This is a genomic window from Streptomyces barkulensis, assembly GCF_002843305.1.
GTDB lineage: Bacteria > Actinomycetota > Actinomycetes > Streptomycetales > Streptomycetaceae > Streptomyces > Streptomyces barkulensis.
On record NZ_PGSG01000105.1, the window covers coordinates 1 to 56672 of the forward strand.

The following is a 56672-nucleotide window of genomic DNA, read 5'->3' on the forward strand; positions in this document are numbered from 1 at the left end:
TTCGGCACGATCCTGGGCGCGGTCAACTTCATCACCACGATCATCTGCATGCGCGCGCCGGGCATGACGATGTTCCGGATGCCGATCTTCACCTGGAACGTGCTGCTGACCAGCGTGCTCATCCTGCTGGCCTTCCCGCCGCTGGCGGCGGCGCTGTTCGCCCTGGAGTCGGACCGGGTGTTCCAGTCGCACATCTTCGACCCGTCCAACGGCGGCGCGCTGCTGTGGCAGCACCTGTTCTGGTTCTTCGGCCATCCGGAGGTCTACATCATCGCGCTGCCGTTCTTCGGCATCGTCTCCGAGGTCATCCCGGTCTTCAGCCGCAAGCCGATCTTCGGCTACATCGGCCTGATCGGCGCCACCATCGCCATCACCGGTCTGTCGATCACCGTGTGGGCGCACCACATGTTCGCCACCGGCGGTGTGCTGCTGCCGTTCTTCTCCTTCATGTCGTTCCTGATCGCGGTGCCCACCGGCGTGAAGTTCTTCAACTGGATCGGCACGATGTGGAAGGGCTCGCTGAGCTTCGAGACGCCGATGCTGTGGACGGTCGGCTTCCTGGTCACCTTCCTCTTCGGCGGTCTGACCGGTGTCCTGCTGGCCTCCCCGCCGCTGGACTGGCATGTGACCGACTCCTACTTCGTGGTGGCGCACTTCCACTACGTGGTCTTCGGCACGGTCGTCTTCGCGATGTTCGCCGGCTTCCACTTCTGGTGGCCGAAGTTCACCGGGAAGATGCTCGACGAGCGGCTCGGCAAGATCACCTTCTGGACGCTGTTCATCGGCTTCCACGGCACCTTCCTGGTCCAGCACTGGCTGGGCGCCGAGGGCATGCCGCGCCGGTACTCCGACTACCTGGCGGCCGACGGCTACACCGCGCTGAACACCTTCTCGACGATCAGCTCGTTCCTGCTGGGCATGTCGATCCTGCCGTTCTTCTACAACGTCTGGAAGACGGCGAAGTACGCGCCGAAGGTCACCGTGGACGACCCGTGGGGCTACGGCCGCTCGCTGGAGTGGGCGACCTCCTGCCCGCCGCCGCGGCACAACTTCGTCTCCCTGCCGCGGATCCGCTCCGAGTCCCCGGCGTTCGACCTGCACCACCCGGAGATCGCGGCCCTCGACCAGCTCGAGAACACCGGGGGTCCCGAGGGCCCGGCCCTCTCCGGTGCCAAGGAGGCCGGCAAGTGAAGATCCAGGGACGCATGTTCATCTGGCTGTCGGTCTTCATCCTGGCCGTCGCCGTCATCTACGGCTTCTGGGCCAAGGAGCCGGTCGGCACCACCGCGCTCTTCATGGCCTTCGGCCTGTCGATCATGGTCGGCTACTACCTGGCCTTCACCGCCCGGCGGGTGGACACCGGGGCGCAGGACAACAAGGACGCGGACGTCGCCGACGACGCCGGCGAACTGGGTTTCTTCAGCCCGCACAGCTGGCAGCCGCTCGTCCTGGCCGTGGGCGGGGCGTTCGCCTTCCTCGGCGTGGCCATCGGCTGGTGGCTGGTCTACATCTCCGCGCCGCTGCTGGTCATCGGTCTGTTCGGCTGGGTCCTCGAGTACTACCACGGCGAGAACCAGAACCAGTGAACCGGTAGGGAACCAGTAGCCCTACCCCCTTACGCACGGGTCATCTCCGGACACACTCCGGAGATGACCCGTTCGTACGTATCCGGCTCGTCCGTTCCGAGCAGCGTTCCTACCGTGGCAGCATGAGTCGTGGATCACGCAGGACGGCAATGATCTGCTTCCTGATGCTCGCGCCGCTCGCGGTGGGACCCACCGCATGCAGCAGTGGTGAGCGGCCTCAGGACGCGGCCCCCTACGACGCCACCGCGCACGTCTCGCTGAACACCGGCGGGAAAGGCCGTGCCGCGGACCCGGACCAGCCCCTGGAGATCACCGCCCGCGACGGCAACCGCATCACGGACGTCCGCGCGGTCGACACGGCGGGCCGCCGCCTGGAGGGCGCGCTGACCGCCGACGGCTCCCGCTGGCGCAGCGACACCCCGCTGGCCGGCGCCATGCGCTACACCGTCGTCGTCAGCACCGAGCGCGGCGACGGCTCCCCGGGCCGCCGCACCGCCGAGGTCACCACCCGGCAGGCGACCGGCGGCAGGAGGCTGGACGTGGACCTCGGGCCGGACAGCGGCACCTACGGTGTCGGCCAGCCCATCACCGCCGAACTCAGCCGGCCGGTCAGGGACGTCCGGCAGCGCGCGATCGTGGAACGCGCGCTGACGGTGGAGTCCTCGCCCGCCGTGGAGGGTTCCTGGCGCTGGATGGACGACCACACGCTCCACTACCGCCCGCGCTCCTACTGGCCCGCGCACGCCACCGTCGAGGTGCGCGGCAGCCTGGAGGGCGTGTGGATCAGGGACGGGCTGCGCGGCGGGAAGGCGGAGCCGGTGCGCATCCGGACCGGCGACCGCGTCGAGGCCGTCGTCGACATCGACGAGACGGAGATGACCGTCCGGAAGAACGGCGAGGCCGTCCGGACCGTCCCGGTCACCACCGGCAAGCCGGGGTTCCGCACCCGCGAGGGCGTCAAGGTGGTGCTCGGCCGGCAGGCCGCCGTACGCATGACCGGCACCAGCATCGGCATCCCGGCGGGCAGCGCCGAGTCCTACGACCTGAACGTCCAGTGGGCCGTGCGGCTCACCGACAGCGGCGAGTTCGTCCACGCCGCACCCTGGTCGGCGGCGCACCACGGCAGGGAGAACGTCAGCCACGGCTGCACGGGTATGAGCATCGAGAACGCCCGCTGGTTCTTCGACAACGTCCGCCAGGGCGACATCGTCCGGCACGTGGGAGGAGACGGGCCGAGGATGCCGGCCTTCGGCAACGGCCTCGGCGACTGGAACCTCTCCTGGGACCAGTGGCGCGAGGGCAGCGCCCTGAGTTGACCGGCCGGGAGGACCCGGAAGGAGCAGAGCTCACTCGAAAGAGGTAAGGGCCGCTGCCGGCACCTCGGGTGCCGGCAGCGGCCCTTCGCCCGCGGGCGTACTCTCAGGCGGCCGCGTGCGCGTCGCGGCGCAGCAGTCCGGCCAGGGCGTCGGCCAGGAGCACCGGGTCCACCGGGTGCGGAACGGCTGCCTCCGCCCGGCTCCAGGTCGCCAGCCAGGCGTCCTGCGGGCGGCCGATCAGCAGCAGGACGGGCGGGCAGTCGAAGATCTCGTCCTTGATCTGGCGGCACACGCCCATCCCGCCGGCGGGCACCGCCTCGCCGTCCAGGACGCAGACGTCGATGCCGCCCTCCTCCAGGGCCGTGAGCACGGCGGGAAGCGTGGCGCACTCCACGTACTCGACCCGCGGCACGTCGGCGGCCGGTCGGCGCCCGGCGGCCAGCCGCACCTGCTCGCGGGTGTTGGCGTCGTCGCTGTAGACCAGCACCGTGGCGGTCGGCTGCATGGTTCCTCCGTGTCCTCGGGGACGCCCGCCAAGGGCGTCTCGGGGTGTCTCGGGGTGGCTCAGAGGTCCACGGGCCCGTGGAGCCACGGACCTGTGGGCCGCGTATGCCGTCGTTGGCGGATGCTACTCCGTCCCGGCCCGTCGCGTCAGGGATCCGGAAGGCCCGGGGATGGGCCGTCTGAGCAGGACATGGGCGGTTGACACACCGAACAGGACCCCCCGAGGTGAGGGCCGGATAAGCGACCGACATAATGTCGGCGTGGCGACAGCAACAGCAGTAGATACCGGGCACGCGCACCCGTCGGTCAACAGGCCGAACCTCACCAGCGTCGGGACCATCATCTGGTTGAGTTCCGAGCTGATGTTCTTCGCGGCCCTCTTCGCGATGTACTTCACCCTCCGGTCGGTGACGGGAGCCGAATACTGGACGGAACGGGCGGACATCCTGAACCTCCCGTTCGCGGCGACGAACACCACGATTCTGGTGCTCTCCTCCCTGACCTGCCAGCTCGGCGTCTTCGCGGCCGAGCGCGGTGACGTGAAGAGGCTGCGCCTGTGGTTCGTGATCACGTTCATCATGGGTGCGATCTTCATCGGCGGCCAGGTCTTCGAGTACACCGAGCTGGTCCACGAGGGCGTCTCCATCTCCTCGGGGCCGTACGGGTCGGCGTTCTACCTGACCACCGGCTTCCACGGCCTCCATGTGACGGGCGGCCTGATCGCCTTCCTGTTCGTCCTCGGCAGGACGTACATGGCACGGCGCTTCACGCACCACCAGGCCACCGCGGCCATCGTGGTGTCCTATTACTGGCACTTCGTCGATGTCGTCTGGATCGGCCTCTTCGCCACCATCTACCTGATCAAGTGATCAGGCAGTACAGCCAGAAGCATCGACGCAGAAGATCCTGACACCGGGGTAATCCGTGAAAAAGCTCTCCGCACGACGGCGCCATCCGCTGGCGGCGCTCGTCGTCCTACTCTTCGCGCTGGCGGCCACCGGGGGGCTGTACGCCGCGTTCGCCCCCGCGGACGAGGCGAAGGCCGACACATCGGCCGCGTCCTCGCAGTCTCTCGCCATCGAGGAGGGCGAGAAGCTCTACGCCACCGGCTGCTCCAGTTGCCACGGAACCGGTGGCCAGGGCACGAGTGACGGTCCCAGCCTCGTGGGCGTCGGCGCCGCGGCCGTGGACTTCCAGGTGGGCACCGGCCGCATGCCGGCCCAGTCCCCGGGCGCTCAGGCGCCCAAGAAGCCGCAGGTCTACACGCAGGCGCAGATCGACCAGCTCGCGGCGTACGTCGCCTCGCTGGGCCCCGGTCCGAGCATCCCGACCGAGGAGCAGTACGACCCCGCGGGCGCGGACAGCGCCGCGGGCGGCGAACTGTTCCGCACCAACTGCGCGCAGTGCCACAACTTCACCGGTGAGGGCGGCGCCCTCACCAACGGCAAGTACGCTCCCTCGCTCGACGGTGTCTCCGACAAGCACATCTACGAGGCGATGCTGACCGGCCCGCAGAACATGCCCGTCTTCCCCGACTCGGTGCTGCCGGAGAAGGAGAAGAGGGAGATCATCGCCTACGTCAACGACGTCCAGGGCGAGGACGAGAAGTCCCCCGGCGGCTTCAAGCTGGGCGGTTTCGGCCCGGTCGCCGAAGGCATGTTCGCGTGGACGATCGTCCTCGCTCTTCTGATCGGCGTCGCCGTGTGGGTCGCGGCGCGTACCGCCAAGGCCAGGAAGTCATGAGTAGCCACACCGGATCCCACGACGTGCCAGACGAGAACCTGCCGGCGGGGCGCGAGGGCGCCCACGGCGAGGCGGCCAGGGCACAGAACCCGTTCGCCGACCCCGGGCTGCCGCCCCACGAGCCGCGTGTCCAGGACATCGACGAGCGGGCCGCCAAGCGTTCCGAGCGCACCGTCGCCCTGCTGTTCACGGTCTCGATCCTGGCCACCATCGGCTTCATCGCCTCCTATGTGATCTTCCCGATCGACCAGTACGTCTTCATCTGGCCGCTCGGTGAGATCAGCGCCCTGAACTTCTCGCTGGGCATGACGCTGGGCATCGCCCTGTTCTGCATCGGCGCCGGCGCGGTCCACTGGGCCCGCACGCTGATGTCGGACCACGAGCTGATCGGCGAGCGCCACCCGATCGAGGCGGACGAGCCGACCCGTACGCAGGTCCTGGCCGACTTCGCCCAGGGCGCCAAGGAGTCGCAGCTCGGCCGCCGCAAGCTGATCCGCAACACCATGTTCGGCGCGCTGGCCGTGGTGCCGCTGTCCGGCGTGGTGCTGCTGCGCGACCTCGGTCCGCTGCCCGAGGACAAGCTGCGCCACACCGCCTGGGAGAGGGGCAAGCTGCTCGTCAACCAGAACACCGACGAGCCGCTGCGTCCCGAGGACATCACCGTCGGCTCCCTGGTCTTCGCCAAGCCCGAGGGCCTGGAGGAGGGCACCCACGAGTTCATGGCGGAGATCGCCAAGGCCGCGGTGATGCTGGTGCGCCTGGAGCCGGAGGACATCAAGGACAAGCAGGAGCTGGACTGGTCCCACGAGGGCATCGTGGCCTACTCCAGGATCTGCACCCACGTCGGCTGCCCGGTCACTCTGTACGAACAGCAGACCCACCACGTGCTGTGCCCGTGCCACCAGTCGACGTTCGACCTGGCCGACGGCGCGCGTGTGATCTTCGGTCCGGCCGGCCACCCCCTGCCGCAGCTGCGGATCAGTGTCAACGAAGACGGCTACCTCGAGGCGCAGGGCGACTTCGCGGAGCCCGTCGGCCCGAGCTTCTGGGAGCGCGGATGAGTACTGCAGGCGACGCCCCGAAGCGCCGGGGCAAGGCGCCCGCCGGCGAGCGGGTCGCGGACTGGGCCGACGGCCGGCTGGGCATCTACAGCCTGGCCAAGGCCAACATGCGGAAGATCTTCCCGGACCACTGGTCCTTCATGCTCGGAGAGGTCTGCCTCTACAGCTTCATCATCATCATCCTGACCGGTGTCTACCTGACGCTGTTCTTCAACCCGAGCATGGGCGAGGTGGTCTACCACGGCTCCTACGTGCCCATGCAGGGTGTCCACATGTCGCAGGCGTACGCCTCGACCCTGGACATCAGCTTCGACGTCCGCGGCGGTCTGCTCATGCGGCAGATCCACCACTGGGCCGCGCTGGTGTTCCTGGTGGGCATGTTCGTCCACATGATGCGCGTCTTCTTCACCGGCGCGTTCCGCAAGCCGCGCGAGATCAACTGGCTGTTCGGCTTCCTGCTGCTGGTGCTGGGCATGTTCACCGGCTTCACCGGCTACTCCCTGCCGGACGACCTGCTCTCGGGCACCGGTGTCCGGTTCATGGAGGGCGCGGTCCTGTCCGTGCCGGTGGTCGGCACCTACATCGCCTTCTTCCTCTTCGGCGGTGAGTTCCCGGGAACGGACATCATCCCGCGGTTCTTCGTGGCCCACGTCCTGCTGCTGCCCGGCATCATGCTGGGCCTGGTGGTGGCCCACCTGATCCTGGTCTTCTACCACAAGCACACCCAGTTCGCCGGTCCCGGACGGACCGAGAAGAACGTCGTCGGCATGCCGCTGCTGCCGGTCTACATGGCCAAGGCCGGAGGCTTCTTCTTCCTGGTCTTCGGTGTCATCTCGGTCATCGCCGCGACGTTCACCATCAACCCGATCTGGGTGCTGGGCCCGTACCGGCCGGACCAGGTGTCCACCAACGCGCAGCCCGACTGGTACATGGGCTTCTCCGAGGGGCTGATCCGCGCGATGCCCGCGTGGGAGATGGTGCTGCCCGGCGGCTACACCCTCAACCTGGGCGTGGCCCTCCCGCTGGTGGTCATCTTCCCGCTGGTCCTCACCTCGATCGCGGTGTACCCGTTCATCGAGTCCTGGATCACCGGCGACAAGCGCGAGCACCACATCCTGGACCGCCCGCGCAACGCCCCGACGCGCACCGCGTTCGGCGCGGCCTGGATCGGCGTGTACTTCCTGCTGCTGGTCGGTGGCGGCAACGACCTGTGGGCGACCCACTTCAACCTGTCGATCAACGCCATCACCTGGTTCGTCCGGATCGGCTTCTTCGTGGTCCCCGTGGTCGTCTTCATCGTCACCAAGCGGATCTGCCTGGGTCTGCAGCGGCGCGACCGCGAGAAGGTGCTGCACGGGCGCGAGAGCGGCATCATCAAGCGGCTGCCGCACGGTGAGTTCGTCGAGGTGCACGAGCCGCTCTCCCGGGAGCAGCTGCACACCCTCACCGCGCACGAGCAGTACGAGCCGCTGGAGATCGGTCCGGAGACGGACGAGAACGGCGTGCGGCGCAAGATCGGTCCCGTCCAGAAGCTCCGGGCCAGGCTCAGCCGGGGCTACTACGGGGAGGGAAGCCAGATCCCCAAGCCGACCGCGGAGGAGTTCAAGGAGCTCACCAGCGGCCACAGCCACGGCCACTGATCCACGGCCGCCGAGTCCGGTACAGGGTGTCGCCACACCCCGGGCCCCGGTCCTCCTGAGGGAGGGCCGGGGCCCTCGGCGTTCCCGGGAGCTGTCCGGACTGCGGGCAGCGTCCGTGGACGCCGCGGCGCGCCGTTAGGCTGGCCGCGGGCCGCCGAGCCGATCCGGCCGCCTTCGCATCCGACCACGCCAGGAGTGATTCCCATGAGCGCTGCTACGACCACCGGAGGCGACACCGTGGCGGCGCGCACCTGGCCGGACGTGCTGAGCGCCCTGCTGGCCGGCGAGGACCTGCCCGCCGGGAGCACGGCCTGGGCGATGGACCAGATCATGCGCGGCGAGGCGACCGACGCCCAGATCGCCGGGTTCGCGGTGGCGCTGCGCGCCAAGGGCGAGACGGTCGACGAGGTCACCGGGCTGGTCCGCGCGATGTACGCGCACGCCAACGTGATCGAGGTGCCCGGCCCGTCCGTCGACATCGTCGGCACCGGCGGCGACCGGGCCAGAACGGTCAACATCTCGACGATGTCCGCGATCGTGGTGGCCGGGACGGGCGTGCGCGTCGTCAAGCACGGCAACCGCGCGGCCTCCAGCGCGTCCGGTTCCTCGGACGTCCTGGAGAAGCTGGGCGTCAACCTGGACCTCACCCCCGAGCGGGTCGCCGAGGTCGCGGGCGAGGCCGGGATCACCTTCTGCTTCGCGGTGAGGTTCCACCCCGCGCTGCGCCATGTGGCCGCGGCCCGCAGGGAGCTGGGCGTCGCGACCACCTTCAACTTCCTCGGCCCCCTGACCAACCCGGCCCGGGTGAAGGCCCAGGCAACCGGTGTCGCCGACGCCCGGATGGCGCCGATCATGGCGGGTGTGCTCGCCGAGCGGGGGACGTCCGCGCTGGTCTTCCGCGGCGACGACGGCCTGGACGAGCTGACGGTGACGGGCACCTCGACGGTGTGGGTGGTCCAAGGCGGCGAGGTCCGCACCGAGACCTTCGACCCGCGCGACGTCGGCGTCTCCCTGGTCCCGCTGGAGGCGCTGCGCGGTGCGGACGCCGCCCACAACGCGGACGTGGCCCGGCGGCTGCTGGAGGGGCGGAGGGGACCGGTGCGGGACGCCGTCCTGCTGAACTCCGCGGCCGCGCTGGCCGCCCTGGAGCCCACCGGGGCGCCGCTGACCGAGCAGATCGCCGCGGGGATGGAGCGGGCCGCCCACTCCATCGACTCCGGCGCGGCCAGGGCGGCGCTGGATCGCTGGGTGGCGGCCAGCAACGCCTGAGGCCGCCCCGCGGTCCCCGGGGAGCGCGGGGGCCGCACGAGCCCGCGGGGAGCCCGTGGGCTCGTGCGGGAAGCCCGGCGGCCCGCGGATCTCAGGAATCGAGCCCGATGGCGAAGGCGGCCTCCAGGTCGTGCTGGGAGTAGGTCCGGAAGGCGATGTGGGTCTCGGTGGACTCCACACCGGGGACCTTGCTGATGCGGCCCGGGATGACCTCCGCGAGATCGTCGTGCCGGGCCACGCGCACCATGGCGATCAGGTCGTGGGCGCCGGTCACCGAGTAGACCTCGCTGACACCCTCCAGTGCGGCGATCTGCTCGGCGATCTCCGGGATGCGGTCGGTGCTGGTCCTGATGAGCACGATCGAGGTGATCACGGTTTTCCCTTCTTCGGGGGAGGGGCCGCGGCGGCGCCTCGGCGGGCCTTTCGCTCTCGTGGTCCCACCACAGGCGGAACTGGCCCGCTCACTGTAGCCGCCGCCCGCGGCGGGCCCACGGGCGCGGGGGAGGGCGGGGGCGCCGCGGGAGACAGGGGGGCGGACCGGTTCCGCGGACGGTACCGGTCCGGATACGGGCCCCCGCCGCGGCGCGCCCGGTGGCCGCCAGGCCGTAGGGTTGCGGGGATACCCCCGGCCGGGCGCCCGGGGTACACGCACCACGCGAGCATCTTCCGGGGTCCGGGGCACCCGGGTACCGGAGAACGCCGGAAAACGCCGGAACACGGCGGAGCGGCAGCACGACGGCAGGACCGAAGGCAGGACGACGGCAGGACGACGGCAGGACCGAGGAGAGGACAGGATGATGCCGGTTCCCCGACCGAACGAAGGATCGCGGTGGCGCTGCACGATGTGCGGCAACCTCACCCGCTTCGATGTGACGCGCTCCAGCAAGGTGGTGGAGTACGTCCATCTGGACCTGGCCGGGGAACCGAGGGTCGAGGAGCGCGAGGTGCTCAGTGAGACGATCGAGTCGGTGCGCTGTCGCTGGTGCAACGCGGTGGACCAGGTCGAGCTGGTGGACCGCCCCAGCTCCGGCGCGCAGGTGTGACGACGGGCAGGTGTGAACCGTGGTGGAACGGACGGGTGGTGAGCGCGGACCGGGTGAGCCCGGCGAGGAGGCGCTCGACCGCCCGCTGCCCGAGAAGGTACGCCGCCGGGTGGTGGCGCTGACGGGTGACGCGCTCGGCGGCCTCACCGTCGCCGAACTCCCCGTCCCTCTGCGGCAGTACGCCCGTTTCACCCCCCAGCGGCGAGTCCGGTTCGCGGGCAACGCGATGGCCGCAGCCCTGGAGAGCGATCCGGCCTTCCGGCAGCGCATCGCCGACCGGCTGTGCGAGGCGCTGCCGGAGCTGGCCGCGTCCGTCCGGGGCGGTACGTTCCCGGCCGCCGCCGACCCCGTGGACGTGGCCGCGGTCGCCTATGTGCTGCGGCCTCAGGGCTGGGTCAAGCTCGTCGCCGCCGCGAGCGAGGAGGCCCAGCGGACGCAGGCCGAACGCGCCGGCGAGGAGGCGGAGCGGGAACTGGCCCGGCTCCGTGAGGAACTGGCGCAGGCCCGGGCCGCCGAGCGTGCCCACACCGAGGGGCTCCGCGCGGAACTGGACGCCGCCCGCAAGGAGACCGACTCCCTGCACCGCAGGCTGCGCAGCGCGCTCAGCGACGTCAAGCGCGGCGAGGCGGCGGCGCGCAAGGCGCGGGCCGAGCTGGAGGAGGCGCGGGCCGCGGCCGCCGCGGAGAAGGCCGCCGCCGAGAGCGAGGCGCGCCGGCTGCGGTCGCGGCTGGCGGAGGCGGAGGCGGCCCTGGAGGCCGGCCGCCGCGCGGTGCGCGAGGGGCGCAGTGTGGAGGACATGCGCCTGCGGCTGCTGCTGGACACGGTGCTGGACGCCGCCCAGGGGCTGCGGCGCGAACTCGCCCTGCCGCCTGCCACGCACCGCCCGGCCGAGACCGTGGACGCGGTCGAGCCGGGCCGGATGACGCCGAAGGACATCGCCCGGCGCGCCCTGTCCGAGGAGGACCCCGCGCTGCTGGACCAGTTGCTGGCGCTGCCCCAGGCGCATCTGGTGGTGGACGGCTACAACGTCACCAAGACCGGCTATCCGTCACTGCCCCTGGAGAAGCAGCGGCTGCGGCTGCTGGGCGGACTGGCGGGGCTGGCGGCCCAGACCGGCGCCGAGGTGACCTGTGTCTTCGACGGGGCGGAACTGGCGGCTCCGGTGCTGCTGGCGCCGCCGCGGGGAGTGCGGGTGCTGTTCAGCAAACCCGGGCAGACCGCCGACGAGCTGATCCGGCGTCTGGTGCGCGCGGAGCCGCCCGGCCGTCCGGTGGTCGTCGTCTCCGCCGACCGCGAGGTGGCCGACGGCGTGGCCGCGGCCGGAGCCCGTCCGGTGGCGTCGGTGCTGCTGCTGCGCAGGCTCGGCCGCACCTGAGCCGCATCTGAGCCGCACCCGCCCGGAGTGCCGCCCGCCGCCGTGTCCGGCGCCCTGCCCGGTGCCGTGTCCGACGCCGCGTCATCTCCCCGCGCGTGCCCGGAATGTCCGCCGAGGGCGGCACTCAGCGTCAGGCCGCGGTAGCCCACAGTGGAGCGATGGTAAAGGATGTGGCCGACGGGCGAGATTTTTCCTATGAGGATTTGAAGCGATCACCCCGCATGGCTAGTGTCTGGCCCGAACCTCTGCGCAGTTGATCACCCAACCGGGGTGACAGCGGAGGAACCGCCGAATCCGCGGCGCTCATCGCGGAGCCGGGTGGCCCCGGTCACTCCCGGCAGGCGGCTGAGGAAGAAGGAGCTCGCCCCAGTGGCGTCCCACCGTCGACCCAAGCAGCCGAACCGCGCACGTGTGACCGTGCTCACCGCGACCGCAGCGGCGGCGGTCGCACTGACATCCCAGACGGCCCAGGCCGAACCCAAGCCGACCAAGGACGAGGTCAAGGCCAAGGTCGACAAGCTCTACGAAGAGGCCGAGCACGCCACGGAGAAGTACAACGGCGCGAAGGAGAAGCAGGAGAAGCTGCAGAAGCAGGTCGGCAACCTCCAGGACAGCGTCGCAAGCGGTCAGGGAGAGCTGAACGACCTGCGTGACAGCCTCGGTTCGATGGCCACGGCCCAGTACCGCAGCGGCGGCCTCGACCCCTCCCTTCAGCTGTTCCTCTCCTCCGACCCGGACAGCTACCTGGCCAAGGCCTCCGCGCTCGACCAGCTCAGCAGCAAGCAGGCCGGCGCGCTGAAGAAGATCCAGGCCAAGCAGCGGACCCTCTCGCAGCAGCGCGAGGAGGCCTCCGAGAAGCTGAAGGACCTGGAGGACACCCGCAAGGAACTCGGCGACAAGAAGAAGAAGATCCAGGGCAAGCTCGCCGAGGCCCGGCGGCTGCTGAACACCCTCACCGCCGAGGAGCGCGCCGAGCTCGCCAGGCAGGAGGAGCGCGCCAACCGCGCCTCCTCGGCCCGTGTGGACCTCGGCAGCTCGGCCTCCGCCACACAGCGCGCCTCGGCCGCCCTCGGCGCGGCCAAGTCCAAGCTGGGCTCCCCCTACGTCTGGGGCGCGACCGGCCCGAGCTCCTTCGACTGCTCCGGGCTGACCTCCTGGGCCTACAGCCAGGCCGGCGTCTCCCTGCCGCGCACCTCGCAGTCCCAGGCCAACGCGGGCACCCGTATCTCCCGGAGCCAGCTCGCCCCCGGCGACCTGGTCTTCTTCTACAACGACCTGCACCACGTCGGCCTCTACGCGGGCAACGGGCAGATCCTGCACGCCCCGAAGCCCGGCGCCAACGTGCGCTACGAGTCGATCAACAACATGCCGTTCATGTTCGGCGTGCGCGTCTGACCGGCCGTCACCTGCGCTTTCCAGCCTCCTCCGTACGGGTGAATCCCGGCGGGGGAGGCTTTTCGCCGTCCTCTTCCGCCTCCCGTCGCCGGCCCGGCTCCGACCCGGCCCCGACCTGCCTCTGACCTGCCGGTGAACCGGTCCCGGCCCGCGCCACGGTTCCGCGCCGGGGGAGGAGCGCCGCGCGATGGGCGGTGCGGCGGTGCGTGAACGGAACGTGTCCGTGCCGCTACTGTCGGCCGCCACCGTCCTCGAAGCGGAAGGGAGAGCGGTTCCGCCGTGGTCTCGCAGCCTTCGCCCCGACACGCCCCCCGCCGTTCCGGCTCCCGCCGGCGCGCCTCCTCTTCCGGCCTGTCCGGGCTGGGTACCCGGGTCACCGCGCTGTCCGCCGCCGCGGGCGCGGCGGCGGTGCTGACGGCGGCCCCGGCGGGGGCCGACCCCGCGGACGGCCCGGCCCCGGCCGCGCTGAGCGCGCGGGTGGACCGTCTCTACGCCGACGCGGAGCGGGCCACCGAGCGCTACAACACCGTCTCCGAACGCGTGGAGGACCTGCGCGAGGAGGTGGAGAGGGCCCAGGACGGGGCCGCCCGCGACCAGGCCAGGGTCAACCGGATGCGCGGGGACCTGGGCTCCCTGGCGAGCGCGCAGTACCGCTCCGGCGGCATCGACCCGGCCCTCGCGCTGCTCCTGTCCGAGGGGCCGGAGGAGTACCTCGCCAAGGCCGCCACCCTCGACCGGATCAACAGCCGCCAGGCGGCCAAGCTCAAGGCGTTCCGCGGCGCGGTGCGCGCGCTGGAGCAGCAGCGCACCGAGGCCGGCGGGAAACTCGCCGAACTGCGGCGCCGGCGCGCGGCCCTGGGCGAGCACCGCGAGACCGTGCAGCGCAAACTCGCGGCCGCACAACGGCTGCTCAACCGGCTCCCGCCCGAGGAGCGCGCCGCCCGCGGGCACACCTCGCGCGACGGCGGACATCCCGGCGCGCCGATGGAGTCGGCCCCCTCGTCGCGGGCCGCCGCAGCGGTCGCCGCGGCCCGCGGGGCGGTCGGCGCGCCGTACGCCTGGGGCCAGGCCGGCCCCCACGCCTTCGACTGCTCGGGCCTGACCTCCTGGGCGTACGCCCGGGCCGGGGTCTTCCTGCCGCGCACCTCGCAGGGGCAGCTGCACGCGGGGCGGCACGTACCGCTGGAGCGGGCGCTCCCCGGCGATCTGGTCGTCTACCGGTCGGACGCCAGCCATGTGGGGATGTACGTCGGCGGGGGCCAGGTCGTCCACGCCCCGCGCCCGGGGGCGCGGGTGCGGTACGACCCGGTCGGGATGATGCCGGTCGCCGCCGTGGTCCGGCCCTGACCTTGTCCCCGGCCCCGGTCCTGAGCCCGGCCCTCCGCGCGCCCCGGGCCGGGACCGTACGATCAGCGGTGTGACACACAGGTGGCGGAGGGCGTCGGCGGTGCCGGCCGTACTGGTGGCCGGGCTACTGGCGTTCCAGCCGGGCTGTGTGGAGCGGGACCGGGACGGCGCCGCGGAGCGCGGGCTGCTCCAGGCGGTGCTGGACCGCCAGGCCGAGGCGGTGCTCACCGGTGACCGCGAGGCGTACCTGTCCACCGTCGATCCGCGCGCGGACGGCTACCGGGACGCCCAGCGCACGGTGTTCGGCAACCTCGCCCGGCTGCCGGTCGACCACTGGTCCTACCGCGTCACCGCCACCGGCGACGACGCCTTCCCGCTTCCGGAGGACGGGGGCGCCGGCCCCCGGCGGGTCGCGGTCCGGGCCGAACTGCGCTACCGGTTCGAGGGCTACGACCCCGCACCGGTGCGGGACGTGGAGTACCTGACCCTCACCGAGCGGAAGGGCCGCTGGTACGTCTCCTCCGACGGCGACGGCGACGGCGACGGCGACGGCGACGGCGACGGCGGCGACGGCGACGGCGACGGCGACGGCGGCGACGGCGCGTCCGGCGGCCGTCGCGGTACCCAGCAGCTGTGGGAACAGGGCGAGATGACCGTCGTACGCGGCGAGCGGAGCCTGGTGCTGGGGGTCGGCCGCCCGGAGTTCGACCTGCGCGCCCTGGCGGACGACGCCGACCGCGCGGTCCCCGGCGCAGGCGAGGCCTGGCCGCGCGAATGGCCGCGCCGGGTGCTGGTCCAGGCCCCCGCCACACTGGAGCGGATGGCCGGCCTCCTGGGCGGCCCGCCCTCCTCCTACCGCGGCATCGCCGCCGTCACCACCGGGGAGGTGGGCGGCGGGGGCGCAGCCCCCGCCGAGCGGATCGTGGTCAACCCGGAGGCCTACTGGCTGCTGGGCGAGGAGGGGCGGCGGATCGTCATGACCCACGAGGTCACCCATGTGGCCACCCGCGAGCACACCACCGAGTCCACCCCGCTGTGGCTGTCGGAGGGCTTCGCCGACTGGGCCGCCTACCGGGGAGTGGACCGGTCGCCCGCCCGGATCGCCCCCCTGCTGGCCGACGCCGTCCGCGACGGCGAGGTGCCCCGCCGACTGCCCACGGACGAGGAGTTCGCCTTCGACGGGGACGCCGACCGGCTCGCCCGCTCCTACGAGAGCGGCTGGCTGCTGTGCCGGATGGTGGCGCAGCGGTGGGGTGAGGAGAAACTGGTCGAGCTGTACCTGGCGGCGGGCGAGTCCGGCGGCGGCATGGACCCGGTGGTCCGCGAGGTGCTCGGCACCGGCATGGACGGGCTCACCGAGCGCTGGCGCGAGTACGTGCGGCGGGAGCTGGGCGGGCGGTAGCGCCCGCGGCGGCACCGCGCGGGCGCCGTACGGGGTGCCTCACCGGGAGACCAGTCCGCCCTCCGGCTCCGGCGCCTTCGCACCCCTGCCGCGCCCGTCCCCGCCGTCCCCGCCGTCCTCGCTGTCCTCGTCGTTCCCGGGGGCCCTCTCCGTACGGCGCAGGGGCTCGGTCACCGTCGTGCGCCACAGCCGGGCGCAGGCCAGCACCGCGGCGGCGACCAGCAGTCCGTTGCGCACCACCAGCAGCGTGACGCCCAGGGCGTCGCTCGCCACCACACTGCCGAAGTTGAGGGGGAACTCCAGCAGTGTCACCCCCGTCGCCACGACCACCAGCACGGCGGGCAGCCCCTGCCGGCCGGTGCGCAGTGTCACGCACACCGCCGCCAGGCCCACCAGCCAGACCATGTACTGCGGGCTGATCACCCGGCTGGTGACGGTGAACAGCAGCACCGCGGCGAACGCGGCGTCCGCCGCGGTGGACGCCGTCCACTCCACCGCGCGCAGCCGCCACCGCAGCATCCAGCCGAAGGCGGCGGCGGTGCACAGCAGCGCCGCGGTGCTCACCAGGTCCACGTACGGGCCCAGGAACTCCACCGAGCCGTAGTTCAGCAGCACCTGGCCCTCCCAGCCGAAGTGCCGCGCCACGTGGAAGACCAGGGCGCCCACCGACTCGACCTCGGTGCCGCGGTCGCGCTGGTGGGTGAGGAAGTCCAGTGCGCCGGGCATGGCGGCGGCGAACGCGGCGGTCAGCACCAGGGCCGCCGCCACGGCAGCGCCCCACACGGCGCGGGTGACGCGCCCGCGCGGCGTGCCCACCAGCAGCAGCGCGGGCCACACCTTCAGCAGCGCCCCGAAGGCCGCCAGCGCCCCGGCCGTGCGCGGGCTGCGCGACAGCGCCAGCAGCGCGGCGACCGCGACGGCGGTGACCATCAGGTCGTAGCGGGCGTACACCGTCGGGCCCAGCAGCGGCACCCCGGCCACCCACACCCACGCTCCCGCACGGCCGCGGCCGCGCTCCGGCCCGGCGCCGCGCCGGGAGGCGTACAGCAGCAGCGCGAACGCGGCGGCGTCGGCGGCGCAGGCCAGCACGTAGAACGCGGCCGGGTACTCCAGGAAGGGCAGCAGCGCGGGGGAGAGGATCGCCAGCGCCGCGGCGGGCGGGTACTGCCAGGTGACGTCGTCCGGCGGGAAGACACCGGTGCTCAGCACCCGGTACCAGCCCTGGTAGATCACCGAGACGTCGCTGGTGACGTCCGGTCCCGGCACCGTGATCACCTTGAACACGCACAGGAGCAGCACGGTCCGGGTGGCGGCCCAGGCCGCGATCAGAAGGCGCATGGACCGACCGTACCGGGTGCCGCCCCGGCGCCCCGAGGGCAGCGGGTACTGTCGGCGGCGATGGACAAGACCCTGATCGTCACCAACGACTTCCCGCCCCGGCCCGGCGGCATCCAGGCCTTCCTGCACAGCATGGCGCTGCGGCTGGACCCGGAGCGGGTCGTCGTCTACGCCTCGACCTGGAAGCGCGGCCGGGAGGGCGCCGAGGCCACCGCTCGCTTCGACGCGGAGCAGCCCTTCACCGTCGTGCGCGACTCCACCACCATGCTGCTGCCGACCCCGCGCGTGACGCGCCGCGCGGTCTCGCTCCTGCGCGAACACGGATGTGCGTCGGTGTGGTTCGGGGCGGCGGCGCCGCTGGGGCTGATGGCCCCCGCGCTGCGCCGGGCGGGAGCGCGGCGGCTGGTGGCGACCACCCACGGCCACGAGGCCGGCTGGGCCGGGCTGCCGGCCGCCCGGCAGTTGCTGCGGCGCATCGGCGAGGGCACCGACACCCTCACCTACCTCGGCGAGTACACCCGCTCCCGGATAGCCGCCGCGCTCACCGGCGAGGCGGCGGCGCGGATGGTCCATCTGCCGCCGGGCGTCGACGAGAAGACCTTCCACCCCGGCTCCGGCGGCGACGCGGTGCGGGAGCGGCTGGGCCTGGCCGGCCGGCCGGTCGTGGTGTGCGTCTCGCGGCTGGTGCCGCGCAAGGGCCAGGACACCCTCGTCCGCGCCATGCCGCGGATCCTGGCCGAGGTGCCCGACGCGGTGCTGCTGATCGTCGGCGGCGGGCCCTACGGGCAGGCGCTGCGGAGGCTGGCCGAGGAGACCGGTGTGGCCGGCTCGGTCCGCTTCACCGGCGCGGTGCCGTGGGAGGAACTGCCCGCCCACTACGGCGCGGGCGACGTCTTCGCCATGCCCTGCCGCACCCGCCGAGGCGGGCTCGACGTGGAGGGGCTCGGCATCGTCTACCTGGAGGCGTCGGCGACCGGGCTGCCGGTCGTCGCCGGCGACTCCGGCGGCGCTCCCGACGCCGTGCTGGACGGGGAGACCGGCTGGGTGGTGCGCGGTGGCGCCCCGGGCGGCGAGGCGGCCGCGGAGACGGCCGACCGCATCGTGAACCTGCTCAAGGACCCCACGCTGCGCCGCCGGATGGGCGAGCGCGGCCGCGAGTGGGTCCAGGAGCGCTGGCGCTGGGACCTGCTGGCCGAGCGGCTGCGGGCACTGCTCTAGCGCGTCGGTCTCGGCGGACCGATGGAGCGTGTCCCGCCTTCCGGCCGGGCGGGCCCGCCCCGGGAAGGGCGGCGAACGCCGGACCGCCCCGGTCCGGACGGAAGTCCTTCCGTCCGGACCGGGGCGGTCCGTGTGTCCGGCGGCGTCCGCGCAGCCGCGCCAAGGGCGCGCGGCGGACGCCGCGTTACGCGTAGAGCGCCTCGATCTCCTGCGCGAAGTCCTTGGCGACCACACCGCGCTTGAGCTTCATCGAGGGCGTCAGATGGCCCGAGTCCTCGGTGAACTGGGCCGACAGAAGGCGGAACTTGCGCACCGACTCCGCACGGGAGACGGCCGCGTTGCCGTCGTCCACCGCCTGCTGGACGGCCGCCAGCAGCTCGGGGTCCTCCAGCAACCGCTCCCCGGACAGGCCGGACTTGCCGTGCTCCTCGGCCCAGCGGGGCAGGAACTCCTCGTCCAGCGTGATCAGCGCGGCGACGAACGGGCGGCCGTCGCCGACCACCATGCACTCGGCGACCAGGGCGTGGGCCCGGATGCGGTCCTCGATGACGGCCGGGGCGACGTTCTTGCCGCCCGCCGTCACCAGGATCTCCTTCTTGCGGCCGGTGATGGTGAGGTAGCCGTCCTCGTCGAGGGTGCCGATGTCGCCGGTGTGGAACCAGCCGTCCTCCATCGCCTCGGCGGTGGCGGCCTCGTTGTTCCAGTAGCCGCTGAACAGGTGCTCGCCGCGCAGCAGCACCTCGCCGTCGTCGCCGATGCGGACCGTCGAGCCCGGCAGCGGCTGTCCGACCGTGCCGACCTTCGGGCGGTCGTAGGGGTTGAAGGCGGTGGGCGCGCAGGACTCGGTCAGGCCGTAGCCCTCCAGCACGGTGAAGCCGATGCCGCGGTAGAAGTGCCCCAGCCGCTCGCCCAGCGCCGCGCCGCCGGAGATGGCGTGGGTGGCCCGGCCGCCGAGGACCGCGCGCAGCTTGCCGTAGACCAGCTTGTCGAAGAGTCTGTGCTTCAGCCTCAGGCCCAGCGAGGGGCCGGAGGCGGTGTCCAGCGCGCGGCTGTAGGCGATCGCGGTGTCGGCGGCCCGGTCGAAGATCCTCCCCTTGCCCTCGCCCTGCGCCTTGGCCCGCGCCGAGTTGTAGACCTTCTCGAACACCCGGGGCACGCCCAGGATCAGCGTCGGGCGGAAACCCGCGAGGTCGTCGGTGAGCTGTTTGATGTCGGGGCTCAGACCGAGCCGGATCGGCGCCATGACGGCGGCGATCTGCACCATGCGGCCGAAGACGTGGGCGACCGGCAGGAAGAGCAGCACCGAGCCCTCGCCGGGGACGAACAGCGGCTTGAGCCGCTCGACCACGTTGCCGCAGTCGGCGAAGAACGCCCGGTGGGACAGGACGCAGCCCTTGGGACGGCCGGTGGTGCCGGAGGTGTAGACGATGGTGGCCGGGGCGTCGGCGCCGGCGGCGCCGCTGTGCTCGTCCAGGACCGCGTCGGTGATCTGCGTGCCGGAGTCGGCCAGTTTCCGCACCGCGCCGTCGTCGATGATCCACAGGTCCGCCAACTGGGGCAGCCGGTCGCGCACGGACTCCACCGCGGCGGCGTGGGCGCCGCTCTCCACGACACAGCCGACCGCGCCGGAGTCGGACAGGATCCACTGGATCTGCTCGGGAGAGCTGGTCTCGTAGATGGGCACGGTCACCGCGCCGGCGCTCCAGACGGCGAAGTCCAGCAGCGTCCACTCGTAGCGGGTGCGCGACATCAGGCCGATCCGGTCACCGGGGCGCACGCCCGCCGCGATCAGGCCCTTGGCGGCGGCCCGCACCTCCGCCAGGAACTCCCGGGCGGTCAGGTCCTCCCAGCCGCCCTCGGCGTCCTTGCGGGCGATGACCGGGAGGTCGGGGTGCTGTGCGGCGTTGCGGCGGATGAGATCGGTCAGATTTCCGTCCGCGGGCACCTCGTACAGGGCCGGAAGGCTGAACTCGCGCAAAACTGATGCTCCTCATCGGCGCCGCCGCGGATCCGCCGGGAAACGGACCTCCGTCGGCTCTGGCCCAAGACATACCGTCTTGAGGGTGGACGGCCACGGACGTTACCCACCAGTACGGGGCTCGGGATAGGGGGTGGCGCCGAGATGTTCGGTGCGTCACACACCACGGGACTGTCACCAGCAGGGTAGTCCACGCACCCGGCGGCCACGAAGGAGCCGCAGGTCCAGGGGGTGCGCGCGGACCCTCCGCGCGCCGGGGCGCGGGTTCTAGGGTGGCCTCATGCGAGTCCATGTGGTGAGCGACGTACACGGCAACAGCCGGGACCTGGCCGCGGCCGGCGAGGGCGCGGACGCACTGGTCTGCCTGGGCGATCTCGTGCTGTTCATCGACTACGCCGACCACACCCGCGGCATCTTCCCCGACCTCTTCGGCGCGGAGAACACCACCCGGTACGTCGAACTGCGCACCGCGCGCCGCTTCGACGAGGCCCGCGAGCTGTCGGCCCGGCTCTGGGCGGACGTGGACAAGGCGGGGGCGGTGGAGGCGGCCGTGCGCCGCCAGTACGCCGAGCTTTTCGCGGCCTTCCCCGCCCCCACCTACGCCACCTACGGCAACGTGGACCTCCCCGCGCTGTGGTCCGAGTACGCCGGCGAGGGCACCACCGTCCTGGACGGGCGTACGGCCGACATCGGCGGCCTGCGCTTCGGCTTCGTCGGCGGCGGGCTGCCCAGCCCGATGCGCACGCCCTTCGAGGTCGACGAGGAGACGTACGCGGCCAAGGTCGCAGCCCTCGGCGAGGTCGACGTACTGTGCTCCCACATCCCGCCCCTGGTGCCCGAGCTGTGCTACGACACCGTCGCCCGCCGCTTCGAGCGCGGCAGCGAGGCGCTGCTGGAGGCCGTCCACGCGGTGCGGCCCCGGTACGCCCTCTTCGGCCACGTCCACCAGCCCCTGGTGCGGCGTACGCGGATCGGCCGGACCGAATGCGTGAACGTCGGCCACTTCAACGCCACCGGCAGGCCCTGGGTCCTGGAGTGGTGACGGCGCCGGGCGGACGGGAACGCGGACGGGAGGGGGAGCACGCGGGGAGGCGGGGGCGGGCGGGCCGCCGCGTCCGCGCGCGATAGCCTTCCCCCGCAGACGGCGGCGGACCACGAGCCGGGCGCAGCAACGCGGAGGAGCCACAGGGATGGCCGAGCACACCAGGTCGAGCATCATCGTCGAGGCGGCACCGGCCGAGGTGATGGAGGTGATCGCCGACTTCGAGCGCTACCCGGAGTGGACCGGCGAGGTCAAGGAGGCCGAGGTGCTCTCCACCGACGACCGCGGCCGGGCCGAGCAGGTACGGCTGCTGCTCGACGCCGGGGCCATCCGGGACGAGCACACCCTCGCCTACGAGTGGGCCGGTCCCGAGGAGGTCCGCTGGTCCCTGGTGAGGTCGCAGATGCTGCGCACCCTGGACGGCGTGTACCGCCTGCGGGCCCTCGACGACGGCAGCCGCACCGAGGTGACCTACCAGCTCACCGTGGACGTGAAGATCCCCATGCTCGGCATGATCAAGCGCAAGGCCGAGAAGGTCATCATCGACCGTGCTCTGGACGGGCTGAAGAAGCGCGTCGAGAGCGGCGCCAAGTCCTGAGCGTGGAGGGCACCCGGACGCGCACGGTCCTGGTCACCGGCGGCGGGGGCAGCGGACGCACCACCGTCGCGGCCGCCACCGCGCTGGCGGCGGCCGGAAGCGGCCGCCGCACCCTGCTGCTCAGCGCCGAGGACCCGGCGCTGCTGGGGGCGCTGTTCGGCACGGACGGCGCGGACGGCACGGACGGCGCGGGCGGGGAGGGCGGGGAGGGGGCCTCCCGCGAGGTCGCGCCCGGCCTGGTCCTGTCCCGTCTCGACTCCGGCGCCGACTTCCGGGCCCGTGCCGTGGCCCTCCAGGAGCGCGCCCGCTCCGCCCTGGACCTGCTGGGCGCTGAGCCGCTGGACGACGACGAGCTGGCCGAGCCGCCCGGAGCCGACGCCTTCGCCCTGCTGCGCGCCCTGCGCTCGGCGCACGACCCGGCCGCGCACGACCCGGCCGCGCACGACCCCGCCGGGGGAGGTCCGTACGACCTGGTCGTGGCCGACATGCCGCCGGTCGGGCCGGCCGTGCGCACCCTGGCGCTGCCCGAGCACACCCGGCGCTGGCTGCGGCGGCTGCTGCCGCCCGAGCGGCAGGCCGCCCGTGCGCTGCGGCCGGTGCTGGCCCAGCTCGCCGGGGTGCCGATGCCCGCCCGCTCGCTCTACGAGGCCGCCGGCCGGCTGGACCGCGAACTCGCCGCCGTACAGGCGGTGGTCGAGTCGCCGGGGACGACCGTGCGGCTGGTCGTCGAGCCCGGCCCCGCCGCCGTCCGTGCGCTGCGCGCCGCCCGGGCCGGACTCGCGCTGCACGGCCTGGCGCCGGACGCCGTGGTCGCCAACCGGCTGCTGCCCACCGCCTCGCCCGACCCCTGGCTGGCGGGCCTGGCGTCCCGCCAGCAGGAGGCGCTCAAGGAACTGCTGGACGACTGCCCGTCCGGCCCGGCGGCCGTGTGCGAGCTGCCGCACCTGGGGCGGGAGCCGCAGGGCGCGGCCGACCTCGGCGAACTGGCGGAGCGGCTCCCGCCGCCCGGCCCGCCGCCCGGCTTCCCGCCCGGAGCCGCCCCGGGCGGGGACCGGGCCGAGGGCCCGTGGGCGGTGGAGGACCGGCTGGCGGACGAGGGCGTCCTGCTGTGGCGGCTGCCGCTGCCCGGCGCCGTCCGCGAGACGCTGTCCCTGGTGCGCCGCGGCGACGAGGTCGTCGTCACCACCGGGCCGTTCCGCCGGGTGCTGCCGCTGCCCGCCGCGCTGTGCCGCTGCGCGGTGGCCGGCGCCCGGCTGGCCGACGGCGAGCTGACGGTGCGCTTCGAGCCCGAGCCCGGGCTGTGGCCCGCGCGGGACTGACCGAGGGAGCCCGTCCGACGCCCCGGGCGCCGCCGGGGCGTTCGGGTAACGTCGAGGAGGAGGGACCGCCCGCCGGGCGCCCCTCCGCCACACGCCGCGGACCGCCGCGGCCCCGCCGCAGCCACCGCCCCAGGAGCCCGCCATGAGCGATGCCACCGAGCGCCCCTCCCACGACGCGGACCCGGGGGCCGATTCCGATGCCTGGGCCACCGCCTGCGAGGAGGACCTCGCCGCCGAGCGCGAGCGCCGCCGCGAGCGGTACGGGACTCCGCCCGGGAGCGCCGCCGAGGAACTGCTCAAGCTGGCCGAGGCGGTCACGGGGAAGCTCGCCGAACTCGGAGGGCCGCTGGCCGGCCCCGCCGCCCGGGGCGCGGTGCGGCAGTTCGCCCAGTTCGCCGACCGCGCCAGAGCGGCGGTGGAACCCGTCGTCGAACGCAACCCGGAGGTCTTCGACCACCTCGCCGCCGCGGGCGGCGAGCTGCTGGCCGCCTACCGCGCCGCGGTGACGGACCAGGAGGGGCGCTGGACCCGTGCGGGAGCGGGCGGCGGCGCGGCGGAGGACGGAGGCGAAGCCCGGGACGGGAAGGACGGGAAGGACGGGAAGGACGGGAAGGACGGGAAGGACGGGAGAGACCGGGGAGAGAAGGGCAAGGGCGGCGAGGGGGAGGGCCCCGCAGGGTCCCAGCGGATCGACCTCGACTGACCTCCGCTCCGGCTCCCGCCCCGGCCGGAACCCGGCCGGGAACGCTTCGGATGCCGTTCGGACAGTGTTCAGACCTTGTACGGACCGGGTTGGGTTTCGCAGTCGGTCCGTTCAAGCCTCCGCCCTCCGGTACGGTTGTGCACAGCGGGGATCGACCGAGTAACTGAGGGACACATGGGACTCACCATCGGCGTCGACATCGGCGGTACGAAGATCGCGGCCGGCGTGGTCGACGAAGAGGGCGCGATCCTCGAAACCAGCACGGTGCCCACCCCGTCCACCGCCGAGGGCGTCATCGACGCCATCGCGGAGGCGGTCCGCACCGTCAGCACCGGGCACGAGATCGAGGCGGTCGGCATCGGCGCCGCCGGCTACGTCGACGACAAGCGGGCCACCGTCCTGTTCGCCCCCAACATCAAGTGGCGCAACGAGCCGCTCAAGGACAAGGTCGAACAGCGCGTCGGCCTCCCGGTCGTCGTCGAGAACGACGCCAACGCCGCGGCCTGGGGCGAGTACCGCTTCGGCGCCGGCCAGGGCCACGACGACGTCGTGTGCATCACGCTCGGCACCGGACTGGGCGGCGGCATCATCATCGGCGGGAGGCTCCACCGCGGACGGTTCGGCGTCGCGGCGGAGTTCGGCCACGTCCGGGTCGTGCCCGACGGCCTGCTGTGCGGCTGCGGCAGCCAGGGCTGCTGGGAGCAGTACGCCTCGGGCCGCGCCCTGGTCCGCTACGCCCGCCAGCGCGCCAACGCCACCCCCGAGAACGCGAAGATCCTGCTCGCCCTGGGCGACGGGACCCCGGAGGGCATCGAGGGCCGGCACATCAGCCAGGCCGCCCGGAAGGGCTGCCCGGTGGCCGTCGACTCCTTCCGCGAGCTGGCCCGCTGGGCCGGAGCGGGACTGGCCGACCTGGCCTCCCTCTTCGACCCCGCCGCGTTCATCGTCGGCGGCGGCGTCTCGGACGAGGGCGACCTCGTCCTCGAACCGATCCGCAAGTCCTTCCGCCGCTGGCTGGTGGGCAGCCAGTGGCGCCCGCACGCCCAGGTGCTCGCCGCCCAGCTCGGCGGCAGGGCCGGTCTGGTGGGCGCGGCCGACCTGGCCCGCCAGGGCTGACGGTACAAGGGGACGCGGGTGAGCGAGGCCGCCGGAAACGGGGACTTCCCCGAAAACGGACCCGGGCCCGGGCAGGTCCCCGGACGCACGGCGTCCGGGGACCTGCCCGCGTCCCGCACCGAGCCCGACGGCTCGGCCGTCGTCCGGCTGATGAGCTACAACATCCGTTCCATGCGCGACGACACGGACGCGCTGGCCCGGGTCGTCCGGGCCTGCGCGCCCGACGTCCTCTGCGTCCAGGAGGCGCCCCGCTTCTTCCGCTGGCGCAAGTACGCCGCCCGCCTCGCCCGGGAGACGGGCCTGGTCCACGTCACGGGCGGGGCGACCGCCACCGGGCCGATGATCCTGTCCTCGCTCCGCGCCCACGTGGAGCGCAGCGAGGACGTACTGCTGCCGCGCACCCCCGGCCTGCACCGCCGCGGCCTGGCCACAGCGGTGCTGCGCTTCGGTCCCGCCGCCCGGCTGGCGGTGGTCTGCTGCCACCTCAGCCTGGCCGAGAAGGAGCGGTACGCCCAGGCCGGGATGGTCCTGGACCGCCTGGCGGGCATGGGGGCGGAGGCCGGGGTGGTGGCCGGCGACCTCAACGACGAGCCCGACGGCCGGGCCTTCCGCCGTCTGGCCGCCGATCTCCAGGACGGCTGGGCCACCGGAGCGTGGGGCGGCGAACTCACCTCGACCGCGGCCGAGCCCCGCAAGCGCATCGACGCCGTGCTGGCCACCGGGGCGGTGGAGGTGCTGGGCTGCGGTGTGCCCGCCGGTCTCCCGGGCGTCACCGACGCGGACCTGAAGGCGGCCACCGACCATCTGCCGGTCCTGGCCGCCCTGCGCGTACCCGCCGCGTAGCCCGGGCCCTCCCGCACGGCCCGGGCCCTCCCGCACGGCCCGGGCCCTCCACCGGCCCGTCAGACCACGGCGCCGCGCCCCGGATCCTCGAAGTCGTCGTCCTCGTCGTCGCGCATCCGCGTCACCAGCGCCGCGAAACCGCCCAGGAACCCGCCGATGCCCAGGGTGGCGATCCACCACGTCACCGGCTGCTGGAACAGGATGGTCAGCATCAGCAGCAGCGGGCCGCCCAGGACCGCCAGCCAGGCGAAGCGGCTCGCGGGATCCCCCTTGGGCAGCGGCGGCGGCTCGGGCGGCACGAAGTGGCCCTCGTCGTCCTCGCCGAGGTCGCCGTCGGACGGCTCGGCCGGGCTCCAGTCGCGCGGTCCGGAGCCGGCCGCGTACACGGTGAAGCCGCGCACCGGGAGGCCGCCGGCCTCCGGCCCGGAGCGCTCGCCGCGCCCTTCGCCGGTCCCGCCGGGGTCTTCGGTCCCGTCCTCCCCGCCGGTCCCGCCGCCCTCGTCGCTCCCGCCGGCCTTGTCCTCCTCGCCGGGTCCGCCGGGTCCGCCGGGTCCGCCGCCGCGCCGCTCCTCCTGCGGAGGGCTCGCGGGCTCCTCCCCGTAGGCGGCCACGATCTGGGCCCAGGCGGCCTCCTCGTCCAGCGGCTCCGGGCCCTCGCCGCGGCCCTGCTCACGCTCCGTCACGTGCCGTCTTCCTCGCTGTGAGGCGGGTGATGAATCCGTAGGAGTCCGCGAAGATCCGCTCCGCGTCGTGGTCCAGCGTGGCCACGTGCAGGCTCCGCTCCAGCACCGTCTCGGTGACGTCGCGCGAGGAGACCCGCTCCAGGATCAGCGCCGAGTCCGAGGGGGACACGACGTGGTCCACGCGGCTGTGCAGGAGCAGCAGCGGCCGGGTGACCCGGGGCAGCTCCCCGCGCACCGTCCGCAGCAGGTCGTACAGGGAGTGGGCGGCGTGCAGCGGCACCCGGTCGTAGCCGACCTCGACCACGCCCTCCCTGGCGATGTCGCCGGTGACGCCCCGGGTGGTGGGCAGCAGATGGCGCAGGACCGGCAGCGCGTACCCCTGGATCCGCGGGAGGGTGGCAGCCGGGTTGACCGCCACGACCCCGCTGACCGCGTCGCCGTGCAGGGCGGCCAGCCGCAGCGCGAGCGCCCCGCCCATCGACAGGCCGCAGACGAAGACCTGCTCGCAGCGCTCGCGCAGCCGGCGCAGTTCGAGCTCGACGGTCGCGTACCAGTCCTGCCAGCCGGTGACCGCCAGGTCCTGCCAGCGCGTGCCGTGGCCAGGCAGCAGCGGCAGCGAGACGGTCAGGCCCTGGTCGGCCAGATAGCGGGCCCAGGGGCGCATCGACTGCGGACAGCCGGTGAAACCGTGACACAGCAGGACGCCGACCTCGCCGCCGTCGTGGCGCAGCGGTTCGGCACCGGGGAGCAGGGGCACCGTGGATCTCCGTTCGGTGGTCGACTCGGTGGGGCACCCGGCACGGGCGGGGTGCTGCCACCCTACGCGTGCGCGCGGTGACCGGGTAGGCCGGACGGCCCGCGCGGGAGCGGAAGCGGGAGGGAAGCCGGTACCGGCGGGATATGGTCTTACCGGCAGACACAGGAGGTTCCTCGGTTGTTGTACGGCGTCATGAAGCTCTCCCTCGGGAACGGGCTCAGGCTCGCGTTCCGTCCCTGGGTGGAGGGTCTGGAGAACATCCCGGCCGAGGGGCCGGCCATCCTCGCGAGCAACCACCTGTCGTTCTCCGACTCCTTCTTCCTGCCCGCCGTCCTGGAGCGCAAGGTCACCTTCATCGCCAAGGCGGAGTACTTCACCACTCCGGGCGTCAAGGGTCGGCTGACGGCGGCGTTCTTCAAGGGCATCGGCCAGCTCCCGGTGGACCGCTCGGGCGGACGGGGCGCGGGCGAGGCCGCGGTCCGCAGCGGCGTCCAGGTGCTGGAGCGCGGCGAGCTGTTCGGCATCTACCCCGAGGGCACCCGGTCCCCGGACGGCCGCCTCTACCGCGGCAAGCCGGGCGGACTGGCCCGGGTGGCGCTGGCCACCGGCGCGCCCGTCATCCCCATCGCGATGATCGACACCGAGAAGATCCAGCCGCCGGGCAAGGTCCTCCCGAAGCTGATGCGGCCCGGCATCCGGATCGGCAGGCCCCTGGACTTCAGCCGCTACCAGGGCATGGACGGCGACCGCTTCGTCCTGCGGTCGATCACCGACGAGGTCATGTACGCGATCATGAAACTGTCCGGCCAGGAGTACGTCGACATGTACGCCACGGCCGCCAAGCGGCAGATCGCGGAGCGGGAGAAGGCGGAGAAGGCCGAGCGGGCCGCACGGCACAGGGCCGGGAAGGCGCGCGGGGGCGACGGCGCCCGGGAGGACGGGGAGCCCGGGGGAGCCGGGGGGCCCGGCGAGGCCGCCGGCGACGGCGGGGGCGACGACAGAGCGGCCTAGGAGCCGCCGGGGGAGGTACGGGGGCGTGGCGATGGCCGCGGGGATGTCCGTCGAGCAGCCGCTGTGGAGGGCGCTGACGGCCTATCGGGTGCTCACCATGGGGTACGCGCTGGCGCTGTACGCCCACGCGTACGGCGAGTACGTCCATCCGCTGGGTGCGGGCGCCTACCTCGCCGTCCTGGCGGTGTGGACGCTGGCGACCGTCCGCCGGGTCTCCTCGGCCGAGCGCTGCACACCGCCCTTCCTGGCGGTGGAGCTGGCCGTCGCGCTCGCCGGCATCCTGCTGACACCGGTGGTGGACACCCAGGCGCGCATCGACGTCGGCGGCCCCACCCTGCCGTCGATATGGACGGCGGGCGCGGTGCTCGGCTTCGCGATCAAGAGCGGCTGGCGCCGGGCCGCGGCGGCCTCGCTGCTGGTCGGCGCCGCCAATGTGGCCGCCGCGGGCGGCTTCGCGCAGGACACCGTGCACAACGTGCTGCTGGTGTGCATCGCGAGCGTCGCCATCGGCTACGTCGTCGAGGTGGCCCGGGCCAGTGAGCGCACCCTGGCGCGTGCGCTCCGGATCGAGGCGGCCACCCGTGAGCGGGAGCGTCTGGCCCGGGACATCCACGACAGCGTGCTCCAGGTGCTGGCCATGGTGCAGCGCCGCGGCACCGCCATCGGCGGGGAGGCGGCCGAACTGGGGCGGCTGGCGGGGGAGCAGGAGGCGGCGCTGCGCACGCTGGTGTCCAGCGGTGTGGTGCCCGAGGCCTCCGTGCCCCGCGACGGAGGGGGCCCCGCTCCGGGCTTCCCGCCCACACCGGGCTCCCCGGGCTCCCCGGTCCCCGCGGCCGCCGTGCCGCCGCAGGGCGGGGGCACAGGGGACGGTGAGGACGGCGGGGAGTGCGATGTGCGCGCGCTGCTGTCCGCGTACGCCGGGAGCAGGGTCTCCTTCGCCGAGCCCGGCGCCCCGGTGCCACTGCCCGCGGCGGCCGCCCGGGAACTGGCCGCGGCGGTCGGCGCGGCCCTGGACAATGTGCGCACACACGCACGGGGGCCGTCGGGCGAGGAGGCGCAGGCGTGGATCCTGCTGGAGGACGAGCCGGACGCCGTGGTGGTGACCGTGCGGGACGACGGACCCGGCATCCCGCCCGGGCGGCTGGAGGACGCGGAGGCCGAGGGCCGCATGGGCGTGGCGCTGTCCATCCGCGGCAGGCTGCGGGACCTGGGCGGCAGCGCGGAGCTGCTGTCGGTGCCGGGACAGGGGACGGAAGTCGAGCTGAGGGTGCCCAAGCGATGACGAGCACAACCGAGGGGAACGGCGGGCGCGGCGACGGGGCCGTACGGGTGATGGTCGTCGACGACCACCCGATGTGGCGGGACGCGGTCGCCCGCGACCTGGCCGAGGCGGGCTTCGACGTGGTGGCCACGGCCGGGGACGGCCCCCAGGCGGTGCGCCGGGCGCGGGCCGCCGGGCCGGACGTCCTCGTCCTCGACCTCAACCTGCCCGGACTGCCGGGCGTCGAGGTGTGCCGGCAACTCGTCGGCTCCGGCCCCGGGGGCGAACCCGCCGGCCCCCGGGTGCTGGTGCTCTCCGCCAGCGGCGAGCACGCGGACGTGCTGGAGGCGGTGAAGTCCGGGGCGACGGGCTATCTGGTGAAGTCGGCGAGCACGCGGGAGCTGCTGGAGGCCGTACGGCGCACGGCGGAGGGGGACCCGGTGTTCACGCCGGGGCTGGCCGGGCTGGTGCTCGGCGAGTACCGGCGGCTGGCCGGCGACCCCGCGCCGCGCGGACGCGACGAGCCCGGCGCGCCCCGGCTGACCGAGCGGGAGACGGAGGTGCTGCGGCTGGTCGCCAAGGGGCTGTCGTACAAGCAGATCGCCGAGCGGCTGGTCATCTCGCACCGCACCGTGCAGAACCATGTGCAGAACACCCTGGGCAAGCTCCAGCTCCACAACCGGGTGGAGCTGGTGCGCTACGCGATCGAACGGGGCCTGGACGACGCCTGAGCCCGCCGCACTCGCCGTCCGCCGCCGGGCTGCTGCCCGCCGCCCGCCGCCCGCCGCCCGCCGTCCGTTCCGGTGTTCCGCCGCTCCCGCCGCCCGTACCACCGCTAGCGTGGCCGGAGCGGCCGGCCGGTGGTTCCGCCGGATCGGGGGAACCCGCCGCAGGAGGCCGGAAACCGGGAAACCGGGCGGAGAAGGGAGACTCATGCGGGTCGGAGTGCTGACCGGCGGCAGCGACTGCCCCGGACTCAACGCGGTGCTGCGCGCGATCGTCCGCAAGGGGGTGCAGGAGTACGGCGACGAGTTCACCGGGTTCCGCGACGGCTGGCGCGGTGTGCTGCGGAACGAGACCGTGCCGCTCGACATCCGGGCCGTGCGCGGCACCCTGCCGCGCGGCGGCACCATCCTCGGCTCCTCGCGCACCAACCCCCTGGCACAGGACGACGGGGCCGACAGGGTGCTGGGCACCCTCGCCCGGCACCGGCTGGACGCCCTGATCGTGGTCGGCGGGACCGCCACGCTCGGCGCCGCGGCCCGGCTCGCCGAGGACCACGGCGTCCCCCTGGTGGGCGTGCCCAAGACCATCGACAACGACATCCCCCTCACCGACTACACCGTCGGCTTCGACACCGCCGTCGGCGTCGCCACCCAGGCCATCGACCGGCTGCACACCACCGCCGAGTCCCACAAACGGGTGCTGGTGGTGGAGGTGATGGGGCGCAGCGCCGGATGGATCGCCCTCCACTCGGGCCTGGCGGGCGGGGCCAACTGCATCCTCGTCCCCGAGCAGCCCTTCGACGTGGAGCAGGTGTGCGAGTGGGTCGAGTCCCGCTTCCGGGCCACCTACGCCCCGATCGTGGTCATCGCCGACAGCGCCCTGCCCGAGTCGGGCGAGATCACCCTGCACCGCGGCACCACGCCGCTGCCGGGCGCGGATCCCCGCGCCCGGCTCTCCGGGGTGGGCGAGTGGCTGGGCAGGGAGATCGAGCGGCGCACCGGAAAGGAGTCCCGCACCACCGTGCTCGGCCACATCCAGCGCGGCGGCGCTCCCAGTCCGTTCGACCGCTGGCTGGCCACCCGCTTCGGCCTGCACGCGATCGACGCGGTGCACCAGGGCGACTGGGGCTCGATGACGGCACTGCAGGGCACCCGGATCGCCCGCGTACGGCTGGCGGAGGCGACCTCCACGCTGAAGACGGTCGATCCGTCGCTGTACGAGGAGGCCGGCGTCTTCTTCGGCTGACCCCTGGTCCGGTCCGGCCCGGTGGATCCACCGGACCGGACCGGACCGGGAGGCCCTCAGACCAGGACGGCGGCCAGCAGATCGGCCGTGATGCGGGCCCCCTCCAGGGTCAGCACCGACTCGGGGTGGAACTGCACCCCGGCGAAGTGCGGTCCGCGCAGCGCGTGGACGTCCCCGCGGGCCGGATCGCGGCTGAGCTCCACCCCGTCCGCGGCCAGCTCCCGCTCCCGCGCCGCGCCGCAGCGGGCGGTGTAGGAGTTGTAGAAGCCGACGGTCCGCTCCGTGCCGAACAGGTCGATCCGCTCCTGCGCGCCCTGGTACGGCTCGTCCTTGCGGACCAGTTCCAGACCCAGCTCGGCGGCGATCAGCTCGTGTCCCAGGCAGACCCCCAGCAGCCCGTGGCGGTGGCGGCGCAGCAGTTCGGCGGCGAGCGGGCGCAGCACCCGCATCTTCGGGTCGGCCGCGTCGCGCGGATCGCCGGGGCCGGGGCCGAGCACCACCGGGCCCGGGTGGGCGAGCACCGCCTCGCGCAGCCCCGGCTCGTCGTACCGCCGCACCGTCACCTCCAGGCCGGTGGAGCGCAGCAGATGGGCCAGCATCGCGGTGAAGGAGTCCTCGCCGTCCACCACCAGCGCCCGGCCGCGCACCGCGCCGTGCCCGGCGCCGGGGGCGGACGTGCGCATCCGCAGCCAGAACGGGGCCAGGTCCGCGCGCCGCGCGTCGAGCGCGGCCCGCACCCGCGGGTCGTCCGCCAGGCGGGGCCGGCCGGCCGTTCCCGCCGTCCCGGCCGTTCCCGCCGTTCCCGCCGTCCCGGCCGGACGGGCCGGACGGGCCGGGCCGGTCCGCACCCCCAGCGCGGCCAGCACCCCGGCGGCCTTGGCATGGGTCTCGGCGACCTCGCCCGCCGGGTCCGAGGCGCGCACCAGCGTGGCGCCCACCGGGACCCGCACCCCGCCGGTGGCCGCGTCGATGTCGGCGGTGCGGATGAGGATGGGGGAGTCCAGCGTCTGCGCGCCGCCGCCGTCCCGGCCGATCAGCGCCAGCGCGCCCGCGTAGTAGCCGCGCCCGCCCTCCTCGTGGCGCCGGATCACCCGGCAGGCGTTCTCCACCGGGCTGCCGGTGACGGTCGCGGCGAACATCGTCTCGCGCAGCACCTCGCGGACGTCCCAGGTGCTGCGGCCGCGCAGCTCGTACTCGGTGTGCGCCAGATGGGCCATCTCCCGCAGCCGCGGCCCGACCACCACACCGCCCATGTCGCCGACGGCGCACATCATCTTCAGCTCCTCGTCGACCACCATCGACAGCTCCTCGGTCTCCTTGCGGTCGCCGAGGAACTCCAGCAGACCCTCCGCGGACGGCCCCCGGTCCGGATAGCGGTAGGTGCCGCTGATCGGGTTCATCACCACCGTCCCGCCGCTCATCCGGACGTGGACCTCGGGGCTGGCGCCCACCAGGGTGCGCTCGCCGGTGTGCACGGCGTACGTCCAGTACGCACCGCGTTCCCCGGCCAGCAGCCGCCGGAACAGCGCCAGCGCGTCGGCCCTGCCGTAGCCCTCGATCACGCCCCGGTAGGTGCGGCGGACGACGAAGTTGGCGCCCTCGCCGGAGCCGATCTCGTCCTCGACCACCCGGCGCACGATCTCCTCGTACGCGCCGTCGCTCACGTCGAAGCCTCCGCCGGTGACGCGGACCGCGTGGCCGGGCAGCGCGGCCGCCAGCGCGTCCAGGGGCACCTCGTGGATCTCGTCGGGGACGAGCACCGACAGCGGAGTGCCGTCGTCGGTCGCCTCGAAGCCGCGTTCGCGGATCTGCCGGAACGGCACCAGGGCGAGGGTGGCCGGCCCGTCGGCGGGGATGTCGGACAGCCGCTCCGCCTCCCCGACCGGCCCGATCAGCACCTCGACGGTGTGCCCGTCCCGGCCGGGGGTGCGGCGCAGCAGCAGTGCGAAGGGCGGGCAGTCGTCGGCCAGCAGGCGCTCCACCAGGGCGCTCGCGGTGACGGTGCCGGGGGTCTCGGGGGTACCGGGGGTCTCGGAGGTGCCGGTGCGGTCTCTCACAGCGGGTCCGTTCCTTCCTGTCGGGAGAGGGAACGGCCCGCGCGCCGACTGCCGGCGCGAACGCGGAAGGCCGCCCCTCGGGCGGCCTTCGCGTCGTACGGATTCAGTGCACGCGCCGGCGGGCCGCCGAAGAGGCGGGCCACCACCAGGCCGCGGCCGTCGCGGCCGGAACTGTCGTCTGCGCGTGCATGTCCCGCACCCTACCCCCGCCCCGCCCGCCCCCGCAGGCTCCGTCTCACCCATCGGTCAGGCGCGCGGAGCGGCCGACCCCACCCCGTAACCTGGACGCGTGACCGTGAACGCCAAACCCGACGCCGGTGCCCGCACCTGGCGAGACCTACCCGCGGCGCAGCAGCCCGAATGGCCGGACCTTGAGGCTCTGCGCGATGTGATCGCCGAGCTCGAGTCCTATCCGCCGCTCGTCTTCGCGGGCGAGTGCGACCAGCTGCGCGCCCGCCTGGCCTCGGTGGCCAAGGGCGAGGCGTTCCTGCTCCAGGGGGGCGACTGCGCCGAGGCCTTCGACGCCGTCTCCGCCGAGCAGATCAGGAACAAGCTCAAGACGCTGCTCCAGATGGGGGCCGTGCTCACCTACGCCGGGTCCGTCCCGGTGGTGAAGGTGGGCCGGATCGCCGGACAGTACAGCAAGCCGCGCTCGAAGCCGACCGAGACCCGCGACGGGGTGACCCTGCCCTCCTACCGGGGCGACTCCGTCAACGGCTTCGAGTTCACCCCCGAGGCCCGCACCCCGGACCCGCAGCGGCTCAAGCGGATGTACCACGCGTCCTCGGCGACGCTGAACCTGGTGCGCGCCTTCACCACCGGCGGTTACGCCGACCTGCGCCAGGTGCACGCCTGGAACCAGGACTTCGTGAAGAACTCCCCCTCCGGCCAGCGCTACGAGGCACTGGCCCGGGAGATCGACCGGGCGCTGAACTTCATGAACGCCTGCGGGGTGGACCCGGAGGAGTTCAAGACGGTGGAGTTCTACGCCTCGCACGAGGCGCTGGTCCTCGACTACGAGTCGGCGCTGACCCGGGTGGACTCCCGCACGGGGAACCTGTACGACGTCTCCGGCCACATGGTGTGGATCGGCGAGCGGACCCGCCAGCTGGACGGCGCGCACATCGAGTTCGCCTCCCGCATCCGCAACCCGATCGGGGTCAAGCTCGGCCCCACCACCACGCCCGAGGACGCCCTGACGCTGATCGACCGGCTGGACCCGGACCGCGAGCCGGGCCGGCTGACCTTCATCACCCGGATGGGGGCCGACAAGATCCGCGACAGGCTCCCCACCCTGGTGGAGAAGGTCACGGCCTCCGGCGCGCAGCCGGTGTGGGTGTGCGACCCGATGCACGGCAACACCTTCGAGGCCGCCAGCGGGCACAAGACGCGGCGCTTCGACGACGTGCTGGACGAGGTCAAGGGCTTCTTCGAGGTCCACAAGGGCCTGGGCACCCACCCGGGCGGCATCCACGTGGAGCTGACCGGCGACGACGTCACCGAGTGCGTGGGCGGCGGCGACGAGATCTTCGTCGACGACCTGCACCAGCGCTACGAGACCGCCTGCGACCCGCGGCTGAACCGCAGCCAGTCGCTGGACCTGGCGTTCCTGGTGGCGGAGATGTACCGGGACCAGTGAACGGCGGGCACCCCGGCGCACCGGCGGGTACCGGCAGGCGCCGATGAGCACCGGCACACAGCGGCGCCGTGGGGCGCGGATCACAGCGATCCGCGCCCCACGGCGTCTTTCGCGCTCCCGGCCCGCTCCCCGTGCGGACCGGGGCACGGGCGCGGTCACGGGCGCGGTCACGGGCACGGCCGTGGTCTGTCACCATGGAGACATGGTTCAGCCGGAAAGCCGCGAAGGGGAGCGACTGGATCTTCCGCCGGGGCAGCGGCTCCAGCGCGGCTGGCCGGTGACGCACTACGGCCCGGTGCCCAGGTTCCGGCCCGAGCGCTGGGAGTTCCGCGTCTTCGGGGCCACCGCCGACGGGGGCACGCACCGCTGGAAGCACGAGGAGTTCTCGGCGCTGCCCCACGAGACCGTGGTCGCCGACCTGCACTGTGTCACCCGGTTCAGCATGCTGGGCGTCGAATGGGGCGGGGTGCGTACCCGCACCCTCCTCGAACTCGTGCCGCCCGCGCCGGAGGTCACCCATGTGATGGTGTGGGCCGAGTACGGCTACAGCGCCAACCTGCGGCTGGCGGACTTCACCGCCGACCACACGCTCTTCGCCACCCACCGTGCCGGCGAGCCGCTCACGGCCGAGCACGGCTTCCCGGTACGGCTGGTCGTACCCCATCTGTACGCCTGGAAGGGGCCCAAGTGGGTGCGGGGCGTGGAGTACATGACCGCCGACCGCCGGGGCTTCTGGGAGGAGCGGGGCTACCACAACATCGGCGACCCCTGGCACGAGCAGCGCTACTCGTACCAGGAGGAGCCGGGCGACGGCCCCGGACTGTGAACGGGCCCACGACCCCTCGGCGCAGCCCCTTCGCGCGTCCCCTTCGCGTACTTCCTCGCGCGGTCCCACCCGCCGTCCGGGAGCCGCGTCAGCCCCTGAGCTCCTTCAGCCGTGCCACGTCCGCCGCGTGCCCCTCCCTGCCGCCCGGGGTCTCGATGACCAGGGGCACGCCCCCGGTCGCCGGATGGCGCAGCAGCTCGCGGAACGGCCCGGCGCCGATGTGGCCCGCGCCGATGTTCGCGTGGCGGTCCTTGCGGGCGCCGGCGACGTCCTTGGAGTCGTTGGCGTGGACCAGCCGCAGCCGCCCCTCGCCGGCCACCGCCACCACCTCGTCCAGCAGCGCCTTCATGCCGCCCTCGGCCGCCATGTCGTGTCCGGCGGCGAAGGCGTGGCAGGTGTCCAGGCAGATCCCGATCCGGGGATGGCGCTCCAGGGCGTCGAGGTAGGGGCCCAGGTCCGCGGCCCGCGCGCACAGCGAGGCGCCCTGGCCGGCCGTCGGCTCCAGCAGCAGCCACGGGTCCTGCGATTCCTCGCCGGGGTCCAGTTCCTCCAGCAGCGGCAGCATCCGCTCGCGCACCTGGGCCAGCGCCGTGGCGCGGTCCCGTCCGCCGGTGGCCGAGCCGGTGTGGACGACCACGCCCAGGGCGCCGATGTGCCGGGCGCGCCGCAGTGAGTGGCGCAGGGAGGCCACGGACCGCTCGGCCGTGGCCTCGGTGTGCGAGCCGAAGTTGATCAGGTAGGGAGCGTGGACGTAGGCGGGGATCCCCTCGTCCGCGCAGGCCGTGCGGAAGGCCTCGTCCTGCCTCGGGTCGCCCGCCGGGGTGGCCCAGCCGCGCGGGTTGGCGACGAAGACCTGCACGGCCTCGGCGCCGATCTCACGGGCGTACGCCAGGCCCTTGGCGGCGAGTCCGCCGGCGACGGCGACATGGCTGCCGACGGGGTTGCGGGCGCGGCGGGAGGCGGGGGCGGTCCCGCCCGCACCCGCGGAGGAGGGGGAGGGAGAGGGCGGGGCGTCGTGCGGGGAAGGTGCGGTGCTCACACGTCGAGGGTGCCAGGCCCCCGCGGCGCACGGCCCGGCGGCCCGCTCGTGGTGAGCGGGCCGCCGGGCCGTGCGGGAGGTGCCTTCGGGCCGGTCAGTAGGCCGAGTCGACGTTGTCCATGGAGCCGTACCGGTCGGCGGCGTAGTTGCACGCGGCGACGATGTTGGCCACCGGGTCGTACAGGTCGTACTTGGTGCCCTTGACGTGGTAGGCGTCGAAGGTGGGCTGGATCACCTGGAGCAGCCCCTTGGAGGGTATGCCGTTGCGGGCGTTGACGTCCCAGTTGTTGATGGCCCGCGGGTCGCCGCTGGACTCGCGCATGATGTTGCGGTGGATGCCCTCGTAGGTGCCGGGGATGCCCTCGCGCTCCATGATGGCCAGGGCCTCGCGGATCCACCCGTCGAGGTTGTCCGGGTAGGTGGCGGCCTGGCGCTGCTCGCGCTCGTACGCCTGCTCCAGGGTCTTCCTGTCGCGCTCGCCCCAGTTGCCGCCGTCGCCCCAGCCGCCGCGGTCGTGCGAGCGGTCGGCGGCCTTCTCGCGGTCGTGCGAGCGGTCGGCGGCGGCCTCGCGTTCGGCCTTCCCGGCCTTGCGCTCCTCCTCCTCCTTCTTCTTCTCGGCGGCGGCCTCGCGGGCGTCGGCCTGGGCCTGCTGGTAGGAGCCGGAGAACTGCGCCCGCAGGCCGCCCTGCCCGGCGGCGATGTCCTCGGCCTGGGCGGCAGGCTCCACCGGGAGCGAGACCGGTGCGGAGGCGGGCTTCGGCTCGGCCGAGGGAGCGGCCTGCTCGGCGCCCGCCGGGGCGAGGCCGAGCGCCAGGGTGGCGGCGCCGGTGGCCGCGGCGACACCGATGGCGGAGAACTTGTGGGTGCCGGCCATGCGGGCGGTGCCGGACATGCGGAACTGGTCGAGAACGCGGAACACAGACATGGGGGAGGAGAACCTCTTCCGATCGCTTGCGTCGCGGAGCCGGATCAGCCGGGCCGGCCATGGGGCCGAGCGGGGTTGCGCCGGGTTCCTCTCCTCGGCGCTGGCGACTGTTGCATTGTTAGCGACCGGAACTTATGAGGACAAAGACGTGGTGTACGACCTGGAGTAGTAGATATCCGGCGGAACGGATCTCCGGAGGGTGATCGGAGCCGCTCGGGGCCGGCCGGGCCACCGCGGTGTCCACTATGCGGCTTCGTAGGTGATCTGGGTCCTATGGGGCGCTTCACAATGGCTGCCCGCTCAAGCAACCCTCCGCACCCGGGCGGTGACGCACGGGTCGGTCCGGCCGGGCGGGCGCGCTCCGGTCAGCGCACCCAGACGGTGATCTCCGAGCCGCGCGGGGCCCGTTCGCCGGCCGTGACGGACTGGTCGAAGACGGTGCCGGTGAAGAAGACCCTGCGGACCCTCACCTCGAAGCCCGCGTCCTCCAGGGCCCGCCTGGCCTCGTCCTCCGCCATTCCCTCCACATCCGGGACCTCGATCATCTCCGGGCCCTTGGAGACGGTCAGCGTCACGGTGTCGCCCTCCGCGGCGACCGCGCCCTCGCGGGGCGACTGCCGGGCGACCGTGCCCTCGTCCTCTTCGGAGAAGACCCGCTCGGGGGCCGTGCGGACCTTCAGCCCGGCCTCCTCCAGCCGCTGCCGGGCCGTTCCCTCGTCCTCACCGACGACACCGGGTACCTCGACCCGCGCGCCCTTGGAGAGCACGAGTGCCACGGCCGTGCCCGGACGGCGCACGCTGCCCGCCCGGGGCTCGGTGCGGGCCACCGAGCCCCGCTCCACCTTCCCCGAGAACTCCCTGGTCACCATGCCGGGCTCCAGCCCCGCGGCCTTGATCTTCCGGCGGGCCTCGTTCGGTGTGTCGCCCGTCACGTCGGGGACCTCGACCCGCTCCGGGCCCTGGGAGACGGTGATGGTCACCGTGCCGTTGCCGCGGATGCGCTCACCGCGGTCCGGGTCGCTGCCGATGACATGGCCCCGCTCCACGGTGTCGCTGTAGTCCCGGACGATCCGCCACTCCAGCCCGGCCTCCTCGACCGTCCGCTTGGCCCGGTCCTCGGTCATGTCGAGGATCCCGGGTGTCCTGGTGAACTGCCCGGAGTTGATGTACCAGACGCCCAGTGCCGCACCGAGGACCAGCAGGGCGGCGGTGACCAGCGCCGGCACCGAACGCATGGGCCCGCGGCCCGCCCCCCGCCGCCGGCGCGTGCCCGGCCCGGGCGGACCCGCCTCCCCCGGCTCCGCCCGCACGGCGGCCGGCCGGGGCAGGACGGAGGTGCGGTTCAGCACCTCCCCGCCCTCCTTCGGGCCGGCGCCGCCGGCGGGCGCTCCCGGTGTACCGCCGCGCGGGAGGACGGTGGTGCTCTCCTCGGAGCCGGCGGGGACGGGGGAGACGGGGGAGCCGTTCCGGCCGGCGGCGGCCGGGGGCAGCGCGTCCAGCTGCTCGCCGGTCAGCGTCTCCATCACGGCTTTGACCTCGGCGAGCAGTTCCACGGCGTCGGCCGGCCGCCGTCCGGGGTCGCGGGCGGCGGTACGGGCCACCAGGTCGTCCAGGGCGGGGGCGAGATCGGGCACGGCGGCCGAGGGGGCCGGGACGTCCTGCTGGAGGTGCTGGTAGAGCACCTGGGCCGGGGTGCCGCCGGCGTGCGGCTTGGAGCCGGTCAGCATCTCGTACAGCACCACGCCGCAGGCGTAGACGTCCGCGCGGGCGTCGGCGGTGCCGTGCTCGATCTGCTCGGGCGCCAGGTAGGAGACGGTGCCCAGCACCGAGCCGGTGGAGGCGGACGTCTGGGAGTCCACGGCCCGCACCAGGCCGAAGTCGGCCACCTTGACCCGCCCGTCGTCCCCTATCAGGACGTTCTCCGGCTTCACGTCGCGGTGCACCAGACCGGCCAGATGGGCGGCGCCCAGCGCGGCGAGCACGGGCTCCAGGACGTCCAGCGCGGCGCGCGGCCGGAGCGCACCGCGCTCGCGCAGCACGTCACGCAGCGTGCAGCCCTGGACGTACTCCATGGCGAGGTAGACATAGCCGCCGTCCTCGCCCTGGTCGAAGACCCCCACCACGTTCGGGTGGGACAGACGGGCCGCGGACTTGGCCTCCCGGATGAACCGGTCGACGAACGAGGCGTCGGCTGCGAGGGAGGGGTGCATCACCTTCAGGGCGAGCTCCCGGTCCAGCCGGGTGTCCATCGCCCGGTAGACCGTGGCCATGCCGCCGACGGCGATCCGCGCCTCCACGCGGTAGCGGCCGTCGAGCACGTGCCCGATCAACGGGTCCCGAAGGGTCGTGTCCACGGCGCAGAGTCTACGAGCCGCCGTCCGCACGGCCGACCGCACCGGCGCAGGCGCACCGGAGTGCGGCACAACGGTGACGAAACCGCCGCCGCGCCGCGACATCGGTACGAAAGCCCTCGGACGGCCGCCCGCGGGCCGCTCACCCGAAGGCCGCTCACCCGAAGGCCGGCCGCTCCGGGTCGAGGTTCGCCATCCCCTCCGCCGGCGAGGAGGCCAGCGCGAAGTGGCGTCGCGGGATCCGGCCCGCACGGTACGCCAGCCGCCCCGCCTCCACCGCGTGCCGCATCGCCTCGGCCATCAGCACCGGCTCCTGGGCGCGGGTGACGGCGGAGGCCAGCATCACCGCCGCGCAGCCCAGCTCCATGGCGAGGGCGGCGTCCGAGGCGGTGCCCGCGCCCGCGTCCAGGACGACCGGGACGGACGCCCGCTCGGTGATCAGCTGGAAGTTGTGCGGGTTGCGGATGCCCAGGCCCGAGCCGATGGGCGAGCCCAGCGGCATGATCGCCGCGCAGCCCACGTCCTCCAGCCGCCGCGCCAGCACCGGGTCGTCGCTGGTGTACGGCAGGACGGTGAAGCCGTCGTCGACCAGCGTCTCGGCGGCCTCCAGCAGCTCCACCGGGTCGGGCAGCAGGGTGCGCTCGTCCGCGACGACCTCCAGCTTGATCCAGTCGGTGCCCAGCGCCTCGCGGGCCAGCCGGGCGGTGAGCACGGCCTCCCCGGCGGTGAAGCAGCCGGCGGTGTTGGGCAGCACGCGGATGCCGTGCCGCCTGAGCACCGACAGCACCGATCCGGAGACGGTCGGGTCCAGGCGCCGCATGGCCACGGTGGTCAGCTCGGTGCCCGAGGCGAGCAGCGCCCGCTCCAGCACCTCCAGGCTGGGCGCGCCGCCCGTGCCCATGATGAGGCGGGAGGTGAAGGCGGTGCCGCCGATGGTGAGGGTGTCGTCAGCCATGGCCGTCGTCAGCCCCCCTGCACCGCGGTCAGGACCTCGACCCGGTCGCCGTCGCACAGCCGTGTCGCCGGCCACTGCCCGCGCGGCACGACGGTCTCGTTGACGGCCGCGGCGACGCCGGCCGGGGCGGTGGTCAGGGACGCCACGACCGCGTCGAGTGCGAGGCCGGCCGCGATCTCGCGCGGCTCGCCGTTGACATGGACGGTGGCCGTGGCCGTGGCCGTGGCGGTGGCGGTGGTACGGGGTGCGCCGGTGTTCATACGGGGCTCTCCTGAAGCGTGCGGTCGAAGCGCCGGGGGGTGAACGGGCGTGCCTCCTCGGGGAGTTCGCCGGTGGTCAGGACCTGGGCCAGAATGTCGCCGGTGACCGGGGCGAGCAGCACCCCGTTGCGGTGGTGGCCGGTGGCCAGGTGCAGGCCGGGCAGGGCGGTCGGGCCGAGCAGCGGTGCGTTGTCGGGGGAGCCGGGGCGCAGCCCCGCGCGGGTCTCCACCAGCGGCAGCTCGGTGATGCCGGGTACCAGCTCGTGCGCGTCGCGCAGCAGCTCGTAGACGCCGCCGGCCGTCACGGTGGTGTCCCAGCCCTGCTCCTCGCTGGTCGCGCCCAGCACCAGTTCGCCGTCGGCCCGCGGCACCAGATAGACATGGCCGCCGCGCACCAGGGCCCGTACGGTGCGCGAGAGGAACGGGGCGTACGCGCCGGGGATCCGCAGCCGCAGGATCTGGCCCTTGACCGGGCGCACCGGCGGCAGGACCTCCTCGGGCACCCCCGCCAGCCGTCCGCTGTCGCTGCCCGCCGCCAGCACCACCCGGTCGGCCCCGAGGGCGGTGCCGTCGGCCAGCTGCGCCCCGGCCGCCCGGTCGCCGGACAGGGACAGCCGCCCGGCCCGCTGCCGCACGAAGCGGACCCCGGCCCGCTCGCAGGCGGCCAGCAGAGCGGCCGTCAGCCGGCGCGGATCGGTCTGGTGGTCGCCGTCCACGCGCAGCCCGCCGCGCACCCCGGGGGCGAGCATCGGCTCCAGCCGGCGGCACTCGCGGCCGGTCAGCCACGCCGACTCCAGCCCGCAGCGCCGGTGCAGCGCGTGCAGCTCCCGCAGGTGGGCCCGGTCGTCGGCGTCCAGCGCGACGGCCAGCGTGCCGCAGGCGCGGTAGCCGGTCCCCAGGCCCGAGGCCTCCTCCAGCTCGGCAGTGAAGGCCGGGTAGCGGCGCGCCGAGGCCAGGTTGAGGGCGAGCAGGGACTCCTCGCCGTAGTGCAGCTCGGTGACGGCCGCCAGCATCCCGGCCGCCACCCCGGCGGCGCCGCCGCCCGGCGCCGGGTCGACGACCGTGACCCGCGCCCCCCGCTGGGCGGTCCGCCAGGCCGTGACCAGCCCGATGACGCCGCCGCCGATGATCAGCACGTGCATGGGTGCGGTGCTCCTCCCTTCGCCGGAATGACCCGGATCAGGTTCGTACGGTCGGAGGCCGCGCAAGCCTCCCTCTCAGCCCGGTGCGCCGGGCTCCCGCGCTTTTGTCGTTCGCCGGTTCCCTCCGGGGCCTTCCCGTCCCCCGGACGCCGACCACCCTATCCGCGCGCCCGCCGGGGCTGAAGGGGAGCCGGGCCCGGCCCCCCGTCGGCCCCGGCGGCTGTGGCGGGGCTCTCACCGGACCGCCGGGCCGCCCGGCGGCCCGGCCCGACCTCCTACAGTGATCGCGTGAGCGTGCGAACCGAGCAGCAGAGCAGGCAGCGGATCCTCGTCGTCGGCGCCGGGATGGCCGGGGTGCAGACCGCCGTACAGCTGCGCGAGCAGGGCTGGCCGGGGCGGATCGCCCTGGTCGGCGCCGAACCCCACCGGCCGTACGACCGGCCGCCGCTGTCCAAGGCCGTGCTGCTGGGCAGGGCGGCCGGATCCGCCTTCGACGTCGACTTCCGGGCCCTGGAGGTGGACCTGCGCCTGGGCACGGCCGCCACCGGGCTGCGCACTGGCGACCGGGAGGCGGACACCGACGCCGGCCCGCTGTCCTACGACGGCCTGGTCGTCGCCACCGGCGCCGAGCCGGTCCCCCTGCCCGGCGCCGAGGGCGTCCCCGGGGTGTACCTGCTGCGCACCCTCGACGACGCCGAGCGGCTGCGGCCGGTGCTCGCCGGGCGCCGGGAGGTGGTGGTCGTCGGAGCGGGCTGGATCGGCGCGGAGTTCGCCACCGCGGCCCGCGAGGCCGGCTGCCGGGTGACCGTGGTGGAGGCCGCGGACCAGCCGCTGGCCGGAGCGCTGCCGCCGTCCGTCGCGGCCCGGATGCGCGCCTGGTACGAGGAGGCGGGCGCCGAGCTGCGCACCGGGTGCGCCGTCACGGGCGTCGCCGCGGCCGGCACACCGGAGGACCCGGTGTGCGAGGTGGAGCTGTCCGACGGCTCGGTGCTGACCGCGGGCGCGGTCGTCACCGGGATCGGCGCGCGCCCGGCCACCGGCTGGCTGGCGGGCTCCGGTGTGGCGCTGGGCGGGGACGGCGCGGTCCTCGCCGACGAGTACCTGCGTGCCTCCGTCCCCGGCGTCCACGCCGTCGGGGACTGCGCCTCCTACCCGTCGGCCCGCTACGGCCGCCGTCTGCTGGTCCACCACTGGGACAACGCGCTCCAGGGACCGCGCACGGTCGCCTCGGGCCTGATCGCCGGAGAGGCCGAGACGCCGGTGTACGACCCGGTGCCGTACTTCTGGTCCGAGCAGTTCGGCCGCTTCGTCCAGTACGCGGGCCACCACGCCGGCGAGGACGAGATGCTGTGGCGCGGCGATCCGGCGGACGCGGCCTGGACGGTGTGCTGGCTGCGCGACGGTGTGCTGCGCGCCCTGCTGGCCGTGGGCCGCCCGCGCGATCTGACCCAGGGGCGGAAGCTGATCGAGCGCGGCACGGCCCTGGACCCGGTGCGGGCCGCCGATCCCTCCGTCCCCCTGAAGAGCGCGGCCCGCTAGTGACTGTCGGTGGCAGATGGCAGGCTGGTCCCCGTGAACGAGATTGACGCGAAGACCGATGCTCTCGTCCCGGCCTGGCTCACCCTCCCCGATGTCGCCGACAGGCTCGGCGTCGAGGTGACGCGTGTGCGGCAGCTGGTCAGGGAGGGCCAGCTCATCGCGGTACGCCGCGGTGAGAACCGGGTGCTCCAGGTGCCCGCCGACTTCATCGGCGAGGGCCGGGTGGTGAAGGGCCTGACCGGGACCATCACGCTGCTCAAGGACGACGGCTTCAGTGACGAGGAGATGCTGGAGTGGCTGTTCACGCCCGATGACACCCTGCCCGGCACCCCGGCGCAGGCCCTGCGGGAGAATCGAGGCACCGAGGTGAAGCGGCGCGCCCAGGCGCTGGCCGTCTGAGCGGCGCGCTCACCGCGGACGACCCGGCCCGGCAGGGCCGGACACGGCGAACCGTACGACCGATCACCGGCGTGCGGGCCCCGGCGCCCACCCGGGCGCCCGGGCCCGCACGCCTCGTTCCGGGGGGATTCCCGCATGGCAGCGACCGCACGCGAGCGGCTCGGCGACGCCCGTCTGTACCTGTGCACGGACGCCCGCCGGGAGCGCGGCGACCTGGCCCAGTTCCTGGACGCCGTGCTCTCACACGGCGTCGACGTCGTGCAGTTGCGCGACAAGTCCCTGGAGGCCGGCGAGGAGCTGGAGCATCTGGCCGTCCTCGCCGACGCCTGCCGCCGCCACGGGAAGCTGATGGCGGTCAACGACCGGGCGGACGTCGCCCACGCCGCCGGCCCGGACGTGCTGCACCTGGGGCAGGGCGACCTGCCGGTGCCGGCCGCCCGCGCGATCCTGGGCGACGGCGTCCTGATCGGCCGCTCCACCCACACCGAGGCCGAGGTGGACGCGGCGCTGGCCGAGCCGGGCGTGGACTACTTCTGCACCGGCCCCTGCTGGCCCACCCCCACCAAGCCCGGCCGCCCCGCCCCGGGGCTCTCCCTGGTGCGGTACGCCGCGCGGCTGCGGCCCGAGCGGCCCTGGTTCGCCATCGGCGGGATCGACGCCTCCAACCTGGAGCAGGTGCTGGAGGCCGGGGCGCGGCGGGTCGTGGTGGTCCGCGCGATCACCGAGGCGGAGGACCCGGGGGCCGCCGCCGCGGACCTCGCCGCGCGCCTGCGGTCGGCCTGAGGCGGCCCTGCCCGGGGCGGGTGTCCACCCACTGGACGGCAAGTGGGCCAAACGGGCATATCGCCCCGTGGATGCGGTGTGCGGCCGGGGTGCCGGTTAGCCTGCCGACATGGCCCTCGGTACCCCTTCCACCAGGACGGATCGCGCGCGCACCGTCCGCGAGCTGCTCGCCTCCGGCGAGCGCTCGTACTCCTTCGAGTTCTACGCGCCCAAGACGGAGAAGGGCGAGCGCACCCTCTGGAACGCCATCCGCCGCGTCGAGGCCGTCGCCCCCACCTTCGTGTCGGTGACCTACGGCGCCGGAGGCTCCTCCCGGGAGGGCACCGTGCGCGCCACCGAGCGGATCGCCACCGAGACGACCCTCACCCCCGTCGCCCACCTCACCGCGGTGGACCACTCGGTGGCCGAGCTGCGCAACGTCATCGGCCAGTACGCGGACGCCGGCATCCGCAACATGTTCGCCGTCCGCGGCGACCCGCCCGGCGACCCCACCGGCGAGTGGGTACCGCATCCGCAGGGCATCACCTACGCCGCCGAGCTCGTCCGGCTCATCAAGGAGTCGGGGGACTTCTGCGTCGGTGTGGCCGCCTTCCCCGAGATGCACCCGCGCTCGCCCGACTGGGACAGCGACATCCGCCACTTCGTCGACAAGTGCCGGGCCGGCGCCGACTACGCCATCACGCAGATGTTCTTCTACGCGGACGACTACCTGCGGCTGCGCGACAAGGTGGCCGCGACGGGTTGCGACGTCCCGATCATTCCGGAGATCATGCCCGTCACGAGCGTGCGGCAGATCGAGCGGTTCGCGAAGCTGAGCAACGCGACCTTCCCTCCGGACCTGGCCGAACGCATCCTCGCGGTGGAGCACGATCCGGCCGCTGTACGCTCATTGGGAATCGAGTACGCCACGGAGCTGTGCGCGAGGCTGATGTCCGAAGACGTCCCCGGACTCCACTTCATCACCCTCAACCACTCCACGGCGACGCTGGAGATCTACGAGAATCTGGGCCTGCACCGGCGGGGCTAGAAGACGGGGTGGGAGGACGTACATGGGGTGGACGCTCCTCTACATCGCGTTCGGCATCGTCGCGGTCTGGCTGCTGGCCGAGGTGCTGCTGCAGTACAAGGCGAGACTGCGCTGGCGGCTGCTGGCCTTCGGCGGGTTCACCATGGTGGTCCTCGGGGTGGTGGCGATCTCCTCGGTGCCGCTGTCCCTGACGGTCATCGCGCTCGGCGGAGCGGCCTTCACGGTCGGCCAGACCTTCGTCACCCTCTCCTACCGGCGCGGCTTCACCGCGGGCTGGGCGCTGGGCGGCATGCCCGGCACCAGCAGGCGCCGCCGCGAGGTGCGCCCCATGCCGCCCCAGGACGCCGATCCGCACCTGGAGGTCTCCGGGCTGGAGGTCCACGAGGCGGAGCCCCCCGCGTACAGCCCGGAGCCGCTGCCCGACGACACCGGCGGTTACGGCGTCTACGAGCGCGGCGACTCCTCCGGGCAGCCGGGGGAGCGGTACGACGAGCGGGACCGGTACGGCGAGCAGGACCGGTACGACGAGCAGGGGCAGTACGACGAGCAGGGGCAGTACGGCGAACAGGGACAGCAACCCGCCCACTCCACCCCGTACGCCACCGGTGACTACACGGGCCATCCCGGCTACGACCAGGGCGGCCAGTACGCCGGGTCGTACGACTACGGCTACGGCACGGGGGACGGGCAGCAGCAGTACGCCGCCTACTACGACCCGTACGCCGACGCCTCCGGCGGGCCCGCCCACGACGCGCAGGGCGGCCAGGGTTACGCCTCCGACCCCTCCTACGGCGACGGATACGGCACCGGCCACCCCGCCGACCCGTACGCCGGTCAGACCCCGCCCGGCGGGGTCTGGGTGCCCCAGCAGCGCGGCTCCGAGCCGCAGCCCGGACAGTACGCCGAGGACGGCGGATACGGCGGATACGGCTACGGCTACGGCGAGGCCGGGTACGACCCGGCCACCGGGGCCGCTCACCCCTACGGCGAGCAGCCCCGCCACTGAGCAGTCCCGCCACTGGGCAGCCCGGCTCGTGCCGTCCGGCCGCCCCGGCCTCCGCCCGGCCGCGTCACCGCGATCCGCGCCAGTCGTCCCCCTCGACGATCAGCCCGGCGGCCAGCGCCCCCGACATCCCGGCGTGCGCCAGCCCGCCGCCCGGATGGGCCGAGCCGCCCACCCGGTACAGCCCGGCCGTACCCGTGGAGTTGGCCGCCCGCAGAAAGGCCCCGCCCGCCCCCGCCAGAGCGGGGGCGGGCACCGCACCGCCGGGCGCCCCGGTCTCCCGCTCGGTGTCGGCGGGGGTGCGCACCTCACGCCACAGCACCCGCCCGCCCAGGCCGAGCCCGGCGGCGTCCGCGGCGGCCAGCGCCTCGTCCGCGGCCCGCTCGGCCGCGCCCGGCGCCGTCCAGTCCACGGCCCCGCCGTCCCCGCCCCCCGCGCCGGCCGACGGGCCGGCCGCCCCCGCGCGGTGCGGCGGAACGGTCACCGACAGCACCGCCGACTCGTACTCCGCACCGGGGACCAGCGCCGGGTCGCCGGGCCGCAGCACGGTGACGGTGCGCGCCGTCCCGCCCGGCCCCCCGGTGTGCACCACGGTGCGGTGGACGGTGCCCTTGGGCCGGGCGCCGCGCAGCGCGAGCAGCACGGTCAGCCGTCCCGCCGCGTAGCCGGGGCCGCCGTCCGCCGCGCTGGCCCGGCCGCCGTACATCGGCCGGGGGTCGATTCCGCAGACCACGGTGTCCGCGGTCACCCGTGATCCGTCGGCCGGCTCCACCCCGGCGGCCCGGCCGCCCTCCACCGTGATCCGGGACACCGCCGTGCCGAACCGGAACTCCACCCCGCGTGCCAGGCACCGCTCGTACACCGCGTCCGCCAGCGCGCGCATCCCCCCGCCGACGTACCAGGTGCCGAAGGTCTGCTCCAGATACGGCAGGACGGCGGCGCTCGCCGGGGTGCGGCGCGGGTCGAGGCCGTGGGCGAGCGCGTGGCTCTCCAGCAGCGCCACCAGTCGCGGGTCGCGCAGCTCGGCGCGGGCGATCTCGGACAGGAAGGGTGCGCGGCGGCGCAGCAGCCCGCGCCGCGGCGCCGGATACGGGTCGGCGCCGAGCCGGGCGCGGTCGCCGGCGTCGGTCAGCGGCTCCTCCAGCAGCGGGCGCCGGGTGGCCTCCCACGTCCGGCGGCCGCGGCCCAGCAGCTCGCTCCACCGCTCTCCCGCGCCCGCGCCCAGGGCCGCGTCCAGGGCGTCGACCGTGCCCGCCCGGGAACCGCCGGGCAGGAGGACGGACGTGCCGTCGGCGAAGACGTGGCGTACGGCCGGGTCCACCTCGGTCAGCGCGACGCACTCCTCCAGCGGCTCGCGGCCGGTCTTGACGAAGAGGTCCCGCCAGACGGCGGGCAGGTACAGCAGCCCGGGACCGGTGTCGAAACCGAATCCGTCCCGCTCCAGACGGCGCACCGCGCCGCCGTGGGTCCGCGTCCGCTCGTACACCGTCACCCGGTGGCCCGCCACGGCCAGCCTGGCGGCGGCGGCCATGGCGCCCATACCGGCGCCGATCACCACAGTCCGTGCCATGACCAGGCACTCTAACCGGGGTGCGGTAACAGCTTCGAAGGGCCGTACGCAGTAGATGAGTAGAAGTACCTGAGTCCGGTTCTGAGTAGCCGTACGGATGGTCTTCACCAGGCGTGGACGGCAGAGTCGGAGACGACGGGAACGCGGCGCCGCACCGCCGGCACGGGGCGGCGGAGCGGCGCGGCGGCCGTCTGTAGGGGGAACGCTCGGGGGACACGGGGGACGGGAGCGGGCGGAACGGCGGATCGGCCGGGCCGCCCGCTCCTGCCGTTCCGCCCGCTCGGCAGCCGCGACAGCGCGCCGGTAACCGCCTCCGGCGGCCCCTCCGGCCGGAACACGGTCCGGCCCAGTCCGGCCCTGCCCTGCCCTGCCCAATCCAGCCCTGCCCAGCCCGGCCCTGCCCGGTCAGGTCCGTTGCCGCCGCAGGTCCCGCGCGGCTTGCCGGGCGCTGTCCCCCGTTACGCCGGACGAGCCCCGACAGGAGATGTTTGCCCAGGTCGGGGCCGATTGTCAGTGGGATGCGCAACGATGTTCCCATCGCGATCGCCGGTCGCGACCCGCGCGTGCGGACAGCACGGCGGGCAGCACGCGAACAGCACAGTCGTGACGGTCATGACGATGACAGGAGGTTCGCAGATGAACGGGCCCCCGGAGGATGTCCACCCCGTGCTGCGCAGGGCATCGGCCCCGCCCGCCGCACTCGACCTGCTCGCCCAGGCGCGGCGCGGACTCGACGAGGCGGCGGAGCTGGAGCACCCCAACGACCGGTACGCCACCGCACACCTGGCCGCCCTGCGCACCGCCGCCGCGGTGCTCGCCGTGCGCGGCCGTCCCGAGTCCACCGCACGTGCCAGACGGCGCATACGCAGCGCCTGGGAGGTGCTGCCCGAGGTGGCGCCCGAGCTGGACGAGTGGTGCAGGCTGTTCGCCGCCGGGGCGGCCAAGCGCGCCCGTGCCGAGGCGGGCATCGCCGGCGCGGTCGGCCGGCGCGACTGCGACGACCTGATACGCGACGCGGGGATGTTCCTGCGCATCGTCGAGCAGATGCTGGTGAGGCAGCCCGTGCTGCCCCTTCCCCGGGGCCTGGAGGAGCCGGGGGAGCGCGGCCGCCCGGAGGATGAGGGGCCGCGGCTGCGAGCGGGCTGAGGCCGGGGCGGGGATTTCCGCCGCGGCCCGGCCGGCCGGGCCGCGGCGGCGACGCAATAGGCTTGGGCCAGCCACGTCCGAGCCGCCTAGGAGCGTCCGCCATGTCCCGCCCCCACGCACACTTCCGCACCGCCGTGGTCTGGGAGGTCCTGCGGGAAGCACTCGACGACCGGGCCAGGGCCGCGGGCCGGGAGACGCTCGACGTCCTGGACACCGGCGGCGGCACCGGCAACTTCGCCGTGCCCGTCGCCCGGCTGGGCCACCGCGTCACCGTGGTGGACCCCAGCCCCGACGCGCTGTTCGCGCTGGAGCGCCGCGCGACGGAGGAGGGCGTGGCCGACCGGGTGCGCGGCGTGCAGGGCGACGCGCACGGGCTGTTCGACGTGGCCGAGCGCGGCGGCTACGACGTGGTGCTCTGCCACGGGGTCCTGGAGTACGTCGACGACCCGGCCGAGGGACTGCGCAACGTCGCGGCCGCGCTGCGCCCCCGGGGCGGCACCCTGAGCGTGCTCGCCGCCGGACTCGGCGGCGCGGTGCTCGCCCGCGCCCTGGCGGGGCACTTCACCGAAGCCCGCCGGGCGCTGAGCGACCCCGACGGCCGGTGGGGCGGCGGGGACCCGGTGCCCCGGCGCTTCACCCCCGAGCGGCTTGAGTCCCTGGTGGCCGCCAACGGGCTGGAGGTCGGCGCGGTCCACGGTGTGCGGGTCTTCGCGGACCTGGTGCCGGGCGCGCTGCTGGACGCCGAGCCCGGCGCCGCGGAGGCCCTGGCGGCGCTGGAGGAGGCGGTGGCCGAACTGCCCGCCTTCCGGACCGTCGCGGCACACCTCCACGTACTGGCGCGTACCCGGGAGGGCTCCGCGCCGTCCGCCGGCGAGGTGCGGTAGGCCACAGGCGACCCGAACGGCGGCTACCCGCCGTATGATCGAAGCACACCAACCGGCATGACGGCGTGGCGGCGGGGGAATGAGAAGCCCGACACCGCCACCCGGCCCCCGGTCCCGGTGGCACGAACTGGCGTAGAGGGGCGGGTTTCACGGGGGCGAATCCCTGCCTATCCTTGAAGGGTCGCATCCGGTCGCCCCCGCGACCGACGAGTAGGAGGACTCCGTGCCGCTCTCTGAGCACGAGCAGCGGATGCTCGAGCAGATGGAGCGAGCGCTGTACGCCGAAGACCCCAAGTTCGCGACAGCGCTCGAGGGAAGCGAGCTGCGCACGTACACCCGGCGACGGGTCTACCAGGCGGTCGCGGGCTTTCTGGTGGGCGTCGCGCTCCTCATGGCCGGGATGGTCGCGAAGCTGGTCATCGTCAGTGTGCTGGGCTTCCTGGTGATGCTCGGCTGCGCCGTCCTCGCGGTGACGGGCTGGCGCAAGGCTCCCAAGCCGGGTGAGCAGCCCCCCGCAGAGCAGGGTCACGACGCCGGAGGCCGTCCGCATTCGCGAAGGCAGGGCAGGCCGCGCCGCTCGATGATGAACCGCATCGAGGACCGCTGGCAGCGCCGCCGGGACGAGCAGCAGTAACGGTCCGCTCGCGCGCTGCCGACGCCTCTGGTGGCGGGCGGCGCGCACGACCACCGCGACCCGACAGCGCCGTCGTGACGCCCTCCGCACGACCGGCACAGCCTGTCACCACGATCTGTCACCACGACCTGTCACCACGACCTGTCGGTCAGGACCGACGACAGCGGGCGGCCGCCTCCCGCGGTCCGTCCGCCGGCAGGCGGCCTCCCGGCCCCCGGGCCTCAGACCCGCTGCCGCGACGGCCTGATCCGCGCGAGTGCCCGCCGCACCGAGCCGCTCCACCGCCCGGCCGAGGCCGACCAGCGCTCCGAGACGGCCCACACCGCCCGTACGGCCGACCGCGGCAGCAGCAGGGCCCGCAGCCGCGCACCGCGCCCGGCGGCCGCCCACAGCCCGGCCCGCACGAGCCGCACGTCCTCGGCCAGTCCCTGCGCCGACCGCGGCTCGGGGGCGTAGAGCGCCTGCTCGACCGCCGTGGCCAGCCGGTGCACGGCCCCGGCGGCCTCGCCCTCCAGCTTCCCCAGCCGTACGACGCGCGCCGCGGCCGTCCGCACGGTGGCGGACTCCTGCGGGAGGACGCCCAGGTCCCAGGCGGAGTCGGTCGCCTCCCGCCAGGCGGCGAGCGTGCGGGTGCCCGGTCCGCCGCCGCCCAGCCGCCGGCGCCGGACCCTGCTCCGCCACAGGGCCGGCAGCGCCAGGATCCCCGCGGCGAGCAGCACCGATGCCGCCACCAGCAGGGCACTGCCCACCGGGAAGCCGCCGCCGGCGGCCTCGCCGCCGTGCGGGAGGGCCGCCGCGCCGCAGTCCTCCGTGCCCTGCCCCGGGACGCACTCCTCGGACCGCGAGGGCTCCGGGAGCGGCTGCGCGCTGTCGTCCGGCCGCGGCTCGGGAACGTCCGACTGCTCGGGGGAGGGCAGGTCGGGCTGGGTGTACTCCGGCACGCTGCCCCGGCTCGGGGTGGGCTCGAAGCGGGTCCAGCCCACGCCCTCGAAGTACAGCTCCGGCCAGGCGTGCGCGTCCTGCAGCCCCACCGTCATCCCGCCGCTGCCGTCGGACGCCCCGGCCGTGAACCCCACCGCGACCCGCGCCGGGATGTCCAGGGTGCGGGCCATGGCGGCCATGGAGAAGGCGAAGTGGACGCAGAAGCCCTCCCGGTCCTCCAGGAAGCGGGCGATGGCCGCGCTGCCGCTGCCCGCCTTCACCTGGGTGTCGTAGCGGAAGCCGCCCTGGGAGGAGAACCAGTCCTGGAGCCTCACGGCCCGCTCGTAGTCGCCGGCCGCCCCCTCGGTGACGTTCCGCGCCATCTCGGCCACCACGGACGGCAGCGAATCCGGTACGCCGGTGTACTCCTCCATGATCTGCGGCGGGGGGGCCGGGGCGTCCGCCAGCTGCCGTGCGGTCGGCCGCACGACCAGGCTGTCCACCTCGTACCGCACGCCCCGGGTGGTCTGCCCGCGGTCGCCGACGAGCGTGCGGCCCTCCGGTTCGAAACGCCAGCGGCCGTCGATGCGCACCTCGGCGGCCGGATACGGCATGGGCAGCCAGTTCTGGGCGTACCAGCCGGCGGCCCGGAACGAGGTGGTGACGCGCTCGGTGGCCACGGACGGCGACAGCCCGGGCACCGGGGGAAGCGGCCGCGGAAGATCGGTGATCCGGCGCTCCGACGGCTTCCAGGACGTGCCGTCGAACCGGTCCAGCGCCACGATCCGCAGATACATGTCCGAGGTGCTCCCGGCATCGGTGGTGTACGTCAGCACCGTGCGGTTGTCCGGCTGGTTCAGGCTGTCCTGCAGCGCGACCAGCGGATTGACCGCCGAGATCGTGCCGCCCCCGTCCCCCGTGCCCCGTCCCTGGCGCGCGGTGTCCAGCAGTCCGCCGCCCAGCGACGGCAGCACCGCGGGCACTACCAGGGCGATGCCCAGCGCCACCGCGCCGATCCTCCGCCCGGTGCGCACCGGGGGCGGCGCGGCGGGGCCGGGCCGCGCGGCACCGGCGCCGCCGCCGAACACCCGGCCCCACCGCGACAGCCGGTCCCGGCCCTCCGCCAGGAGCAGCAGCAGATAGCCGGCGGCCGCGCACAGGAACCACAGCAGGCTCCCCCCTTCCGGGGACAGCCCGGCCGCGACCGAGTACAGCGCCAGCAGCGGCAGTCCGGCGGGGGCCGCGGCCCGGTACGTCACCGCGAGCAGGTCCACCAGCAGGCCGATGACGACCACGCCGCCCACCAGCAGCAGCCGGATGCCGTCGGTGACCGGGGCCGGGATGGAGTACCGGCCGACGTCCGCGGTGCCCTGTGCCAGCAGCGCGCCGAAGGCCTCGACGGCCTCCGGGCCCGGCAGCACCCCGAGCACGGCGTCGCCGCGGACGAAGACGAAGGTGAGCGCCAGCAGCGACACCACCGCCTGCGCCGCCACCGCCGGCGGTCCGGCCGGTGTCGTACGCCGCACCACCGTGCCCACCGCGCTCTGGACGCCCAGCAGCAGGGCGGCCTGGAACAGCCAGCCGGCCGGGGCGACCAGCGGCAGCAGCGCGCACGCCGCCGCCAGGGTGGCCGCCCAGGCGCAGAACGCCAGCCGGGCCTGTCCGCTCATCGTCCTCCGCTCCTCGCCGTCCGCCCGGGCGCCCCGCCCGAGGACCGGTCCGCCCGCCGCCACAGATCGGGCAGCGCGTCCCCGGGCACGTACGGCAGCACCGTCCAGCCCGCCTCGCGCAGCAGCCGCTCCCCCTCCTCCTGCGCGGCCGGCTCGCGCAGCCCGCGGGGCAGGAGGGCCACCGCGCCTCCCGCGCGCTGCCGCATCCGGCCGGCCAGCGCCGTCTGCTCGCCGTCCAGCGCACCGAGGAAGGCCACCAGCAGTCCCTCCTGCCCGCCACCGCCGCTGCCGCCGCGCAGCGCCTCGTACGCCCGTGCCAGGCCCGGTTCGCCGGAGTGCTCCACCACCGCGAGGGTGTCCAGGAGCAGCCCGGCGGTGTCGAGGGCGGCGATGTCGGTACCGGCACCGTCCGGTCCGGGCACCGGTGCGCCGGTGTCGGTCAGCAGCCGTACCGCGTAGCCGCGCTCCAGCAGGTGCACGGCGACCGAGGCGGCTCCCGAGACCGCCCACTCGAACGCCGACTCCGGGCCGGAGCCGGCCCAGGCCGCCCGGCGGGTGTCCAGCAGCACGGTGCAGCGCGGCCGCTGCGGCTGCTCCTCGCGGCGCACCATCAGCTCCCCGTGGCGCGCGGTGGAGCGCCAGTGCACCCGGCGCAGGTCGTCGCCGTGGCGGTAACCGCGCGGGATCACGTCGTCGTCGCCGGCCGTGGCCAGGGACCGGTGCCGCCCCTCGCCGAGTCCGGCCGCCTCCCCGGCCGGCCGTACGGGGGGCAGTTCCTCGGTCCGGGGCACGACGGTGAGGGTGTCGCGGGAGCTGAAGGACCGGGTCAGCTCCACCATGCCGAACGGATCCGTCAGCCGCAGCTGCAGTGGACCTATCGGATAGCGTCCCCGCAGGTCGGAGCGGACCCGGTAGGAGACCTCGCGCCGGCCGCCCGGTTCCACCCGGTCCAGGACGAAGCGCGGGCGCGGGCCCAGGACGTAGGGGACCTGGTCCTGGAGCATCAGCAGGGAGGTCGGAAGCCGCGAGACGTTGTCCAGCCGCAGGTGCACGAGGGCCTCCTCCCGGGCGGGTACGCGGGCCGGGGACAGCCGCCGGGAGGCCGCCACGCGGTGGCGGGTGCGGTACAGCACGATCACGCAGACCAGGGGCAGCGCGGCCAGCAGCACCCCCACCCGCAGCAGGTCGCCCTGCCCCAGCACGTAGGCGCACACCACCGCGGCCGCTCCCGCGGCCAGGAACGAGCGCCCCCGGGTGGTGAGCCCGGCGAGCGCGGCGCGCAGCGAACCCCGGCGCCCCTGTGCCCACGGCCCCCCGTCCGTGCCTCCGCCGGCGTCCGGGGCGGCCGTACCGGGGCCGTCCATCACAGTCCCCGCTGGGAGGGCCGGCCGTACAGCGGGGGCCGCGAGGTCGCCTCCCGGTAGTTGGACACGGGCACGGGAACGCGCCGCACGATGTCGAGGACGATCTGCTCCGAGACGCGCCCGCCGAGCTGGGCCTGGGCGGTGGGCAGCAGCCGGTGCGCCAGCACGGGCACGGCCAGTGCCTGGACGTCGTCGGGCAGCACGAAGTTCCGGCCGGCCAGGGCCGCCGCCGCCTTCGACGCCCGCAGCAGGTGCAGGGTGGCCCGGGGCGAGGCGCCCAGGCGCAGCTCGGGGTGGCCGCGGGTGCCGGCGACCAGGTCGACGGCGTACCGGCGGACCGGCTCGGAGACGTGCACGCCGCGCACCGCCTCCACCAGCTTGGCGATCTCGTGCGCGTGGGCGACCGGCTGCAGACCGTCCAGCGGGGAGACCCCGCCGTGCACGTCGAGCATCCGCAGTTCGGCCTCGGGAGAGGGGTAGCCGATCGACACCCGCACCATGAAGCGGTCGCGCTGGGCCTCGGGCAGCGGGTAGGTGCCCTCCATCTCGACCGGGTTCTGGGTGGCCACCACCATGAACGGGTCGGGCAGTTCGTAGCTGCGCCCGTCGACGGTGACCTGCCGCTCCTCCATCGACTCCAGCAGGGCCGACTGGGTCTTGGGGGAGGCGCGGTTGATCTCGTCGCCGATCACGACCTGGGCGAAGATGGCGCCCGGCTTGAACTCGAACTCCTGGTGCTGCTGGTCGTAGACGCTCACCCCCGTGATGTCGGAGGGCAGCAGGTCGGGGGTGAACTGGATCCTGCGGACCGAGCAGTCCACGGATCTGGCCAGCGCCTTGGCGAGCATGGTCTTCCCCACGCCCGGCACGTCCTCGATCAGCAGGTGCCCCTCGGCCAGCAGCACGGTCAGCGAGAGCCGTACGACCTCCGGCTTGCCCTCGATCACGCTCTCCACCGACCGGCGCACCCGGTCCGCCGTGGCGGTCAGATCGCTGAGATCAGCTCGTTCGTCATAGGT

At 74.2% G+C, this 56672-nt stretch carries 51 protein-coding genes and 1 riboswitch (1 of these 52 running past the window's edge); of the genes, 34 read left to right on the top strand and 17 right to left on the bottom strand.

Annotation, left to right across the window (positions count from 1 at the left end; translation table 11 throughout):
* From CUT83_RS22275 to CUT83_RS22285, 3 genes are all read left to right on the top strand, one after another.
* The coding region (locus tag CUT83_RS22275; RefSeq protein WP_101257619.1) for a cytochrome c oxidase subunit I at positions 1–1191 on the top strand (1191 nt) is incomplete at its 5' end.
* Positions 1188–1586: a cytochrome c oxidase subunit 4 gene (locus CUT83_RS22280; RefSeq protein WP_093848464.1), complete on the top strand. Its 399-nt coding sequence runs from the start codon at positions 1188–1190 to the stop codon at positions 1584–1586. The genes CUT83_RS22275 and CUT83_RS22280, both read left to right, overlap by 4 nt.
* A gap of 122 nt (positions 1587–1708) precedes the next feature.
* Complete coding sequence (locus CUT83_RS22285; protein ID WP_101257620.1) at positions 1709–2902, top strand: L,D-transpeptidase; 1194 nt, start codon at positions 1709–1711, stop codon at positions 2900–2902.
* 103 nt (positions 2903–3005) lie between these two features.
* Here the strand turns inward: CUT83_RS22285 and CUT83_RS22290 are convergent, their stop codons facing one another.
* Positions 3006–3407, bottom strand: a complete 402-nt coding sequence (locus CUT83_RS22290; protein WP_101257621.1) for a response regulator transcription factor — start codon at positions 3405–3407, stop codon at positions 3006–3008.
* Between the two features lie 259 nt (positions 3408–3666).
* On the opposite strand from CUT83_RS22290, the gene ctaE reads away from it, so the two are divergent.
* The 5 genes from ctaE to trpD all read left to right on the top strand — a co-directional run bounded on the left by ctaE (position 3667) and on the right by trpD (position 9119).
* Entirely contained in the window at positions 3667–4275 is a 609-nt protein-coding gene (ctaE, locus tag CUT83_RS22295; RefSeq protein ID WP_093848461.1) for an aa3-type cytochrome oxidase subunit III, read from the top strand.
* A 55-nt stretch (positions 4276–4330) separates the two neighbouring features.
* Positions 4331–5149, top strand: coding sequence for a cytochrome bc1 complex diheme cytochrome c subunit (qcrC, locus tag CUT83_RS22300; RefSeq protein ID WP_101257622.1), 819 nt, complete (start codon positions 4331–4333; stop codon positions 5147–5149).
* Positions 5146–6210, top strand: coding sequence for a cytochrome bc1 complex Rieske iron-sulfur subunit (gene qcrA / locus CUT83_RS22305; protein WP_101257623.1), 1065 nt, complete (start codon positions 5146–5148; stop codon positions 6208–6210). The genes qcrC and qcrA overlap by 4 nt, the downstream gene beginning before the upstream one ends.
* The gene (qcrB, locus tag CUT83_RS22310; protein WP_101257624.1) at positions 6207–7850 is read left to right on the top strand and encodes a cytochrome bc1 complex cytochrome b subunit; all 1644 of its coding nucleotides are present in this window, start codon (positions 6207–6209) and stop codon (positions 7848–7850) included. Before qcrA ends, qcrB begins: the two co-directional genes overlap by 4 nt.
* Positions 7851–8054: 204 nt before the next feature.
* On the top strand, positions 8055–9119 hold the full coding sequence (trpD, locus tag CUT83_RS22315; protein WP_101257625.1) for an anthranilate phosphoribosyltransferase: 1065 nt from the start codon (positions 8055–8057) through the stop codon (positions 9117–9119).
* A gap of 91 nt (positions 9120–9210) precedes the next feature.
* Here trpD and CUT83_RS22320 read toward each other — a convergent pair whose 3' ends face one another.
* Entirely contained in the window at positions 9211–9492 is a 282-nt protein-coding gene (locus CUT83_RS22320; RefSeq protein WP_093848456.1) for an Lrp/AsnC family transcriptional regulator, read from the bottom strand.
* 424 nt (positions 9493–9916) lie between these two features.
* Here CUT83_RS22320 and CUT83_RS22325 point away from each other — a divergent pair, with 424 nt between their 5' ends.
* The 5 genes from CUT83_RS22325 to CUT83_RS22345 all read left to right on the top strand — a co-directional run bounded on the left by CUT83_RS22325 (position 9917) and on the right by CUT83_RS22345 (position 15681).
* Positions 9917–10162 (top strand): hypothetical protein, encoded by a 246-nt coding sequence (locus CUT83_RS22325; RefSeq protein WP_093848576.1) that lies wholly within the window; start codon positions 9917–9919, stop codon positions 10160–10162.
* 22 nt (positions 10163–10184) lie between these two features.
* The gene (locus tag CUT83_RS22330) at positions 10185–11537 is read left to right on the top strand and encodes an NYN domain-containing protein (protein ID WP_101257781.1); all 1353 of its coding nucleotides are present in this window, start codon (positions 10185–10187) and stop codon (positions 11535–11537) included.
* A gap of 369 nt (positions 11538–11906) precedes the next feature.
* Positions 11907–12932 carry a C40 family peptidase gene (locus tag CUT83_RS22335; protein ID WP_101257626.1) on the top strand — a complete coding sequence of 342 codons (1026 nt, stop codon included), beginning with the start codon at positions 11907–11909 and terminating at the stop codon, positions 12930–12932.
* 279 nt (positions 12933–13211) lie between these two features.
* Positions 13212–14279, top strand: a complete 1068-nt coding sequence (locus CUT83_RS22340) for a C40 family peptidase (protein ID WP_101257627.1) — start codon at positions 13212–13214, stop codon at positions 14277–14279.
* Between the two features lie 70 nt (positions 14280–14349).
* The gene (locus CUT83_RS22345) at positions 14350–15681 is read left to right on the top strand and encodes a peptidase MA family metallohydrolase (protein ID WP_143688610.1); all 1332 of its coding nucleotides are present in this window, start codon (positions 14350–14352) and stop codon (positions 15679–15681) included.
* A 39-nt stretch (positions 15682–15720) separates the two neighbouring features.
* On the opposite strand, the gene CUT83_RS22350 is transcribed toward CUT83_RS22345, so the two are convergent.
* A complete protein-coding gene (locus tag CUT83_RS22350) occupies positions 15721–17019 on the bottom strand; it encodes a glycosyltransferase 87 family protein (RefSeq protein WP_101257629.1) in 1299 nt (432 codons plus the stop codon).
* A 60-nt stretch (positions 17020–17079) separates the two neighbouring features.
* Here CUT83_RS22350 and CUT83_RS22355 point away from each other — a divergent pair, with 60 nt between their 5' ends.
* Complete coding sequence (locus tag CUT83_RS22355; protein WP_101257630.1) at positions 17080–18237, top strand: glycosyltransferase family 4 protein; 1158 nt, start codon at positions 17080–17082, stop codon at positions 18235–18237.
* A 184-nt stretch (positions 18238–18421) separates the two neighbouring features.
* On the opposite strand, the gene CUT83_RS22360 is transcribed toward CUT83_RS22355, so the two are convergent.
* Complete coding sequence (locus tag CUT83_RS22360) at positions 18422–20215, bottom strand: AMP-dependent synthetase/ligase (RefSeq protein WP_101257631.1); 1794 nt, start codon at positions 20213–20215, stop codon at positions 18422–18424.
* Between the two features lie 280 nt (positions 20216–20495).
* Between CUT83_RS22360 and CUT83_RS22365 the strand changes: the two genes are divergently transcribed.
* The 6 genes from CUT83_RS22365 (at position 20496) to CUT83_RS22390 (ending at position 25836) form a co-directional block, all read left to right on the top strand.
* Complete coding sequence (locus CUT83_RS22365; RefSeq protein ID WP_101257632.1) at positions 20496–21257, top strand: metallophosphoesterase family protein; 762 nt, start codon at positions 20496–20498, stop codon at positions 21255–21257.
* 148 nt (positions 21258–21405) lie between these two features.
* Positions 21406–21855, top strand: a complete 450-nt coding sequence (locus CUT83_RS22370) for an SRPBCC family protein (RefSeq protein ID WP_101257633.1) — start codon at positions 21406–21408, stop codon at positions 21853–21855.
* 2 nt (positions 21856–21857) lie between these two features.
* Complete coding sequence (locus CUT83_RS22375; RefSeq protein WP_101257634.1) at positions 21858–23174, top strand: ArsA family ATPase; 1317 nt, start codon at positions 21858–21860, stop codon at positions 23172–23174.
* Between the two features lie 142 nt (positions 23175–23316).
* Positions 23317–23877: a DUF5304 family protein gene (locus CUT83_RS22380; protein WP_101257635.1), complete on the top strand. Its 561-nt coding sequence runs from the start codon at positions 23317–23319 to the stop codon at positions 23875–23877.
* A gap of 174 nt (positions 23878–24051) precedes the next feature.
* Positions 24052–24993, top strand: a complete 942-nt coding sequence (locus CUT83_RS22385; RefSeq protein WP_101257636.1) for an ROK family glucokinase — start codon at positions 24052–24054, stop codon at positions 24991–24993.
* Positions 24994–25143: 150 nt separating this feature from the next.
* Positions 25144–25836 (top strand): endonuclease/exonuclease/phosphatase family protein, encoded by a 693-nt coding sequence (locus CUT83_RS22390; protein ID WP_101257782.1) that lies wholly within the window; start codon positions 25144–25146, stop codon positions 25834–25836.
* 59 nt (positions 25837–25895) lie between these two features.
* On the opposite strand, the gene CUT83_RS22395 is transcribed toward CUT83_RS22390, so the two are convergent.
* Together CUT83_RS22395 and CUT83_RS22400 are read right to left on the bottom strand one after the other, a co-directional pair.
* Positions 25896–26519 (bottom strand): hypothetical protein, encoded by a 624-nt coding sequence (locus tag CUT83_RS22395; protein WP_101257637.1) that lies wholly within the window; start codon positions 26517–26519, stop codon positions 25896–25898.
* Complete coding sequence (locus CUT83_RS22400) at positions 26506–27276, bottom strand: alpha/beta hydrolase (RefSeq protein ID WP_101257638.1); 771 nt, start codon at positions 27274–27276, stop codon at positions 26506–26508. The genes CUT83_RS22395 and CUT83_RS22400 overlap by 14 nt, the downstream gene beginning before the upstream one ends.
* 192 nt (positions 27277–27468) lie before the next feature.
* Between CUT83_RS22400 and CUT83_RS22405 the strand changes: the two genes are divergently transcribed.
* The 4 genes from CUT83_RS22405 to CUT83_RS22420 all read left to right on the top strand — a co-directional run bounded on the left by CUT83_RS22405 (position 27469) and on the right by CUT83_RS22420 (position 31519).
* Complete coding sequence (locus CUT83_RS22405) at positions 27469–28287, top strand: lysophospholipid acyltransferase family protein (RefSeq protein WP_101257639.1); 819 nt, start codon at positions 27469–27471, stop codon at positions 28285–28287.
* 31 nt (positions 28288–28318) lie between these two features.
* Positions 28319–29569 (top strand): MacS family sensor histidine kinase, encoded by a 1251-nt coding sequence (gene macS / locus CUT83_RS22410; protein ID WP_369126576.1) that lies wholly within the window; start codon positions 28319–28321, stop codon positions 29567–29569.
* Positions 29566–30279: a response regulator gene (locus CUT83_RS22415; protein ID WP_101257640.1), complete on the top strand. Its 714-nt coding sequence runs from the start codon at positions 29566–29568 to the stop codon at positions 30277–30279. The genes macS and CUT83_RS22415 overlap by 4 nt, the downstream gene beginning before the upstream one ends.
* 202 nt (positions 30280–30481) lie before the next feature.
* Positions 30482–31519, top strand: coding sequence for a 6-phosphofructokinase (locus CUT83_RS22420; protein ID WP_101257641.1), 1038 nt, complete (start codon positions 30482–30484; stop codon positions 31517–31519).
* Between the two features lie 56 nt (positions 31520–31575).
* Here the strand turns inward: CUT83_RS22420 and CUT83_RS22425 are convergent, their stop codons facing one another.
* A complete protein-coding gene (locus CUT83_RS22425; protein WP_240958024.1) occupies positions 31576–33501 on the bottom strand; it encodes an anthranilate synthase family protein in 1926 nt (641 codons plus the stop codon).
* 364 nt (positions 33502–33865) lie between these two features.
* Between CUT83_RS22425 and CUT83_RS22430 the strand changes: the two genes are divergently transcribed.
* On the top strand, positions 33866–35215 hold the full coding sequence (locus CUT83_RS22430; protein ID WP_101257643.1) for a class II 3-deoxy-7-phosphoheptulonate synthase: 1350 nt from the start codon (positions 33866–33868) through the stop codon (positions 35213–35215).
* A gap of 202 nt (positions 35216–35417) precedes the next feature.
* Positions 35418–36041: a sulfite oxidase-like oxidoreductase gene (locus tag CUT83_RS22435; protein ID WP_101257644.1), complete on the top strand. Its 624-nt coding sequence runs from the start codon at positions 35418–35420 to the stop codon at positions 36039–36041.
* A gap of 88 nt (positions 36042–36129) precedes the next feature.
* Here the strand turns inward: CUT83_RS22435 and CUT83_RS22440 are convergent, their stop codons facing one another.
* From CUT83_RS22440 to thiO, 6 genes are all read right to left on the bottom strand, one after another.
* Positions 36130–37080: a deoxyribonuclease IV gene (locus CUT83_RS22440; protein ID WP_101257645.1), complete on the bottom strand. Its 951-nt coding sequence runs from the start codon at positions 37078–37080 to the stop codon at positions 36130–36132.
* 94 nt (positions 37081–37174) lie between these two features.
* Complete coding sequence (locus tag CUT83_RS22445; RefSeq protein ID WP_240958002.1) at positions 37175–38005, bottom strand: transglycosylase SLT domain-containing protein; 831 nt, start codon at positions 38003–38005, stop codon at positions 37175–37177.
* A 365-nt stretch (positions 38006–38370) separates the two neighbouring features.
* Complete coding sequence (pknB, locus tag CUT83_RS22450; protein WP_240958003.1) at positions 38371–40359, bottom strand: Stk1 family PASTA domain-containing Ser/Thr kinase; 1989 nt, start codon at positions 40357–40359, stop codon at positions 38371–38373.
* 154 nt (positions 40360–40513) lie between these two features.
* Positions 40514–41311, bottom strand: coding sequence for a thiazole synthase (locus CUT83_RS22455; protein ID WP_101257647.1), 798 nt, complete (start codon positions 41309–41311; stop codon positions 40514–40516).
* An 8-nt stretch (positions 41312–41319) separates the two neighbouring features.
* Positions 41320–41571: a sulfur carrier protein ThiS gene (gene thiS, locus CUT83_RS22460; RefSeq protein ID WP_101257648.1), complete on the bottom strand. Its 252-nt coding sequence runs from the start codon at positions 41569–41571 to the stop codon at positions 41320–41322.
* Positions 41568–42713, bottom strand: a complete 1146-nt coding sequence (thiO, locus tag CUT83_RS22465; protein WP_101257649.1) for a glycine oxidase ThiO — start codon at positions 42711–42713, stop codon at positions 41568–41570. The genes thiS and thiO overlap by 4 nt, the downstream gene beginning before the upstream one ends.
* Positions 42711–42820: riboswitch (TPP riboswitch) on the bottom strand. Its footprint overlaps the gene before it by 3 nt.
* A gap of 181 nt (positions 42821–43001) precedes the next feature.
* Here thiO and CUT83_RS22470 point away from each other — a divergent pair.
* From CUT83_RS22470 to CUT83_RS22490, 5 genes are all read left to right on the top strand, one after another.
* Positions 43002–44252, top strand: coding sequence for an NAD(P)/FAD-dependent oxidoreductase (locus CUT83_RS22470; protein WP_101257785.1), 1251 nt, complete (start codon positions 43002–43004; stop codon positions 44250–44252).
* 33 nt (positions 44253–44285) lie between these two features.
* Entirely contained in the window at positions 44286–44651 is a 366-nt protein-coding gene (locus tag CUT83_RS22475) for an Rv2175c family DNA-binding protein (protein ID WP_101257650.1), read from the top strand.
* 135 nt (positions 44652–44786) lie between these two features.
* Positions 44787–45434 carry a thiamine phosphate synthase gene (gene thiE / locus CUT83_RS22480; RefSeq protein ID WP_101257651.1) on the top strand — a complete coding sequence of 216 codons (648 nt, stop codon included), beginning with the start codon at positions 44787–44789 and terminating at the stop codon, positions 45432–45434.
* A 109-nt stretch (positions 45435–45543) separates the two neighbouring features.
* The gene (gene metF, locus CUT83_RS22485; RefSeq protein WP_101257652.1) at positions 45544–46461 is read left to right on the top strand and encodes a methylenetetrahydrofolate reductase [NAD(P)H]; all 918 of its coding nucleotides are present in this window, start codon (positions 45544–45546) and stop codon (positions 46459–46461) included.
* 22 nt (positions 46462–46483) lie between these two features.
* A complete protein-coding gene (locus CUT83_RS22490) occupies positions 46484–47467 on the top strand; it encodes a COX15/CtaA family protein (protein ID WP_101257653.1) in 984 nt (327 codons plus the stop codon).
* Positions 47468–47531: 64 nt separating this feature from the next.
* Here CUT83_RS22490 and CUT83_RS22495 read toward each other — a convergent pair whose 3' ends face one another.
* On the bottom strand, positions 47532–49034 hold the full coding sequence (locus CUT83_RS22495; protein ID WP_101257654.1) for a phytoene desaturase family protein: 1503 nt from the start codon (positions 49032–49034) through the stop codon (positions 47532–47534).
* A gap of 636 nt (positions 49035–49670) precedes the next feature.
* On the opposite strand from CUT83_RS22495, the gene CUT83_RS22500 reads away from it, so the two are divergent.
* The 3 genes from CUT83_RS22500 to CUT83_RS22510 all read left to right on the top strand — a co-directional run bounded on the left by CUT83_RS22500 (position 49671) and on the right by CUT83_RS22510 (position 51698).
* The gene (locus CUT83_RS22500; protein WP_240958004.1) at positions 49671–50180 is read left to right on the top strand and encodes an SAV_6107 family HEPN domain-containing protein; all 510 of its coding nucleotides are present in this window, start codon (positions 49671–49673) and stop codon (positions 50178–50180) included.
* Positions 50181–50281: 101 nt separating this feature from the next.
* Positions 50282–51064, top strand: a complete 783-nt coding sequence (locus CUT83_RS22505; protein WP_101257655.1) for a methyltransferase — start codon at positions 50282–50284, stop codon at positions 51062–51064.
* A 223-nt stretch (positions 51065–51287) separates the two neighbouring features.
* Positions 51288–51698, top strand: coding sequence for an SCO2097 family morphological protein (locus CUT83_RS22510; RefSeq protein WP_101257656.1), 411 nt, complete (start codon positions 51288–51290; stop codon positions 51696–51698).
* A 221-nt stretch (positions 51699–51919) separates the two neighbouring features.
* Here CUT83_RS22510 and CUT83_RS22515 read toward each other — a convergent pair whose 3' ends face one another.
* The 3 genes in view from CUT83_RS22515 to CUT83_RS22525 are tightly spaced (each overlapping or abutting the next) and all read right to left on the bottom strand, a layout consistent with a single transcriptional unit that may run on beyond the window.
* Entirely contained in the window at positions 51920–54289 is a 2370-nt protein-coding gene (locus CUT83_RS22515; RefSeq protein WP_101257787.1) for a transglutaminaseTgpA domain-containing protein, read from the bottom strand.
* Positions 54286–55653: a DUF58 domain-containing protein gene (locus CUT83_RS22520; RefSeq protein ID WP_101257657.1), complete on the bottom strand. Its 1368-nt coding sequence runs from the start codon at positions 55651–55653 to the stop codon at positions 54286–54288. The genes CUT83_RS22515 and CUT83_RS22520 overlap by 4 nt, the downstream gene beginning before the upstream one ends.
* Positions 55653–56672, bottom strand: the 3' portion of a protein-coding gene (locus CUT83_RS22525) for an AAA family ATPase (RefSeq protein ID WP_101257658.1). Its footprint extends 6 nt past the window's final position; 1020 of the gene's 1026 nt are visible here — the last part of the coding sequence; its start codon lies off the right edge, out of view; it ends in the stop codon at positions 55653–55655. The genes CUT83_RS22520 and CUT83_RS22525 overlap by 1 nt, the downstream gene beginning before the upstream one ends.

What these genes read in the sequence shown, in the direction of transcription:
- CUT83_RS22490 (WP_101257653.1), top strand. Translation starts at nt 46,484, where the DNA reads ATGGGGTGGACGCTCCTCTACATCGCGTTCGGCATCGTCGCGGTCTGG.
- CUT83_RS22420 (WP_101257641.1), top strand. Translation starts at nt 30,482, where the DNA reads ATGCGGGTCGGAGTGCTGACCGGCGGCAGCGACTGCCCCGGACTCAAC.
- macS (WP_369126576.1), top strand. Translation starts at nt 28,319, where the DNA reads ATGGCCGCGGGGATGTCCGTCGAGCAGCCGCTGTGGAGGGCGCTGACG.
- CUT83_RS22415 (WP_101257640.1), top strand. Translation starts at nt 29,566, where the DNA reads ATGACGAGCACAACCGAGGGGAACGGCGGGCGCGGCGACGGGGCCGTA.
- CUT83_RS22285 (WP_101257620.1), top strand. Translation starts at nt 1,709, where the DNA reads ATGAGTCGTGGATCACGCAGGACGGCAATGATCTGCTTCCTGATGCTC.
- CUT83_RS22385 (WP_101257636.1), top strand. Translation starts at nt 24,052, where the DNA reads ATGGGACTCACCATCGGCGTCGACATCGGCGGTACGAAGATCGCGGCC.
- CUT83_RS22495 (WP_101257654.1), bottom strand. Translation starts at nt 49,034, where the DNA reads ATGGCACGGACTGTGGTGATCGGCGCCGGTATGGGCGCCATGGCCGCC.
- metF (WP_101257652.1), top strand. Translation starts at nt 45,544, where the DNA reads ATGGCCCTCGGTACCCCTTCCACCAGGACGGATCGCGCGCGCACCGTC.
- CUT83_RS22290 (WP_101257621.1), bottom strand. Translation starts at nt 3,407, where the DNA reads ATGCAGCCGACCGCCACGGTGCTGGTCTACAGCGACGACGCCAACACC.
- CUT83_RS22355 (WP_101257630.1), top strand. Translation starts at nt 17,080, where the DNA reads ATGGACAAGACCCTGATCGTCACCAACGACTTCCCGCCCCGGCCCGGC.
- CUT83_RS22350 (WP_101257629.1), bottom strand. Translation starts at nt 17,019, where the DNA reads ATGCGCCTTCTGATCGCGGCCTGGGCCGCCACCCGGACCGTGCTGCTC.
- CUT83_RS22505 (WP_101257655.1), top strand. Translation starts at nt 50,282, where the DNA reads ATGTCCCGCCCCCACGCACACTTCCGCACCGCCGTGGTCTGGGAGGTC.
- qcrA (WP_101257623.1), top strand. Translation starts at nt 5,146, where the DNA reads ATGAGTAGCCACACCGGATCCCACGACGTGCCAGACGAGAACCTGCCG.
- CUT83_RS22445 (WP_240958002.1), bottom strand. Translation starts at nt 38,005, where the DNA reads ATGTCTGTGTTCCGCGTTCTCGACCAGTTCCGCATGTCCGGCACCGCC.
- CUT83_RS22435 (WP_101257644.1), top strand. Translation starts at nt 35,418, where the DNA reads ATGGTTCAGCCGGAAAGCCGCGAAGGGGAGCGACTGGATCTTCCGCCG.
- CUT83_RS22515 (WP_101257787.1), bottom strand. Translation starts at nt 54,289, where the DNA reads ATGAGCGGACAGGCCCGGCTGGCGTTCTGCGCCTGGGCGGCCACCCTG.
- qcrB (WP_101257624.1), top strand. Translation starts at nt 6,207, where the DNA reads ATGAGTACTGCAGGCGACGCCCCGAAGCGCCGGGGCAAGGCGCCCGCC.
- CUT83_RS22405 (WP_101257639.1), top strand. Translation starts at nt 27,469, where the DNA reads ATGAAGCTCTCCCTCGGGAACGGGCTCAGGCTCGCGTTCCGTCCCTGG.
- CUT83_RS22520 (WP_101257657.1), bottom strand. Translation starts at nt 55,653, where the DNA reads ATGGACGGCCCCGGTACGGCCGCCCCGGACGCCGGCGGAGGCACGGAC.
- CUT83_RS22370 (WP_101257633.1), top strand. Translation starts at nt 21,406, where the DNA reads ATGGCCGAGCACACCAGGTCGAGCATCATCGTCGAGGCGGCACCGGCC.
- thiE (WP_101257651.1), top strand. Translation starts at nt 44,787, where the DNA reads ATGGCAGCGACCGCACGCGAGCGGCTCGGCGACGCCCGTCTGTACCTG.
- thiS (WP_101257648.1), bottom strand. Translation starts at nt 41,571, where the DNA reads ATGAACACCGGCGCACCCCGTACCACCGCCACCGCCACGGCCACGGCC.
- CUT83_RS22325 (WP_093848576.1), top strand. Translation starts at nt 9,917, where the DNA reads ATGCCGGTTCCCCGACCGAACGAAGGATCGCGGTGGCGCTGCACGATG.
- CUT83_RS22500 (WP_240958004.1), top strand. Translation starts at nt 49,671, where the DNA reads ATGAACGGGCCCCCGGAGGATGTCCACCCCGTGCTGCGCAGGGCATCG.
- CUT83_RS22390 (WP_101257782.1), top strand. Translation starts at nt 25,144, where the DNA reads ATGAGCTACAACATCCGTTCCATGCGCGACGACACGGACGCGCTGGCC.
- thiO (WP_101257649.1), bottom strand. Translation starts at nt 42,713, where the DNA reads ATGCACGTGCTGATCATCGGCGGCGGCGTCATCGGGCTGGTCACGGCC.
- CUT83_RS22455 (WP_101257647.1), bottom strand. Translation starts at nt 41,311, where the DNA reads ATGGCTGACGACACCCTCACCATCGGCGGCACCGCCTTCACCTCCCGC.
- trpD (WP_101257625.1), top strand. Translation starts at nt 8,055, where the DNA reads ATGAGCGCTGCTACGACCACCGGAGGCGACACCGTGGCGGCGCGCACC.
- CUT83_RS22380 (WP_101257635.1), top strand. Translation starts at nt 23,317, where the DNA reads ATGAGCGATGCCACCGAGCGCCCCTCCCACGACGCGGACCCGGGGGCC.
- CUT83_RS22365 (WP_101257632.1), top strand. Translation starts at nt 20,496, where the DNA reads ATGCGAGTCCATGTGGTGAGCGACGTACACGGCAACAGCCGGGACCTG.